The organism is Blastococcus tunisiensis, from assembly GCF_900112815.1.
In the GTDB taxonomy this organism is placed as follows: Bacteria; Actinomycetota; Actinomycetes; order Mycobacteriales; family Geodermatophilaceae; genus Blastococcus_B; species Blastococcus_B tunisiensis.
In genome coordinates this window covers 56189-111660 of sequence record NZ_FOND01000009.1, presented here as the reverse complement: position 1 = coordinate 111660, position 55472 = coordinate 56189, and the positions used below count along the sequence as shown (strand labels likewise).

Below are 55472 nucleotides of genomic sequence, written 5' to 3'. Positions count from 1 at the left end.
AGACCGCCGGGTCGATCGCCGCCGCCCCGCCGCGGTAGTGGACCATCGACGGGGACGGGATCGTGAGCTTCGGCGTCTGCCCCTCCCCCACCACCGACCGCAGGTAGTCGAAGTCGCGCCCGAAGATCGGCTCGTCGATCCGCAGCGGGCCGTCGACGTGCAGCCCCGCCGGGGCCCACTCGACCGTGCCGTCCGCGTTGTGGAACCTGACCGTGCGGCCCTCGCCCTCCACCTTGGTGATGCCGTCGATGGCGTAGATGAAGTCCATGTGCCAGGTGCTGCGCCGGAACTCGCCGTCCGTCGCCGTCCGCAGGCCGACGTCCCGCTGCATCGCGACGGCGTCGGCGATCGCCTCGTCCTCGACCCCGCGCAGTTCCGCGTCGTCGATCTCGCCGGCAGCGTGCCGGCTGCGGGCCTCGAGCAGGTTCTCCGGGCGGAGCAGGCTGCCGACGTGGTCGGCGCGGAAGGGCGGGCCAGAGGTATCGGTCATGCCTGGCAGCTTGGCCCATCCGCTCCGCGCACGCAGCCCTCGGGTGGCCCGCTCAGATCCGTCCGGCGGGGTCCAGGACGAGCGAGGCCATCATCGCGTCGAGCACCTCGACGTTGGAGTCGTGGTCGTACCCGGGCAGTCCGACCGTGTCCGCCACGAGGACCGCGCCGTCGTCCCGGGCCGGGCCCAGATCGACGACGTACGTCGTGATCGGCGTGCCCTCGGGGTAGAAGCCGGGGCCGGCCACCTGCTCCACGCGCAGAGCCGGTCGGCCACCGACCTCGACGGTGCTGCGTGCGGTCTCGTCCGGCCAGGACACCGACGGCCCGCCCCCCGGCTGCACCGACAGCGTGATCTCCGCGATCCGCACGTCCGAGGCCTCGGGCACGGCGAAGGGCTCCGCGGAGAAGGCACTGCAGGCCGGCAGGACGTCGCCCGGGTTCACCGCCCAGTCGGCCGGGTGCTCGATGCGGAAGCCCTCCGGGCTGGCGCAGCTCGTCGTCTCGACCCCTGCCGCCACCTCTGCCCGGCCGGTCGCCGGGTCGAAGCTGCTCGACGGGGAGGCCACCGTGCCCCCGCAGGCGGTGAGGAGGAGCAGTGAGCACGCTCCGGTGAGGAGGTGACGCATGCGGCGGTCCCTGCTTCCGGTCGGCAGCGCTCGGTCCGGCTGCACCTATCCCGTTCGCACCGCTCCGGAACGTGACGATCCGCAAGGCAACGGGATCGTCACATCCTGTGCACCCACTCCTGCGGCCGTGCGGGAGCCACCAGCGCGATCAGCCGTTCCGCCAGCAGGTAGACCACCAGGCCGGGGACGATGACCACCGCGGGCGGCAGCACCAGCGGTGCGGCGACCGCGGAGATCGCGAGCACCCCCGGCGCGCTCGCCGCCCAGCCGGCCCGCCGGCGCGCACTCGCCAGCGCACCCCACCGGACGCCGGCCCACATCAGCCAGCGCCGGAGCACCGGGACGCCGCTCTCCCGCAGCACCCGCCGGAAGATGCCGTCGGCCTCGCGCGACGTGACGGCCCCCGACTCGATGCCCGCCGTGCACAGCCAGTCGTGCAGGACGGCCGCGCGCGTGTAGGCGCCGAACCGCGGGACCAGCCAGGTGACCAGCCGGGGCACCGTCGCGAAGTCGGTCTCGAACCCCTTCGGGACGACGAACACCTGCCATCGCCCCTGGTAGACCAGCTCGTCGACGAGCTCCCAGGTGTCGGCGTCCAGGCTGCGTACGGTCACGGTCCCCGTGGCGAAAGGCACGCCCCACCCTGCGTCACCCGTACCGGATCCGCCCGCCGGCCGCGGGCGTCAGGTACCGGTGATGTGCTCCGGGCGGATCGGCACGCGGCGCAGCGGCTTGCCGCAGGCGGCGCGGACGGCCGCGGCGACCGCCGGCCCCGAGGAGATGGTCGGCGGCTCCCCCACCCCCCGCACGCCGTAGGGCGCGTGCGGGTCGGCGTACTCCAGCACCTTCACCTGCATCGGCGGCATGTCGAGGATCGTCGGGATGAGGTAGTCGGTGAACGACGGGTTCCGCACGTGGCCGTCGGTCACCACGATCTCCTCCATCAGCGCCAGGCCCATGCCCTGCGCCGATCCGCCGTGGATCTGGCCAACGACGGCGTCGGGGTTGATCGCCCGCCCCACGTCCTGCGCGGTGTCCAGCGCGACCACCTTCACCAGCCCGAGCTCCACGTCGACGTCCACCACCGCCCGGTGCGCGGAGAAGGCGAACTGCACGTGCGCGTCCCCCTGGCCGGTCTGCGGGTCGATCGCGTGGGTGGGCCGGTGCCGGTACTCGGCGGTCTCCTCCACCGCGTCCTCCCCCAGCACGTCGGACAGGCCGGTGAGCACCTCGCCCGAGGCCCCGACGATCTTCTCGCCGTCGAGCCGCAGGTCCGCGGCCGCCCGGTCGAGGATGCGTGCCGCCCGCTCCAGGACGACGGTCCGCACCGCCGCGCAGGCGGCCTGGACCGCTCCCCCCGTCACGTAGGTCTGCCGGGACGCCGACGTCGACCCGCCCGAGCCGACGGTGGTGTCCTTGGGGTGGACGACGACCCGCTCGACGCCCAGCTCGGTGCGGCAGATCTGCTGCTCGACGGTGATCAGCCCCTGGCCGACCTCCGCGGCCGCGGTGTGCACGGTGGCCACCGCCTCGCCGCCGGTCATCTCCAGGCGGACCCGGGCGGTCGAGTAGTCGTCGAACCCCTCGGAGAACGCGACGTTCTTGTAGGTGACCGCATACCCGATCCCGCGGACGACGCCCTCGCCGTGGGTGGTGTTGCCCACCGACCCCGGCAGCGAGCGCAGGTCGGCGCCGTCCTCCCGGGCGGGGGGCAGCGGCAGCTCGGAGACGATCTGCAGCAGCTCGGCGACCGGCGCGGCCGAGTCGATGACCTGCCCGGTGATGTTGCGGTCACCCTCCCGCATGCCGTTGAGCTGCCGGATCGCCACCCGGTCCAGCTCCACCGCGTCGGCCAGCTCGTCCATCAGCGCCTCGTGGGCGAACGCTGCCTGCACGCAGCCGAAACCGCGCATGGCCCCGCACGGCGGGTTGTTGGTGAACACCCCGTAGGCGTCGACGGCCACGTTCGGGATCCGGTACGGGCCCAGACCCAGGGTGCCGGCGTTTCCCACGACGGCCGCGGTCGAGGACGCGTACGCGCCGCCGTCCAGGAGCACCGTCGCCCGCGCGTAGACCAGGGTGCCGTCCCGCTCGGCCCCGAACTCGTAGGTCAGCCAGGCGGGATGGCGGTGCACGTGGCCGAAGAACGACTCCTCGCGCCCGTAGCTCATCTTCACCGGCCTGCCGGTGCGCAGGGCCAGCAGGCAGGCGTGCACGTGCACCGACAGGTCCTCCCGGCCGCCGAACGCCCCGCCGACACCCGCCAGGTGCAGCCGGACCTTGTCGGCGGGCATCCCGAGAGCCAGGCACATCTGCCGCTGGTCGACGTGCAGCCACTGGGTGGCGACGTACAGGTCGACCCCGCCGTCCTCCGCCGGCACGGCGAGCCCGGACTCCGGCCCCAGGAAGGCCTGGTCCTGCATGCCGACCTCGACGTCGAGCGAGACGACGACCGGCGCCGTGACTGACGGGTCGCCCCGCCGCAGCCGCAGGTGCCGGACCAGGTTCCCCGGCCGGTGCACCGCGGGCGCGTCCTCGTCCATCGCCCTCCGCGGATCGGTGACGGCGGGCAGCACCTCGTAGTCGACCCGGATGCGGGCCGCGGCGCGACGCGCGGTCTCGGGGTGGTCGGCCGCCACCAGGGCCACCGGCTCGCCCTCGTACCGGACGAACTCCGAGGCCAGCACCGGCTGGTCGGCGTGCTCGAGCCCGACCGCGTTCTCCCCCGGGACGTCGTCGGCGGTGAGCACCGCGGTCACCCCGGGGACGGTCAGCGCCCCGGTGAGGTCGATCCCCCGGATCCGCGCGTGCGGGTGCGGGCTGCGCAGGGTCACCCCCCACACCATGTCGTCGTGCCACAGGTCGCTGGCATAGGCGAACTCACCGGTCACCTTCAGCGTCCCGTCGGGGCGGAGCGGGCTGTCACCCACCCGTCCGGGCGAGCTCGTCGCGGTCGTCCGCGTGCCGGCCTCGGTGCTCATGCCCGCGCCTGCCGCGAGGCGGCCAGCCGGACCGCGTCGAGGATCTTCTCGTAGCCGGTGCACCGGCAGAGGTTGCCCGCCAGCGCCTCCCGGATCTCGAGGTCGGACGGGTCGGGCACCCGCTCGAGGAGGTCGTGGGCGGCGACGAGCAGACCGGGCGTGCAGAACCCGCACTGCACGGCGCCGGCCTCGACGAACGCCTCCTGGACCGGGTGCAGCCCCTCGCCGGTGGCCAGCCCCTCGACGGTGGTGATCTCGCGGTCGATCGCCTGGCCGGCCGCCACCAGGCAGGCGCAGACCGGTTCGCCGTCGAGGTAGACGGTGCACGAGCCGCACTCCCCCTGCTCGCAGGCGTTCTTCGAGCCGGGCAGCCCCATGCGCTCGCGCAGCACGTACAGCAGGCTCTCGCCCGGCCAGACGTCGTCGACGTCGTGCCGGGTCCCATTGACGGTGGTGGTGATGCGCACGGTCAGGCCGCCTTCCGCAGGTCGTGCTGGTACTGGGTCCACGCCCACAGGACGGAGCGCCGGGCCATCACCGACAGGGAGTGCCGCCGGTAGGCCGCGCTCCCCCGGACGTCGTCGATCGGGGACGCCGCGGCCGCGACCCGCTCCCCGAAGGCCCGCGCCAGCGTCTCGGGGAGCTCGCCGCGGGAGTCCCAGAGCCCCGCGGAGTCGAGCTCCCCGGCGAGGAACTCCTCCGCCTCGGGCGCCCGCCGCGGCGTGGGCGCCGCCGAGCCGATGCCCGTGCCGACGGCCTTCCGGTCGGGGTGCAGGGCGCACGCGAACGCGGACACCGCGATGACCATGGCATTGCGGGTGCCGACCTTGCAGAACTGCTGCGGGCCGGCCGCCTCGGGCAGCAGCACCGCCGCGATCAGCTCGTCCTCGGCGAGCGCGCTGCGCTTCACGCCGGTGTAGAAGTCCGCCGCGGGGATCCGGCGCGCACCGCGGGCGGCGGACTCGACCTCGATCACCGCCCCCACCGCGAGCAGCGGCGGGTGCGCGTCGCCGGCCGGCGAGGCGGAGCCCAGGTTGCCGCCGACGGTGCCGCGGACCCGGATCTGCGGCGAACCCACGGTCCGCGCGGCCATCGCCAGCCCCGGCAGCCGGTCGCCGAGCTCGTCGACGATCCGGGCGTAGGGGACGCCGGCGCCCAGCCGCACCGTCCTGCCCCCACCGGCGCCGTCCCCGACGGACCACTCCCGCAGCTCGGCGACCCGGCCGAGATCGAGGAGGGCACCGGGACGCCGGCGGTCGAAGTTCAGGTCCACCATCAGGTCGGTGCCACCGGCGATCGGGACGGCGTCGGGCCGCTCGGCCCGGGCCGCGAGAGCGTCGGCCCACGACCTCGGTTGCAGGAAGTCCATCGCTACCTCTCGCCGATCCACCGGACGTCTTCCCGGAGACAACTCCGCCGGGCCGGACGTGGCAAGGGCGCCGCCTCCTCCGTTCCCGGACCGGGAGCGACCTGCCCGCACGTGCGACGCCGGTGTCCCCCGCTGGTCGCGGCACCGGTCAACCGGTGCGGCGCCGGACCGACCGGGCCGCCAGGCGACGGATCGCCGCCGCCCGCGCCGACAGGCCCCGGTCCAGTGCGCGGGCGACCGGCGGCAGCTCGCCCAGCCGTGCCAGGCCGGCCCACCGGGGGACGGCGACGGTGCGCGGCGCCCGCGCCCCGAGGCAGCGCACGATCTGCTCCGCGACGCGACCCGGGTCGATGCCGCGGGAGAGCCGGCCCGCGGCGTCGGCGTCCGATGCGGGTGGCCGGCCGTGCCCGCGGGCCAGCCACTCCGTCTCGACGAAGAACGGGTTGACGGTGTGCACCCGCACGCCCCGGGCGGTCACCTCCCGGCGGAGCCCGGTCACGAAGCCCTGCAGGCCCGCCTTGGTCGCCGAGTAGACCGTCAGCGGCGGGACCTGCGACCAGGCGGCCACCGACGACACCGCCACGACGTCGGCCCGGCCGTGCTCGCGGGCGGCCGCGAGCAGGTGCGGCAGCGCGAGCCTCGTGAGGTCCACCGCACCGGTGAGGTTGACGGCGACGACGGTCTGCACCGCCTCGCCGGGCATGTCCTCGAGCAGACCGGCCCAGCCGACTCCCGCGTTGAGCACCACCGCGTCCAGCCGGCCGTGCTCGGCGACGACGCCGTCGACGAGGCGGGCCCGGTCGGCCGGGTCGGCGACGTCGGCGACCACGCCCGAGACACCGTCGAGCCCGTCGACCGCCTCCGCCAGCCGCTGCCCGTCCCGCGCACAGGTGACGACGCGCAGACCCTCCCCGGCCAGCCGCTGCACCGCGGCGCGGCCGATCCCGGCACTGCCGCCGGTGACCAGGACGACGCGATCGGAACGTGGGGTCATGCCCGCGTACTACCCGCGGGGGACATCACATGCCCGCGCGCATCGTTTCCGGGCCGATGGGCATGATCGGGTCCATGCACCTGCCCGAGCCGCGCGGTCCGCTGAGCGAGGCGCTCTGCCGCGACCTGGCCACCTCCCCCACCCTCTCCGCCGCGACGATCGCGCAGGGCGACCGGGTGTCGTCCGCCGGCCCCGGCGCGCTGACGGACGAGGACCTGCAGATCGCTCTCGCCGTCCTCTACGAGCTGCACTACCGGGGGTTCGACGGCGTGCCGGAGGAGTGGGAGTGGGATCCCGCCCTCCTGGGGCTGCGGGCCGGGCTCGAGCGCCGGCACGTGGCCGCGCTGCGCGAGCTCACCGGGCCGATCGCGGTCACCGACGAGCCCGTCGACCGCCGGCTCGGCGCGCTCGTCGCGGCCGACGACGGCCCGTCCCTGTCGTCCTACATGGCCAAGCAGGGCACGGTGGAGCAGTGGCGTGAGTACCTGACCCTGCGGTCGGTCTACCACCTCAAGGAGGCCGACCCGCACACGTTCGCGATCCCCCGGCTGTCCGGCCGGGCCAAGGCCGCCATGGTGGAGATCCAGGCCGACGAGTACGGCGGCGGCTCGGTGGCCAGGATGCACAGCGAGCTGTTCGCCGGGCTGCTGCGCTCGCTCGGCCTCGACGCCGGCTACGGCGCGCTGTGGGACGAGGCGCCCGCCGTCGCCTTCGCCTCCGTGAACACCATGTCGCTGTTCGGGCTGCACCGCCGGTGGCGGGGCGCCGCCCTGGGCCACCTGACGGCCGTCGAGATGACCTCGTCGGAGCCGAGCCGGCGCTACTCGGCGGGCCTGCGCCGGCTCGGGTTCGACGAGCGGGTCACCGTCTTCTACGACGAGCACGTGGAGGCCGACGCGGTGCACGAGCAGATCGCCTCGGTGGACATGTGCGGGTCGCTGGTCTCCGGAGAACCGGAGCTCGCCGAGGACGTGCTCTTCGGGGCCGCGTGCTCCCTGGCCATGGACGGGCTGGCCGCCGCCCACCTGCTGGGCGCCTGGGAGGCCGGGCGCTCGGCGCTGCGCGGGCAGCCACCGCTCGCCGCCTGATCCCCGGGGCCGACGCAGAAACGTGTTGTGCCCGACTGGAGTCCGCGCCGCCGATGCCGAACAGATCACCGGAACCGGCCGTATCGGAACAGCGGGAGTGCGCGCATGTGGGGTCGTCAGGGCACTGCCGGAACCCTCGGACCCGGAGGGCCCGCCCCGCGGGACGTCGAGGCGCTGGAGGCGGTGATCGCCGCCCTCGGCGCCGACGTCAGCGACGAGGTCGTCGCCCACGAGCGGATCCTGCACAGCCTGGTCGAGTCCCTCGACCTCGCCTACGGCGCCGCCTGGCTGCCGGACCGCTCGGGGGACTTCGTGCTGCGCGTGACCCAGGGCGACCTGGACCGCACCATGGCCGCGGCCTGGACGCCCGGCACCGCGATGGTCAGCGGCGCCGGGTACGGCGGGCAGGCGCTGCGCGAGCAGCGACCGGTCCTGATGGACGGCTCGTCGCGCACGTCGTCGTGCCCCCGGTGGGCCACCGCCGCCGCGGCCGGGGCACGCCAGGGCTGCTTCCTCCCGGTGGTCGAGGACGGCCGGGTCACCGCCGTCCTCGAGTACTACAGCCGGCGCGAGCTGCCGTTCTTCGGCGGCCGGGCGGAGAAGTGGGCGGCCATCGGCCGGCTGGTGGCGCACGCCCGGCGCAGCGCGCTCACCACCGCGCAGCTGCGGGAGAACCTGGACGACCGCAACGCCGTCACCACCGTCGTCGCCGAGGTCGGTGAGGCGCGCGACGAGGCCACCGCCCTGCGGACCGCGCTCGAGACCGTGCGGACGGCGTTCGGCTGGGCCTACGGCTCCTTCTGGGCGCTGGACGAGACCGAGGACGTGCTCCGCTTCGACGTGGAGTCCGGGTCGGCCGGTGAGGAGTTCCGTCGGGTCACGCTGAGCGCCAGCTTCGCCGAGGGCGTCGGCCTGTCCGGCCGCGCCTGGCGGCAGCGCGACCTCGTCTTCGTCCCCGACCTCGCCGAGGTGACCGACTGCGTGCGCGCCCCGGCCGCGCAGCGCGCCGGTGTCCGCTCGGGCGTCTGCTTCCCCGTCACCGCCGGTGGCCGCGTCATCGGCACCATGGACTTCTTCGTCACCGAGACGATCGACCTGTCCGAGTCACGGGCCTCGGCGTTGCGCAACGTCGCCCAGCTGGTGTCGCAGCGACTGGACATCCTCCGGCGCGCCGAGGCCGACGCGGTCAACTCCCGCGCCCTGCTGGAGACCGTCGACCGGCTGCGGCAGGCGGCCGACGACGCCGGCCGGGTGGCGGAGAAGGCGGTCTCCCAGGCGTCGTCCATGACCGTCGAGGTCGAGGCGCTCGGCACCGCCTCGGCCGCCGTGGACGACGTCATCCGCATCATCGGTGCCATCGCCGACCAGACCAACCTGCTGGCGCTCAACGCGACCATCGAGGCGGCGCGGGCCGGTGAGCTCGGCCGTGGCTTCGCCGTGGTCGCCAGCGAGGTGAAGGACCTCGCCCGCGAGACGGCCGGCGCCACCCAGCGGGTGTCCGAGCAGATCGCCGGCATCCAGACCAGCAGCCGCTCGGTCTCGGCCGGGATCCACGCCACCAGCGAGGTCATCGGGGAGCTCGACGCCGTCCAGGCCCGCATCGGTGAGGTGCTCGAGGAGCAGGTGGAGATGGCGAAGGCGTTCGACACCGGGCGCTGACCCGGCGGCCGGCCCGCCGGGTCAGCCGCCGGCCGTGGTCCCCGCGGCGGCCGGGTTCCGCGAGGACCGGGTGATCGCCCAGCCGAAGGCCGCCGCCACCGGGAACATCAGGACCCCGTAGACCGCGGCGGGCACGGCGAGCTCGATGCTGCCGAGGACGCTGATCGCCACCGCGATCGCGAGGGTGCTGTTGTGGATGCCGATCTCGAACGAGCTGGCGATCGCCTGCCGCTCCACGACCCCGAGGGCGCGCGGCACCAGGAACCCCACGGACAGGCTGAGCACGCAGAACAGCACGGCGGGCAGCCCGATGTCGCGCAGGTACCCGCTGATGTTCTCCCGTTCGGCGACCATCGTGCCCACGATCACCAGGGCGAGGACGACGGCGGAGAGCACCCGCACCGGCCTGTCCATGCGGTCGGCGAACCCGGGAGCGCGCCGTCGCACCAGCATGCCGACCGCCACCGGGACCAGGACGACGGCGAAGACCTGGACCGTCTTGCCGAACTGCAGGCCGAGGGATCCCGCCCCCGCCGGATCGAACCAGGAGATGGCCAGGTTGGTGATCACCGGCAGGGTGAGGACGGCGATCAGCGAGTTGACCGCGGTCAGCGTGATGTTCAGGGCGACGTCGCCCCGGAACAGGTGGCTGAAGAGGTTGGCGGTCGTACCCCCGGGAGAGGCCGCCAGCAGGAGCATGCCGACGGCCAGCAGCGGCGGCAGGTCGAAGGCGAGCACCAGCCCGAAGCAGACCGCCGGGAGGACCAGCAGCTGCAGCAGCAGCGCGATCACCACTGCCCTGGGCTGGCGCCCCACCCGGGCGAAGTCGCCCACGGTCAGGGAGAGCCCGAGGCCGAGCATCACGATGGCGAGGGCCGCGGGCAGCAGGACGGTGGCGAGCGGCGAATCCACGGAACCCTCCGATCAGGAAGCGGGCCCCACGGGTGCGGTCCCGCCAGGACGTCCCGTGCATCCTGCGTCATCGCGGTGCGGTTTCCGACCGCCGGACACGCCCGGGTGAACGCGCCGCCGGGATCACGCGTCCGGGCGGCGCCCCTCGCGCAGGAGCTGGGCCGCGGGGCGCGGCCGGCTCGGCGCGCTCGGCGCCGAGAAGCCGGACCGCTTGTGCGTGCCGTCGCAGAAGGGCTTGATGCCCGACTTCCCGCACCGGCAGAGCGCGATCGTCTCCCGGCCCGGATCGATCTCGTTGCCGTCCTGGTCGAGGAGGCGGAAGTCGCCGCGCACGATCAGCGGCCCGTCCCGGTACGGGGTGATCGTCGCCCCCTCCCCCTGTCCGCCGCCAGGTTCGCCGGCGTCCTCGGGCAGGTCGGGTTCGACCGACAGTGATCGCGACACGTCGCCCAGCATGCCCCGATGCCGGGGGCGTGAACCCGCCGGCACCGCGACCCGCCCGATCAGGGGGTGATGGTCACCGTCCCGATCATGCGGTCCAGGACCGGCACGTTGCGGGCGTAGTCGAACTGCGGCAGCCCGATCGTGTTCACCACCAGCGTCCGCGGACCGTCGTCGCCCGCGGGCAGGTCCACCGCGTAGGAGGTCGTCCGGACGCCTTCGGGGTAGAGGCCCTCGCCGGCGGATACCCGCTCCGTCCGCACCGCCGCGCGGCCGTCCACGGTCGTCTCCGTGCGGCTGAGCTCCTGGCCGGGCCCGGGGGCCGTGACCCGGTCGAAGGGGACGGGCTCGACCGACGCCGTGACCGCGCCCACGCGGGCGTCGGTGTTCGGGGGCACCGTGAACTGCTCCGGGGCGAACCGCGTGCACTCCGGGACGGTCTCGCCGCTGTTCACCGACCACGACTCCGGATAGGCGATGGAGAAGCCCTCGGGGCTCTCGCAGCGCTGGGAGAGCGGCTCCGGCGCCGCCGGTTCCTCCGCGAGGACGTCGACCACGATCCGCTGCGGATCGGTCAGCAGTCCCACCGCGAACGGTCGCCGTCCGTCCAGCCCCGCGAAGAAGGTGTGGCGCCCCTCGAAGAGGGTGTCCTCCACGAGGGTGTCGAGCACGGTGGCGCCGGCGATGGCCTGCCGGTCCGGCCCCTCCCAGGTGGACACGCCCTCCGGCGCATCGCCCGGGAGCGCGATGTTGGTGAGCGTGATGCCCAGGACGGCCTCGCCGGGGACCTCGACCGGGGCACCCGAGCCCTGGGCCTGCGGTTCGTCGGTGTACCCGACCTGCCAGCCCGCCTCGCCCTCGCCGGCCAGCTCGAACACGATCCGGTCGAACCCCGCGTGCGCACCGAGGCGCACGTCGGTGAGCGCGACCGGCGGCCCGTCCCCCGCGGCGATGGACTCCGCCGTGTCGCCGTCGGCGACCGGCTCGAGGCCGCCCGGGGCGTCCGGGGCGTGCAGCAGGTCGACCACCAGGCGGGACGGGTCGGCGAGCGCGGCGACGCCGAACGGCACCCGGTCGGCCAGGCCGACCGTCCAGGCGAGGTTCGCCTCGACGTCACCGGTCGACACCAGGTCGGTGACCACGCCGCCCTCCGGTGGCTCGATGCGGTCGGGCCCGTCGTAGGTCTGCTCGGGCTGCTCACCGGAGAGGTCCACGGCACTGGCCGGCGAGGCCCGCAGCTCCAGGAACGCCGAGCCCGCCACGTCGACCGGCCGGCCGGAGGCGTCCTCGGTCAGCGGCGGCTGGACGTAGGACACCCGGTAGCTGGGCACCTGCTCGCCCTCGAACTCCAGGACCACGCGGTCGAACCCGTCGTGACCGGCCACCCGCACATCGGTGAGGTGGGCGACGGGCGGCCCCTCGCCGGGGAAGCCACCGCCCTGGACCGCGGCGGTGTCCGGATCGCCCACCGGCTCCAGGGCCTGCTCGTCGCTCGGCCCGGCGCCCGTGGAAGGGCTCGCCCCGCCGTCGCTGTCGCTCGATGGCCGGTCCTCGCCGGTGCATGCGGCGAGGAGCAGGGTCGCGCAGATTCCTGCGGCGAGCCGTCGCATCCGAGTCACCTGCCTTCGGGATCGCAGAACACGTCGCTCCCTGCCCTTTCCGGCGGTCGTCCGCGCGAACGTGCCCCGGCCCGACGACACCCGATCGTCATGTGCGGCCGGCCGGTCGGGGGAAGGGGCGCGGCTCAGCTCCGTCCGGCCGACGGCTGCCCGTAGAACACCCGCTCGACGACGGTGCGGGCGTGCCGGGAGGTGCGCCGGTAGTCGTCGAGGAACTGCCCGGGGTCCTGGTCGGGGCCGTAGCCGCAGGCACGGGCGACACCGGCCAGCTCCAGCCCCGGACGGGGCAGCTGGTCACTGGCCCGGCCGCGCACCAGGAAGATCGCGTTGCGGGCACGGGTGGCCAGCTCCCACGCGGCGCACAGCGCCTCGACGTCCTCCCGCCCGAGCAGGTCGGCGTCGGCCAGGGCGTGCAGCGCGTCGACGGTCGGCTGCACGCGCAGCGCCGGCAGGTCGTCGGCGTGCTGCAGCTGTAGGAGCTGGGCGGTCCACTCGACGTCGGCCAGTCCGCCCCGGCCGAGCTTCGTGTGGGTGGCCGGATCGGCGCCCCGGGGCAGCCGCTCCCGCTCCACCCGGGCCTTGATCCGGCGGATCTCGGCGACCTGATCGTCGCTCAGCCCGCCCGCCGGGTACCGGATGGCGTCGATCATGGCGACGAAGTCGGCGCCCAGCTGCGGGTCACCGGCGACCGGCACGGCGCGGAGCAGCGCCTGCACCTCCCAGACCGACACCCAGCGCTCGTAGTACTCCCGGAAGGCGGACAGGCTGCGGACCAGGGCGCCCTGCCGGCCCTCGGGACGCAGGTCGGCGTCCACCTCGAACGCCGGGTCGGGGGCGGGCTCGCTCAGCAGCCGCCGGAGGGTGTGCGCGACGGCGTTGGCCGCGGCGGTCGCCTTGGCCTCGTCGACGCCGTCGCGCGGCCGGTGGACGAACAGCACGTCGGCGTCCGAGCCGAAGCCCAGCTCGCGCCCGCCGAGCCGGCCCATCCCGATGACGGCCAGGTCCATCGGCATGTCGGCGGGGTCCAGGCCGGCGTCGGCGGCGTGCGCGCGGACCGCGACGTCCAGGCCGACCTGCAGGGTGGCGGCCGCGATGTCGGTCAGGGCGTGGCCCAGCCGGACGACGTCGAGCCGGCCGAGCAGGTCCGCCGCCGCCACCCGCAGCAGCTCCTGGCGGCGCAGCCCGCGCAGCACGCGGATGCCGGCCTGCGGGTCGGGGGCGCGTCCGGCGGCCTGCCGCCACGCACCGGCCAGCGTCGCCGCGGCCCGGGGCTCGAGCTGCTCGTCGTCGGCCAGGAGCCGCAGCGCCTCGGGGGTACGGGTCAGCAGCGACGCGACGAACTGGCTGGAGCCGAGCAGCTGCGCGAGCCGCTCGGCGACCTGGCCCTCGTCCCGCAGCAGGCGCAGGTACCACTGGTTCCCGCCCAGCGCCTCGCTGACCTGCCGGTAGGCCAGCAGCCCGGCGTCCGGGTTGGGGCACGACGCGAAGGTCTGGAGCAGCACCGGCAGCAGGTACTTCTGCATCGACGCCGATCGGGACACCCCGCTGCTGAGCGCCGCCAGGTGGCGCAGGGCACCGTCGGGGTCGGCGAAGCCGAGGGCGCGCAGCCAGTCCCCCGCCGCCTTCGAGCCGAGGTGCAGGTGCTCGCCGGGCACCCGGGCGACCGCCGAGAGCAGCGGCCGGTAGAAGAGCTTCTCGTGCAACCGGCGCACCTCGCGGGTGTGCAGGGTCAGCTCGGCGTCCAGGACGTCCACCGCCTCGCCGCGGTGGTCGGGCTTGTACCCCAGCGACTTCGCCAGCCAGCGCAGCTGCTGCTCGTCGGTGGGCAGCAGGTGGGTGCGGCGCAGCCGGAGCAGCTGGAGGCGGTGCTCGACGGTGCGCAGGAAACGGTACGACGCGATCAGGGTCGCGGCGTCCTCCCGCCCCACGTAGCCCCCCGCCGAGAGCGCCTGCAGCGCCGGCAACGTGCCGCCGACCCGCAGCGACTCGTCGACCCGGCCGTGGACCATCTGCAGCAGCTGGACGGCGAACTCGACGTCGCGCAGCCCGCCGCGGCCGAGCTTGAGCTCCCGCTCGGCCTGGGCGGGCGGGATGTTGGCCTCCACCCGCCGGCGCATGGCCTGCACCTCGCCGACGAACCCGGGGCGGTCACCGGCCCGCCACACCAGCGGCCAGAGCGCGTCGACGTAGGCCCGCCCGAGGTCGGGGTCCCCGGCGGCCGGCCGCATCTTCAGCAGCGCCTGGAACTCCCAGGTGCTGGCCCACTGCTCGTAGTACGCCTGGTGCCCGGCAACCGTCCGCACCAGGGCCCCGGCCTTTCCCTCCGGGCGCAGTGCAGCGTCGACCTCCCACGCCGCCTCGTGGCAGATCCGCATCAGCGCCGCCGCCACCCGGGTGGCGCTGGACAGGGCGGCGCTCTCGGGATCGCTGGGGTCGACCGGTTCGGCGACGAACACCACGTCGACGTCGCTGACGTAGTTCAGCTCGCGGCCGCCGGTCTTGCCGAGGGCGATGACGGCCAGCCGGCACGGAGCGGCCGACGCCGGTTGCTCCGCCACCGCCAGCGCCAGGCCGGCGGTCAGCACGGCGCCGGCGATGTCGGCGAGCTCGGCCGCGGCCTCCTCGGCCGGCAGCCCCTCCCCCAGGTCCCGTCCGGCCAGGGACAGGATGGCGCGGCGGTAGGCCAGGCGGAGCGCCCGGATCCGCTCCGGTGAGGCGTCGGGGGCGCCCTTCCCGAGGCGCACCCCCCACGGCGGATCGTCGGGGTCGGCACCCACGGCGGCCAGCATCCGGCGCTGCAGTTCGTCGGCCGAGGGGCCCGACGACCCGCGGAAGATGCCCTCGCCCTCATCCTCGAGCGCCGTCCAGTCGGCCGGGTGGGCGGCCAGGTGGTCGGCCAGCCCCGAGCTGGCGCCCAGGACCGACAGCAGCCGGCTGCGCAGCAGGCCGGAACCCCGGAGGTGGGCCAGCAGCGCGGCGGCGGCCTCCCCGGAGGCATCGGCGGAGTCCAGCGCCTCCACCAGGCGGTGCAGCGACCGCAGCGCGAGATCGGGGTCGCCCGCCCGGGCCAGCGCGGCCACCACCGGGCCGGCCTCGGGGTCCGCGGGCTCGTTGCGCTCGAGGTCCCAGAGCCCCAGGGACGGGTCGGACAGGAACACCGCCGCCCGGGCGCCGTCCTCGAACCCGAACCGGGCCAGCCGGACGACCGCGCGCCGCGGGACCTCGGCCTCGGCCGCGGTCATGCCGCCTGCCTGGCGCGGGCGCGGACCAGCTCGGCGAACCGGCCGGCGAAGGGCTCCCAGACCTCCTCGACGTCCGGGTGGACCGCTTCGGCCCGCAGGCAGACGGTCTCCAGGTCGTGCGGGCTCGCGGCGATCCCGACGGGGTCGGAGGCGGCCCAGGCCCGGACCATCTCCGGCGTCGTCTCGATGTGGAACTGCAGGCCGTAGACGTGCCGCCCGACCCGGTAGGCCTGGTGCGGGTAGTGCGGGTTGCCGGCCAGCAGGGTGGCGCCGGGGGGCAGTTCGGAGATCTCGTCGTGGTGCCACTGGATGACGTCCGGCGACAGCGGCAGCGGGCGGAAGAGCGGGTCGGCGTCCGCGGCGTCGCGCTTGGCGACCAGGGTGGCGCCCACCTCGGGGCCGTCCACCCCGACCCGGGTGCGGCCCCCGCCGACCTGGGCGAGCAGCTGCGCGCCGAGGCAGATGGCGAGCGTGGGCAGGTCCGCCGCCAGCGCCTGGCCCAGCAGGGCGCGGACGCCGACCAGTTCCGGGCTCGTCGCGGCGTCGTCCGTCGACGACTGCGGACCCCCGAGGAGGACCAGGCCGTCGTACCCGTCCAGGCCCGCGGGCAGCTCGTCACCGGCGCCGAGGTGCCGCTCGTCCAGGTCGAGGCCGGCCGTGCGCAGCCAGCTCCCGAGCCGGGCCGGTGGATCGGTCTCACTGGGGACGACGACGAGCAGGCGGGTCACGTCCGCAGCGTAGTGAGCGCTGCCGGCACGCGACCGGGACGGCCCCGTCGCAGGGGTCCGCGCCGGGCTCGCCCCGGCGACGCCGGTCCCGCTACAGGCCCGGCAGGTAGCGGCGCAGCTCGAACGGCGTGACGTTCTGGCGGTAGGAGTTGAACTCCTCCCACTTGTTCCGCAGGAAGTGCTCGAAGACGTGCTCCCCGAGCGTCTCGGCGACCAGCTCGCTGCCCTGCATCGCGGTGAGCGCCTCCCCGAGGGACACCGGCAGGTCCTCGTACCCGGCCGCGCGCCGCTCGGTGTCGGTGAGCGACCACACGTCGTCCTCGGCCTCCGGCGGCAGGTCGTAGCCCTTCTCGATCCCCCGCAGGCCCGCGGCGAGCAGGACGGCGAAGGTCAGGTACGGGTTGCATGCGGAGTCCGGCGACCGCACCTCGACGCGGGCCGACTGCGCCTTGCTGGGCTTGTAGGAGGGCAGCCGGACCAGCGCCGACCGGTTGGCCCGCCCCCAGGTCGCCGCGGTCGGCGCCTCGGTGCCGGCCAGCAGCCGCCGGTAGGAGTTCACCGTCTGGTTGGTCACGGCGGTGTACTCGCGGGCGTGGGTGAGCAGCCCGGCGATGAACTGCTTGCCGGTCGTCGACAGCCGCATGGGGTCCGCGGCGTCGTGGAAGGCGTTGCGGTCGCCCTCGAACAGCGACAGGTGGGTGTGCATCGCCGAGCCGGCCAGCTCGGTGAACGGCTTGGGCATGAACGTCGCGTGCACGCCCTGGGTGAGCGCCACCTCCCGGACCACGTGCCGCAGCGTCATGATGTTGTCGGCCATCGACAGCGCGTCGGCGTAGCGCAGGTCGATCTCCTGCTGGCCCGGGGCGACCTCGTGGTGGCTGAACTCCACCGAGATGCCCATCGCCTCCAGCGCGAACACCGCCTCGCGCCGGAAGTCGTGCGCCACGTTGTGCGTGGACAGGTCGAAGTAGCCGCCGGTGTCGGCCGGCTCCGGGGGCGAGCCGTCCGCGGGCAGGTTCTTCAGCAGGAAGAACTCGACCTCGGGATGGGTGTAGAAGGTGAAGCCCATGTCGGCGGCCTTGGCCAGCGTCCGCCGCAGCACGTGCCGGGGGTCGGCCCAGGCGGGCGAGCCGTCGGGCAGGGTGATGTCGCAGAACATCCGCGCGGTGTCGCTGGGACTGCCCTTGGGGGCGGGCATCACCTGGAACGTGCCCGGGTCGGGCTTGGCGAGCATGTCGGACTCGTAGACCCGGGCGAAGCCCTCGATCGCCGAGCCGTCGAAGCCGATGCCTTCGGCGAACGCCGCCTCGATCTCGGCCGGTGCCACCGCGACGGCCTTGAGGTAGCCGGAGACGTCGGTGAACCACAGCCGGACGAACCGGATGTCGCGCTCTTCCAGGGTCCGCAGGACGAACTCCTGCTGTCGGTCCATGCTCGGCATGATCGCGTCCGCTCGTTTCCGGGATGTGACAGCGCCTTCTGGGAGCCCCAAGCCTGCCCCTTCCGGGCGAGGAGCACACCACTTCCCATGGGCGGCGTGTCCCGTGCGGCGTGGGCGTGGGGCCGCCCGGCTGTCAGGCCGCGAGCCGGTCCAGGGGCGTGTCCGGATCCGTGAGGGCGGCGACCGGTACGTGCCGGCGCGCCCGGATGAGCTGCTGGATCGGCTCGGTGACGTCCCAGACGTTCACGTTCATCCCCGCGGTGATCCGGCCGTCCTGCAGCCAGAACGCGATGAACTCCCGCCCCTCGACGTTCCCGCGGCAGACCACCTCGTCGCCCGGACCGCCCACGCCCGAGTACTCCATGCCCAGGTCGTACTGATCGGTGAAGAAGTACGGCACGCGGTCGTAGTCCACGGCCTGGCCGAGCATCGACCGGGCAGCGGCCGGCCCCTGGTGGAGCGCGTTCGCCCAGTGCTCCACCCGGACGTACCGGCCGTAGCGGCGGTGGAAGGCCGAGGCGACGTCACCCGCCGAGAAGACGTCCGGTGCGGACGTCCGCAGGGCGTGGTCGGTGACGACGCCGTTGTCCACCTCCAGTCCCGCAGCGGCGGCGAGCTCGACGTTCGGGACGGCGCCGATGCCGACGACGACCACGTCGGCGGGCAGCCCGGCATGGCGGTCGGTGACCACGTTGGTGACGCGGCCGCCGGTCCCCCGGAACTCGCGCACCGTCGTGTCGGTGAACAGGTCGACGCCCCGGTCGCGGTGCAGCCGGGCGAACACGGCGCCCATCTCCGGCCCCAGCACCGCGTGCAGCGGGGTGGGCTGCGGCTCGACGACGGTGACCGCGTTCCCGTGATGGCGCGCGGCGGCGGCCACCTCGAGGCCTATCCAGCCGGCGCCGACGACCACGACCTGCCGGCCGCCGCCGGAGAGGTCGGCGAGGAGCCGGTCGGCGTCGGCGAGCGTGCGCAGGTAGCCGACCCCCTCGAGGTCTGCGCCGGGCACGGGGAGCCGGCGCGCGGAGGACCCGGTGGCCAGCAGCAGCTTCGCGTAGCTCAGCCCCTGCCCCGCCTCGAGCTCCAGACGGTGCCCGGCGGCGTCGAGCCGCGTGGCCCGGACGCCGGTCCTCAGGTCGACGTCGTGCGCCTCGTACCAGCCGCTGTCGTGCACCCGCGCCTCGTCCCTGTCCTCGGCACCGAGCAGGTAGCCCTTCGACAACGGTGGCCGCTCGTAGGGGTTCTCCGCCTCGGCGGCGACGAGCACCACATGCCCGTCGAAGCCCTCGGCGCGCAGGGTCTCGGCGGCCTTCGCGCCGGCCAGCCCACCGCCGACGATCACGAACGGTTCGGATCCGGACATCGCGGTCACCCTCCGATCCCGGTCAGTGCGAAGAACTCCTGCCGCGAGCGACCGTCGTCCCGGAGCAGCCCGTGCAGTGCCGACGTCGTCGTCCGGGCGCCACGGGCCCGAACTCCGCGCAGGGACATGCAGAGGTGCTCCGCCTCGATCACGACCCCCACACCTCGGGGGGCGAGGTTCTCCTGCAGCCAGTCCGCGACCTGCCGGGTGAGCCGCTCCTGCACCTGGAGGTCGCGGGCGAAGAGGTCCAGGACCCGGACGAGCTTGGACAGCCCGAGGATGCGGTCACCGGGGAGGTAGCCGATGTGGGCCACTCCGGAGAAGGGCAGGAGATGGTGCTCGCAGAGCGACTGGACGGGGATCGCCGTGGCGAGGACCAGCTCGTCGTAGCCCTCGTCGTTCGGGAAGGTCGTCAGGTCGAAGTGCGGAGCGCTGAGCAGTTCGGTGAAGGCCGCCGCCACGCGGCGCGGGGTTCCGGTCAGGTGCGGACCCTCCGGATCTCGGCCCAGCGCCCGCAGCAGGTCGGCCACCGCTCGTTCCGCGGCCGGCACGTCCACGGCGGTGCGGTCCCGGAGGACGCGGAACCGGCCGGTGGTCGGCGCCGTGAGCGACTGCGCCGCGGTCATGCGCGCGGGGCGGTATCGGTGCGAGCGCCGGGCGAGTAGCGGACCGCCAGGCGGGCGAGGGCGACGGCCGCGACCAGCAGGCCGAAGTCCCGCAGCGCGACGTCGTGGAAGCCCGGGATCGTCAGCAGGTTCAGGATGATCCCGCCGAGCCAGGCAGCCACCAGCCAGCCACCGAACCGGGGGACGACGGCGACGGCGACGCCCGCCAGGACCTCGACGACGCCGACCGCGTACATCGCCTGCTGCGCGGTGCCGGGGACCAGCTCGTCGAGCCAGGGCGCCAGGAACAGCGGCCAGTCGGCGAGCAGGCCGGTGAACTTGTCCAGGCCGAAGGCGATCGGCGCCACGGTGAAGACCGTCCGCAGCAGGACGAACGCCTGGTGAGCCGGGTCCGCGGCGGTGGGTGCACGTCCGGACGGTGGCCGGGAACGGTTCAGGTGGATCGTCATGATGGGCTCCTTCTAAAACCAATGATGGTTAGAAGTAGAGACCTGCGTCACCCTGCTGTCAACACCGCGGCGTCACGCCCGGACGGCCGGCTCCAGACGCACGCAGCACCGGCCCGGCTCGGGCCGCAGCTCGGCGGTCAGCCCGATGTCGCCGGCGCCGTCCAGGACCCCCTCGAGGAGCCGCAGGTTCATCCCGCAGACGAGTTCGGTGTGCTGCTGCGCCAGAGCGTGGAAAGGGCAGTTGGCCAGCGCGACCGCGCCACGTTCGTCGCGGGGCTCGAACCCGTGGAGCTCGAGCATCCGGAGCACGGCGTCCCGGCCACCGCCCGAGGCGCCCGCCGAGAGCTCCCGACCACGCGTGAACGCCTCGCGGTGCAGGACCGCGGCGGGACGTTCGCCCGAACGCTCCGCCTCGACGAGCGCGGCCGCCAGGAGGTCACCGGCCAGGTCGTAGCTGCGCCCGGGCAGGGACACCGTCACCGAGCACTCCGACCGCCGGTACAGCTTGGCGGGTCGGCCGGCCCCGGGGCCGGTGCGGCCCGAGCGCCGTTCGAAGGAGACGTCCAGCAGACCCTCGCTGACCAGCCGGTCGAGATGGAACGCGGCCGTCGCCCGCGGCACGTCCAGCGCCTCCGCCACGGCGTCCCGGCCGACGGGAGACGCCTGGCGGACCACGTGGTCGTAGAGCCGCCGCCGGGTCGGTTCGGCGAGCGCGGCCACCGCCGCGACGCCCGCCGAGCGACGGTCCTCCTCCATGCCTCGAGTCTAGAACCAACAAGAGTTGCCGAAACAGCCCCGCACGGGTTCCCTCGCTGATCAGTCCGGCGCACGCCAGGTCGGCGGGACCAGTGCCGTGTCCAGCCGGCGCAGCTCGTCGCGGTGCAGCGCGCTGAGCCGTCCGAGCATCTGCTCGCCCTGGGTGGTCAGGAGGACGCGCACGACCCGGGCGTCGGCGGGGTCGGGCGCTCGCTGCACGAGGCCCTGACCCTGCGCCCGGTCGACCAGCTCGACGACGCTGTGGTGCCGCAGTTGCAGACGGTCGGCCAGCTCCCCCACCGTCGCCCAGTCCCTCTCCGGGAAACCCTTGAGGGCCAGCAGCAGCTGGTACTGCTGCGGGGTCAGCCCGTGCCGACGGACGGTCTCCTCGCTGAAGCGCAGGTAGCGGCGGATGCCGAACCGGAAGCGGGCCAGCGCCTCGAAGTCCTGCTTGCCGAGCGGCACGCCGGCCGAGGGGTCGTCGAGTGCCACAACGCCATCAGACCACGGACGGAGGACCCTGATGACGTCGAAATATCGGGTTACGATACGCATGCATTCGACGGTGCCGCGCTGGGGAGGGTGCTCGTGCTCAGTGATGCCGAACGCCGCACCGCCTCCCAGCTCGAGGCGGACCTGCTCTCCGACGCCGCCTTCGCCCGCTCGATCCACCCGTCGATGTCCGGACTGCAGACCCTGTCCTGCCCCGTGCTCGTGGGGGTGGGGAACGACGGCGCCCCGGCCGCCGTCGAGTGGGCCGCCGCCGAGGCCGCGGCCATGGGCAGCATGCTGCGCCTCGTCCACGTCGTCCGGTACCCGGTCACGCCGGACCTCTTCGGCGTCGTCCCGGGCGATCCGGCGGCCCACCTGCACCAGGCGGCCGCCGAGATCCTCGACGCCGCCGCGGCGCGGGCCCGTCGCACGTCCCCCGCTCTCGAGGTGTCCGCCTGCCTGCTCCCGGGGCCCGCGAGCCACGTGCTGCGCCGGGAGAGCACGCACGCCCGGTTGCTGGTGCTGGGCGCGCCCGGCCCGTCGTGGACCGGGATCCGCCGCCTGGTGCAGGGCTCGGTCCCGTCGCGACTCACCGCCTCGGCGCACTGCCCGGTGGCGGTGATCCACGACGGCGCACCGGCCGACCACCACGACGGTCGACCGCCTCCGGTCGTCGTCGGCGTCGACGGCACCGACAGGTCCGAGGCCGCCGTCGCCTTCGCATTCCGGGCCGCCCGCCGGCGCCACGTCGGCGTCACCGCGGTCCACGCGTGGACCGCGGACCACCCTGCGGACCTGGAAGGGATGTGCGCGCCCGCCCCGACGAGCGAGGCGTGCGCCCGCGCGCTCACGGAGGCCGTGGTCGCCCCCTGGCGAGCGCTCTACCCGGACGTCCCCGTGCAGACCGAGGTGGTGCCATGCGACCCGGCGTCGGCGCTGATCCTGGGCTCCCCCGGTGCCGCACTGGTCGTCGTGGGGTCTCGGATGCGCGGGAGGGCCCTCGGGGCAGCTCTCCCCTCGATCAGCCGGACCCTGCTGGCCGGCGCCGCAGGGCCCATCGCGATCGTGCCGCGCGGAGCCCTCGCCCCTCACCGGAACACGCCGCGCAGTCGCTAGCGCGCGAGGGCCCCGGGGTCGACGCGCGGCCGGCAGCCCGCTCGCCGCCGGTCGGCCGGGAACGGGCATCCCCGCCCCGCCTGGGCGAGTGCTCCACCGGACGACCAGACTGGTCGCCGTGAGCGATCAGCTGCAGCTGCGCGTGGCCCTGGCCCAGATCGACACCCGGGTCGGGGATCTGGCGGGCAACGCCGACCTGGTGACCACCTGGACGGCGAGGGCCGCCGCGGACGGCGTGCACCTCGTGGTCTTCCCGGAGATGACGCTGACCGGGTACCCGGCCGAGGACCTGGTGCTCCGCGAGTCGTTCGGCCAGGCCAGCGAGCGCGCGGTCGCCGAGCTCGCCGGCACGCTGGCCGAGCAGGGCCTGGCGGAGGTCGCCGTCGTCGTCGGCTACCTGGCGCACAGCGCGGACGGCGCCCCGGGCCCGGCGGCCGCGGCGCAGGGCGGGGAGCGGGAGGACGACGCCGAGCTGCCGGGCGACGCCAACCCCCGCACCGGCACGCCCCGCAACGCCGCCGCCCTGCTGCACGGCGGGCGGGTGGTGGCCCACTACTACAAGCGGCACCTGCCGAACTACGGCGTCTTCGACGAGGCGCGGCACTTCGTCCCGGGCACCGAGCTGCCGGTCGTCCGGCTGCACGGCGTGGACGTCGCGCTGACCATCTGCGAGGACCTGTGGGTCGAGGGCGGTCCGTGCGGGGTCGCGGGCCGCGCCGGCGTCGATCTCGTCGTCTCCCCGAACGCCTCGCCCTACGAGCGCGCCAAGGACGATCTGCGGCTGCCGATGGTGCGCCGGCGGGCGGCCGAGGCGGGGGCCCCGATCGTCTACTGCAACCAGGTCGGCGGGCAGGACGAACTGGTCTTCGACGGCGACTCCATGGTGGTCGCCGCGGACGGGACGCTGCTGGCCCGGGCGCCGCAGTTCGTCGAGCACCTGCTCACCGTGGACCTCGCCGTCGACCCCGCTGCGGTGAGCGATCGCCGCGACGGCCGGCTCGGCCCGATGACGGTCACCCGGCACACGGTCTCCGACCAGCCGGTGCCTGCCTTCCCCCCGCGCCCCGGCACGGTCGCGGAGCCGCTGGCCGACTGCGAGGAGGTGTGGCGGGCGCTGGTCCTCGGCCTGCGCGACTTCATCGACAAGAACGGCTTCCCCTCGGTGGTGCTGGGCCTCTCGGGCGGCATCGACTCCGCGGTGGTCGCGGCGCTGGCCGCCGACGCGCTCGGTGCCGACCGGGTGCACGGGGTGGGGCTGCCGTCGAAGTGGTCCAGCGACCACTCCCTCGCCGACGCCGAGGACCTCGCGACGCGGATCGGCCTGCACTGGTCGGTGGTGCCGATCGCCCCGATGGTCGACGCCTTCCACGGGGCGACCGAGCTGACCGGCCTCGCGGCGGAGAACCTCCAGGCACGGGTGCGCGGCACGCTGCTGATGGCGCTGTCCAACCAGCACGGGCACCTGCTGCTCACCACCGGCAACAAGAGCGAGGTCGCCGTCGGGTACTCCACCCTCTACGGCGACTCCGCCGGCGGTTTCGCGCCGATCAAGGACGTGCTGAAGACCCTGGTGTGGGATCTCGCCCGCTGGCGCAACGAGCACGCGCGCTCGCGCGGGGAGGTGGAGCCCATCCCCCAGCGCTCCATCGACAAGCCGCCGTCGGCCGAGCTCGCCCCGGGCCAGCAGGACAGCGACTCGCTCCCCTCCTACGAGGAGCTCGACGCCGTCGTCGCCGACTACGTCGACCGCGACCTCGGGATGGCCGAGCTGCTCGAGCGCGGGCACGACCCGGACGTCGTCGCCCGCGTCCTCCGCCTGGTGGACGCCGCGGAGTTCAAGCGCCGCCAGTCGGCACCTGGTACCAAGATCAGCCTCAAGGCGTTCGGCCGGGACCGGCGCCTGCCCATCACCAGCCGGTGGCGGGAGACCCTGCCCACCGTCCGCGAAGGAGCGCACATCCAGTGAGCGAGTCGGTCGTCTACGGCGGGCAGTCCTCCGCGCGCGTGCGCATCCACCACCTGCAGCAGGCCAAGCAGCGGGGCGAGAAGTGGGCGATGCTCACCGCCTACGACACCTTCAGCGCGGGCATCTTCGAGGAGGCCGGCATCCCGGTGCTGCTGGTGGGCGACTCGTCGGGCAACGTCGTCCTCGGCTACAGCAGCACCGTCCCGGTCACGGTCGACGACCTGCTGGTCATGACCAAGGCGGTGACCCGCTCGACGAAGCGGGCACTCATCGTCGCCGACCTGCCCTTCGGCAGCTACGAGTCGGGCCCGCAGCAGGCGTTCGACAGCGCCGTCCGGTTCCTGAAGGAGGGCGGCGCGCAGGCGGTCAAGCTCGAGGGCGGCGCGCGGGTCGCCCCCCAGATCAGGCTGCTGGTGGACGCCGGCATCCCGGTGATGGCGCACATCGGCTTCACGCCGCAGAGCGAGCACGCGCTCGGCGGCTTCCGGGTGCAGGGCCGTGGCGCCGGTGCGGAGCAGCTGCTCGCCGACGCCCGCGCCGTCCAGGAGGCCGGGGCGTTCGCGGTGGTGCTGGAGATGGTGCCGGCCGCGATCGCCGGCCAGGTGACCGAGGAGCTGTCGATCCCGACGATCGGCATCGGCGCCGGCGTGGGCTGCGACGCCCAGGTGCTGGTCTGGCCGGACATGGCCGGGCTGGGCGGCGGCCGGGTGCCGACGTTCGTGAAGAAGTACGCCGACCTGCGCGGGGAGCTCCTGCGGGCCACCCGGGAGTTCGCCGACGAGGTGCACAGCGGCGTCTTCCCCGGCCCCGAGCACTCCTTCGAGTAGGGCCGCCGGCCCCTGGTGGGACCGTCGCACGGACGGGACCGTGGTCCATGGGCATCGAGGAGAGCAAGGGCGTCGTCCGCCGGCTCGTCGAGGACTGCGTGAACACCCACCGTGCCGAGCTGCTCGAGCAGTTCGTGGCCGCGGACGTGCGGGTCCACCCGGGGAGTCCGGGCACAGCGCCGGACACCGAGGGCGTGGATGCACTGCGTCGGGCCTTCGCCGGCTTCCGGACGACCTTCCCGGACCTCCGCGTCACGCCCGAGCAGTTCGTCGCCGAGGGCGACCTGGTCAGCCTCCGCTGGACGGCGAGCGGCACCCACTCCGGCCCGTTCGCCGGGATCGAGCCGACGGGGCGGCGGGTGGCCTGGGGCGGGACGGACACGTACCGGCTGTCCGACGGCAAGGTCGCCGAGTGGTGGCGCAACGAGGACGTCGTCTGGCTGCTGCACCAGATGGGTCGCGACCTCGTTCCCGCGGACAGCTAGCGGGAAGTCGCCGGTGACCGGAGCGGATGCTCGCGGGGGCGCCGCGACCGCAGGACGAGCAGCCCGTAGCCGGCCAGGTTCGGCAGGACGGCGATGACGAGGACGCCCACCTGCGTCGACGTCGCCCCGATCGGGAAGCCCAGCGGATCGGTGATGTAGTGCCCGATGAAGCCGCCGTCGTAGCCGGGCGCGCCGGCCCGCTCCCGCAGCGCCAGCTCCCAGGTGGTCAGCGGGCAGTCCGACCCGGTCAGGTACAGGCCGAGGACCACCAGCGCGACGGGGACGTGCAGCCACAGCAGGCCCGGCCGGCGCAGCGCCAGCAGCGAGCCGGTCAGCATGAACAGGACGGCGCCCGCGTGCAGGACGGCCACCGCGTCCGCGAGCAGCAGCACGCTCCCGAGTGTCCCACCGCGGCGTCGCGGTCAGGCCCGGAGCTGGGCCAGCAGGATCTCCGGCGCCTCGACCAGGGAGGGCCCGTACCAGGTGAGGTGGCGGCCGCTGACGAACACCGGACGCGCCTGCGGCCACGCCTCCGGACCGTCGTCCGGGGTGAAGGCGTACGGCTCGTCGGGGAACACCACCAGCTCGGCGGCGACGGATGCCAGGTCCGCCGGCGCGAGCGTCGGGTAGCGGTCCGGCGCGTCGGCGAGCACGTTGCGCACACCGAGGCGGGCCAGCAGGTCACCGGCGAAGGTGTCGCGCCCCAGCACCATCCAGGGACGGCGCCAGACCGGGACCACGGCACGCACCTCCGGCAGGCGGGGCGGATCGGCCCACACCTCCCGCGCGCGCACCAGCCAGGCCGGGTCGGGCCGGTCGAGGACGGCGCACAACCGGCCGAGCGAGTCCAGCGCCTGCCCGACCGTGGCCGGGGCCGTCATCCAGACCGGGATGCCCGCGCTCCGCAGCGCGGTGACGTCCTCCTCGCGGTTCTCCTCCGCGTTGGCGACGACGAGGTCCGGTCGCAGCGCGACCACTGCGGGCACGTCGGGCCACTTGGTGCCGCCGACCCGGGGCACGTCCAGACCCGCGGGATGGGTGCACCAGTCGGTGGCACCGGCGAGGAGCGTGCCGTCGGTGGCGGCGATGGCCTCGGTCAGCGACGGGACGAGGCAGACGACCCGCCGCGGAGGCGGGCCCCCGTACGCCGTCCCCCGGTCGTCGACGTGCCTATACGTCGGTGATCCGCACGCCGGCGTGGACCTTGTACCGGCGGTTCACCGACACGAGGTTGACCGTGAGGGCCTCCACCTGGCGGGCGTTGCGCAGCCGGCCGGCGTAGATCCCCCGCATGCCCGGCAGCCGGCTGGCCAGCGCCTGGACGGTGTCCATCGAGGTGCGGTCGTCGCCGACGACCATGACGTCGCCGTCCAGCGTCGGCCGGGACAGGTCCTCGAGCAGGACGGCCGACAGGTGGTGGAACGCCCCGACGACGTGGCTGTCGGGCAGCAGTGCGGCGGCCTGCTGGGCGACGCTGCCCTCCTCGACGTCGAGGACGTAGGCGCCGAGCTCGTCGAAGCCCATGGGGACGACGCAGTCGACGACGATCTTCCCGGCCAGCGGGGTGGCCAGCTCGGCGAGCGTGGCGGCGTGACCGGCGTAGGGCACGGCCACGATCACCAGGTCGGCGGCGCCGGCGACGTCGACGTTCGACCCGCCCTGCACGGAGACCTCTCCCCCGCCGGCGGCGGTGGTGGCCCGCTCCGCGACCTCGGCGGCCACCTCGGACGCGCGCTCGGCGTCCCGGCTGCCCAGCAGGATCCGCTGTCCGGCGGCGGCCAGCCGGACGGCCAGCCCGCGCCCCTGCGGCCCGGTGCCACCCAGCACCCCGATGACCAGTTCCTCCACAGTGCGCCCGTCAGACACGAAAGTCCCCTCCATCGGCCCCGGCCCGCCCCGGGCCACCCGGCGATCATCCCCCGCGCGGACGACGTCCCCCGCACCCGGGCGGGGTCAGCCGGTGAACGCGGTCAGGCGCCTTCCCACCGCCGGTCCTCCGCGTCGAGCTGCTCGTTGCGCTCGGCGACCGACTGCAGCGCGTGCTCGGCCTCCTCGCGGGTGTCGTAGGGACCCAGCCGGTGACGCTCCGCGCAGCCGTCGCGGGACTCCACGGTGTGGTGCTTGAGACAGAAGAACCAGGGTCCCTCGGCCATGCGTGCCTCCTCGGTCGGCGTCGGTGGCGGCCGTCTCCGCCGGGTCCACCCTTCCACCGGCCGGGTGAGGCCGCTCAGCCGTCGACCATCTCCTGGTCGTGGCGGGCGTAGAAGGCGGTCATCTGCTCGGGGGTGAGCGTCCGGCCGCTGCGCCGCAGCTCGGCCAGCTCCAGGAAGAACCGCTCCCGGGCGATACCGGGGGCGAACAGGATGAGGAAGGTGGCCCACTCGTCGCCGTCGTTGCGGAAGCCGTGCGCCCCGCCCTCGTGCACCAGTGCGAAGTCCCCCGGCGCGAGCGGGTCCCAGGATCCCGCGTGGTGGACCGTCAGTTCCCCCGAGAGCACGTAGAACGACTCCGAGAACGTCCGGTGCACGTGCGGGGCGGCCCCGGGGCTGTGCGGGGCCAGGTGGTACTCGACGAGCCCGTAGCGCCCGGCCGTCACCGAGCCCGGGGCCACCATGCGCAGCCGGCTGCTCTCGCCGTTGGACACCAGGGGGTGGGCGGCGAGCGTCCGGACGTCGACGAGCGCCGGATCGACGTGGGACATGCGCCCAGCCTGGCAGCCAGGCGGGTGCGCGTCACCCTCCCCGGCGACGTCCGCCGGGCGGCTCGCGAAAAGAACGCGGGGCCGACCGGTTACAGAACGGCACCGGTACGGCATCCTTCGGTCATGACCGGCCGCTGGCAGCCCGATCTGGACCGCGGCATCCCGCCGCTCGGCACCGCTGAGGGCGACCCCAGCACCGAACACCGGGTGGGCGCGTTGACCCTCGCCGGCATGCTGGTCCTGGGTGCGCTGATGGGCGGGATCAACCTCCTCGTCGACGGGGTGCTCACCGAAGGCACCGGCCGCTGGGTCTACGGCGCCACGATGGTCGCCCTCCTCCTCATGGCGGTTCCCCTGCTCGTCCGGCAGCGGGCCGACCGGTGGCACATGTTCGCGCTGGTGCTGCTCGGGGATCTCATCTACGTGGTCGTCGTCCTGTGCGTCGACGACCCCCTGCGGTACGCCACCCCGCTGATGCTGCTGTTCCCCGCCTTCGTCGCCGCCTGGTTCCTCGGCCCGTGGGAGCTCGGCGTCAACATGGTCGCGACGACCGTCGCCTGCCTTGTGGGCCTGTGGCCCAGCTACGAGAACGCCGTCGGCCTCGCCGTCCAGGTCGGGGTCAGCGCCGGCATGCTGAACACCGGCGCTCTGGGGGTCTTCGTGCTGCGCCGGCGCGTGCAGCGGCTGCTGGTGGCGACCGAGACGCTCACCCGGCTCGACCCGCTCACCGGGCTGTTCAACCGCCGCTACCTGGTCGAGCACAGCCCGCGGATGTGGCGCCAGGCCCGCCGCGACGGCAGCCGGCTGGCCGCGATGGTGCTCGACCTCGACCACTTCAAGCGGCTCAACGACGCGTACGGGCACGCCGCCGGCGACGCCGTCCTGCGGGAGGTGGCGGCGGCCCTGGCCGCCGCCGTCCGGCCCAGCGACGTCCTGGCGCGGACCGGCGGGGAGGAACTGCTCGTGCTCGGGCAGGTGGCCGACCCCGACGAGGCCCTCCACCTCGCCGAGCGGCTCCGCGCAGCGGTGGCCGGCAGCGTCACTCCCGACGGGCACGCCATCACCGCGTCCGTCGGCGTCGCCCTGGCCCGACCAGTGGACGGGCAGGACCCCACCGACGAGCTGTGGCGGCTGGTCGACCGGGCGGACGCGGCGATGTACGAGGCCAAGCAGCAGGGCCGCGACCGGGTCGTCTCCCTCTGGGTGCCCCGCGCCAGGACCCCCCTCGCCGGCGGGCTCGTCCCGAGCCGCGGCGACGCCGGCTGAGCTCTCCCCCGCCCGCGGGCACGGGGAGCAGGGACGTCCGTTCTCTGTTTCGCTGTCAGGCATGACGCTGGTGGCGCCCGACCCCGCCCGCTCGGCACCGCTGTCGTTGCGGGAGCAGGCCGACGTCCGCGACCGGTGGCTGACCCAGCGCCTGCTGGACGTGCTGCCCGGGCTCATGGACCGCGCGGACATCGACCTCTGGCTGGTCATCGGCCGCGAGTACAACGAGGACCCGGTGCTGGCCACGTTGCTCCCCGCGACGTGGCTGTCGGCGCGCCGGCGCACGATCCTGGCCCTGCACCGCAGCGACGACGGCGTCACCGCGGCGGCGGTGTCCCGCTACCCGGTGGGCCAGTTCCTGCCGGCCTGGTCCCCCGAGGATGCCGGCGGGCCGCCCGCCGAGGAGTCGCAGTGGGCCGAGGTGCGCCGGATCGTGGAGCAGGCCGATCCGCGCCGCATCGGCATCGACGTCTCCGAGAGCTTCGCCCTCGCCGACGGGCTCTCGCACACCGAGCACCGGCTGCTGGTGACGGCGCTCGGTCCCTACGCCGACCGGCTGGTGCCCGCCGAGGACCTGGTCGTGGGCTGGCTGGAGACGCGCCTGCCCGAGGAGATCCGGGCACTGCACGCCGCCAACGCCCTCGTCCACGAGGTCATCGCCGAGGCCTACTCCCCCGCCGCCCTCGTGCCGGGGACGACGCGGGCGACGGACCTGGCCTGGTGGATCCGCCAGCGCCTGCACGACCTCGGGGTCGAGCCGTGGTTCCACCCGAGCGTCGCGGTGCAGCGTGCCGGCGTCCCGCTCGCCCGGGAGCGCGGGACGCTGCTGCCCGCCGTGGCCTACGACGCCGTCATCCAGCCCGGCGACCTCGTGCACTGCGACGTCGGGTCCTCCAGCCTGGGGCTGCGCACCGACACCCAGCGCAACGGGTACGTGCTGCGGGACGGCGAGACCGCCGCACCCGCGGGACTGCGGGCGGCGCTGCACGTGGGCAACCGGATGCAGGACCTGACCGTCGAGGCGCTGGCCCTCGGCCGGACCGGGAACGAGGTGCTCGCCCGCGCCCGTGCCACCGCGGCCGCCGAGGGCATCGACGGGGACGTCTACTCCCACCCGATCGGCTCCCACGGGCACGGGGCGGGGCCGGCCATCGGCAGGTGGGACGAGCAGGGTGGCGTCCCCGGCGCCGGCGACTACCCGGTGCACCCGGACACGGCGTACGCCCTCGAGCTCGCCGTGCGGCTCCCGGTGCCGGAGTGGGCCGGGCAGTGCGTGCGGATGGCGCTGGAGGAGGGCATCGCGCTCACCCGGGACGGCGTCGAGTACCTCGACGGCCGGCAGACCGAGCTCATCCTGATCCCGCCGGGCTGAGCGGGGCCGGGACGGCCCCGCTGCGGGCTACTTCTTCCCGTTCTTCTTCGTGCGGGAGTCGGCCGTCTTCTTGTCGCTGGCCTTCTGGATCGCATTCACCAGCTGCTTCTTCTTCATCGTCGAGCGGCCGGAGATGTCCAGCTTCTTGGCCAGGTCGTAGAGGTGGGACTTCGACGCGTTGGCGTCGACCCCGCCCTTGGTCTTCCTGTTCGTGTCCCGACCACCCTTGGCCTGGTCGTCGGAGGGGCCCTTCTTGCCGCCGGCCTTCTTCTCCCAGTGGTCGCCGACCTTCTCGAAGCTGTGCTTGACCGCGGCCCACGCGACCTGGTTGGCGCGCCGCTCGTCGCCGTACTCGCCGGCGGCCGAGTCGTGGGCCTTCGCGAACGTGCGCTGGGCCTTCTTCGGTGAGCGCTGCAGCGTGCTGGGCAGTTCGTCCTTCTTGGCCTTGCCGCTCTTCGTCGTCTTCGGCATGACGTCTCCCTTCGTCGTCGTCCCGACGGCCCTACCCCGGGCGGCGGAGATGATCACATCGGGGTCACCCGATCAGGAACGGCAGCAGGGCCGCGGCCAGCTCGTCCGGTGCCTCCTCGGCCATGTGGTGGCCGCTGTCGATCGGCCCGCCGCCGCGCAGGTCGGTGGCCCAGCCGGCCCAGATCGCCCGGGGATCGCCGTACAACTCCGCCAGGTCGTCGCGCGCCGACCACAGGACCAGCGTCGGGCAGCCGATCCGGCGCCCGGCTGCCCGGTCGGCCTCGTCGGCGGCACGGTCGACGCCCAGTCCGGCGCGGTAGTCCTCGAGCATGGCGTGCACGGTCGCCGGGTCGCGGATCGCGGCCAGGTGGTCGGCGTGGTTCTCCTCCCCCATCGCCTCGGCCCGGCCCGGGGCGAGGGAGCCGTACCAGCCCTCGGGATCGGCGGAGATCGCCCGCTCGGGCTTGTCCGGCTGGGCGAAGAAGAACCAGTGCCACCACGCCGTGGCGAACCGGACGTCCGCCCGCTCGAGGTGCTCGACGACGGGGATGCAGTCGACCACGGCCAGGTGGGTGACGGTGTCGGGATGGTCCAGCGCCGTCCGCATGGCCACGTAGCTGCCGCGGTCGTGCCCGACGAGCGCGAACCGCGGATGGCCGAGGGCCCGCATGAGCGCGACGACGTCGCCGGCCATGGCGCGCTTGGAGTAGGGCGCGTGGTCCTCGGCCGTCGGCGGCTTCGAGGACCGGCCGTAGCCGCGCAGGTCCGGGCACACCACGGTGTGCCCCGCCGCGACGAGCAGCGGCGCCACCCGGTGCCAGGTCGTGTGGGTGCGGGGATGGCCGTGCAGCAGGACGACCGGCGGGCCGGCCCCACCCGTGCGCACCCGCAGGACGACGCCGTCGCCGACGTCGACCCGCGACTCCTCGAACCCGTCGAAGAACCCCACCCCTCAGCTCTCCACGTAACCCGACCAGTGCCGCCGTTCCTCGTCGGTGAGCGCCCGGCTGACGTCGCCGGCGAAGTCGAACATCACCAGGACGACGTCCGCCCGGATGGCCACCTCGCCGTCCTGCACCAGTTCCTGCCGCAGCGTCAGCGACTTCGTGCCCAAGCGGGTCACCCAGCTGGACACGCAGAGCGGCTCGGCGACCCGGTAGTAGAGCTGCCGCAGGTAGTCGACCTCCAGCCGCGCCAGGATCATCGACCCGCCGGGCTGCCGGTCGACCATGGCCAGCCGGGCGTCCTCGAGGAGGCTCAGGGCACGGGCGTGGTTGACGTGCCCCAGCATGTCCGGATCCGACCAGCGCAGCTGGACCTGGTGCTCGTGCCGCACGTCAGGGCTGGTCGGCGGTCTCCGCCGACTGGCGGTGCCCACCCTGCGCGTCGTCCGGGTCGGCGTGGACGGTCCGTTCCTCGGACTCGGCCAGGATGACCGCCGCCTGCACCTTGGGGTCGAGGTCGCCCTGTGCCGGGTCCGGGTGGCCCTCCACGGCCACCTCCTCCGGCAGCAGCTGGGCCCGCGTCTCCACGTTCCCCTCGGTCACGTTGGCGACGGCCTCGGGCGTGGGCTCCTTCATCGACGGCATGTCAGAACCGCTGCTGCTCGGTGCCGAGACCCAGGGCCCGGGCGACGTCCTGCACGTTGTCGAACCGCTGCCCCTCCGGGAGGCGGCGCAGCTGGCCGATGATGCTGTCGGTCGCATTGCCCTCCTGCGCCTTGGCCAGCAGGGTGTCGCGGTCGGCCGGCCACACCTCCTTGCCGAGGACCTCGGACAGCGCTGCGCGGCGCTCGATGTCCCGCTCGTCGGTGCCGGGCGGTGTGGCGGGCTGGTGCGGGTCGCTCACGGGAAACGCTCTCCTTCGTGCAACTGAGGGGCTTGGTGCAACCGGGGGATCAGGACGCGGACGCCGTCGAGGCGTCGGTGTAGCGCAGGACGGCGGCCACGGGGATGCCGTCCGGCATGGCCGACCGGGGTACGACGACGACGCCTGCCGCGCCGGCGACGGCGGCCGCGAGCAGGGCGCGGTCGGCGGGCACGACCTCGCCGTGGATGCCGAGCGCGTCCATGTCGTGCTGGTTCACGCCCAGCTCGGCCGGCGAGCCGCCGACCAGCAGGGTGTCGTCCCCGTGGTCGTCGGCGAGCACCAGCGTCTCGACCTGCCCCTTGCGCAGCGCCTCGACGACCTGCTCGGTGCCGGTGGCCGACAACCCGTGCGCCCCGGCGGCCTGGATCTGCTCGAGGGCCTCGGCGATCGCCCGGGCCTCGTGCTCGGCGACCAGCTCGGCCGCGCGGCGCTGCACCGGCTCGCGGTCGGCGCCGGCTGCCCGGCCGCCCTCGTCCATGGAGACGACCAGGTCCGACCACGAGTCGGAGGCCCGGTCGGTGAGGATCTGGCGGGCGCGGACGTCGCCGGCGACGAGGACGAAGCCGAGCGGGAGCCGCCGGGCCAGCGAGGAGATCTCCTCGGCCACCTGGTCGGCGTTCTCGGTCCACTGGTTCTCGGCGGTGTGCATGTAGACGTTGTGCGCCCAGCCACCGACCTTCACCTTGCGCATGTGGAAGGTGTCGCCCTCCACCTGCTTCTCCTCCTCCTCGCGGCCGGCCGGGCCGACCACGGAGATGTCGGCGCCCACCCGGTCGGCGATGACGACCAGGTGCGGGACCCGGCCGGCGAGCTGGCCGAGCACCGGCAGCAGCGCCGGCTGGGGCGACCACTCGCACAGCTCCTGCCGGGGAGAGTCCGCGAGCGCCTCGTCGAGCACGACCGACCCGTCGGCGGCGACCACCACGGCGCGCCCGCGCAGGGTGCCGGCCTGCCCGCCGTCGTTGCCCTCGAGCAGGCGGCCGCGGACGGCGTCGACCACCGTGTCCGGCGCTCCCTGTGCGGTCAGCCGCTCGGCGAGCGCGCGCACGCGCAGCTCCAGTTCGGCGTCGGCGTTCTCGGTGGTGTGCGTGACGTCGGCGCAGACGGTGGCGAACGGGCCGGAGGCGGCGAAGACGGGCTCCAGGAAGGACACGTCCATGGCGATGGGACAACTCCTCGGTCGATCGGTCGGTGCCCTGCGCTGGACACCCTTGCCGTCGCCGCCTACCCACCGGCCGGGGCCTCACACCCGGTGTCGCGGGCAGCCGGCAGGGGTAGGCGCGTCGGGACCGATCCCGAGACCGTCGAGAGGACGAGACGTGCCCGAGCGCGATCTGCCGCTGAAGGACTACGACCACCTGCCCGTGGGATCGCTGACCACCCGGATCCGGACCCTGGGTTCCGACGACCTGAAGACGCTGCTGGCCTACGAGCGCTCCCACGCCAACCGGATGCAGGTGGTGAGCGCGATGGAGCACCGGCTTTCCGGGCTGGCGAACGGCGCACAGCCGTCCGGCGGGGACCCGGCGGCGACGGGTGCCGACGCACCGCCGCCGGCGGCGGGCGGCTCGCCGGTGTCGGAGGCGACGACCGGGCCGCCGGTCAACCCGCCGTCCCAGGGCGACCCGACCAACCCGGCCCAGCCCCGCTGACCGACCAGCGAATGCGACGAACTCGTGGCCATCAGCCTTCGATGACCACGAGTTCGTCGCATTCGGGGGTTGCCGCGCTGCAGCCGATGGCCGCAGCGGGGGTTGCCGCGCTGCAGCCGATGGCCGCACCCACGGGTCGGCTAACCGAGGTTGCCCATGATCCCCAGGATGGCGGGGCCTACCACGGCGATCAGGAGGGCCGGCAGGAAGCACAGCATCAGTGGCAGGGTGACCTTGACGGGGACCTTCATCGCCTGCTCCTCGGCGCGCTGGCGCCGCTTGACGCGCATCTCCTGCGCCTGTGACTTGAGCACGTCGGCGATGGCGATGCCGTAGGCGTCGGCCTGGTTGACCGCGGCCACGAAACGCTTGAGGTCCGGCACCTTCGTCCGGCCGACCAGGGCGTTGTACGCCTCCCGGCGCGGTCGCCCGACGGCGACGTCGTGCAAGGTCCGCGAGAGCTCGTCGGCCAGCGGCCCCTTGCCGTTGGCGGCCGCCCGCGAGAGGGCCGCCTCGAAGCCGAGCCCTGCCGCCACGGCGACCGTCATCTGGTCCAGCACGTCAGGCAGCTCGTGTGTGATGGCCTTCTGCCGCTCCTCGCCACGACTCCAGAGGACGGCCTCGGGCAGCCGGTAGGCACCGAGCACCGCGACCGGCACAAGCACCCACGCAAGCGTGCCCGCCCCCGTCGCGAGGAGGGTGAGACCGATCAGTGCGGCCATCCCCGCGAGCGCGAGCTTGGCCCACAGCACCCTGGTGAGGGTCAGCGAACGGGGGTACCCGGCCACCTCGAGCAGCCGACGGGCGCGTCGCGCCTCGGAGTCCGGGGTGATGACCCGCAGCAGTGCCGTGGCACCCGACCCGCGTGACTCCAGCGAGCCGACCTCCACCGTGGTGGTGGCCAGGCCACGGGTGAGGTTGCGGCGGGCGATGCCCAGCGCCCGGCCCGAGTGGCCCACGACCGTGTACGTGAGGCACCCGACCGCGCCGGCGACCGCCACCACACCGAGGAGCACGACCGGGGTCATCAGAACCTCACCTTCACGATCGTGCGCAGCCACAGCGTGCCGACGACCATCAACGCCGCCGCGGTGGCGAGCATGACGAGGCCGGTCGAGGACCGCACGAGCGCGCCCATGTAGTCGGGCGCGACAACGGCGAGCAGCCCGCTCACGACGAGCGGAAGAGTGAACAGCACGACGCCCGACGCCCGCCCCTCGGCGGACAGCACCCGGGCCTGGCGGCGCAACTCGTTGCGCTCGCGGATGGTCGTCCCGACGCCGTCGAGCACCTCGGCGAGGTTGCCGCCCACCTCACGGTGGATGGCGATGGCCTGCACGACCCAGGAGAAGTCCTCGCTGCCGGTGCGCTGGGCCACCTCCTCCAGTGCCTCCTTGACGTCCCGACCGACCCTTGTCTCGTTGACCACGCGGGAGAACTCCTCGGCGGTGGGTGACTCGGAGTCGCGAGAAACGGCGTCGAGGGCCCGGAGCACGCTGTGCCCGGCGCGCAGGCTGCTGGCCATGAGCTGCAGCGACTCGTCCAGCTGAGCCATGAACGCTGCCTGGCGCCGGGTGCGGCGGACGCTGATGACGGCCGCTACGCCGAGCGGCGCGAGAACCACCAGCAGCAGCCCGATGGCGGCGCCGCCGGTCGCCAGGCCCACGACGCCGGCGCCGAGCGCGACGCCCCCGGTGATGACCAGCAGCTCCGCCGGGCGGGTCTGGATGCCGGCCTGCTCCAGGACTTCCTGGAGCTGACCGGTCCGGCCCGTCCTCCCGAGCAGCCGGTCGGCCAGGGCGGTGGTGTCCTCCGCCGCTCCCGCCAGCCGGCTGCGCGCCGGGGTGGCGCTCGGGTCGAGCCGGCTCAGCGGCACCGTGGCACGCCCAGGAGAGGCGACCGCGAGCACGACGAGGGCGATGGAGGCGGCGCAGGCGAGCAGCGCGACCCACACGAGACCGGACATCACGACCGCTTCCCGGCCGGCTCCCGCGTCGCCGCGTGGCCGAAGACCCGTGGCGAGAGCGCGATGCCGAGCTCGGCGAACCGCTCGGTGAAGCGCGGCCGCACGCCCGTGGGCACGGCCCTGCCCAGCAACCGGCCGTTGAGGTCGGTGCCGGCCGAGTAGTCGAAGGTGAAGGCGTCCTGCATGGTCACGGTCTCCCCCTCGACCCCCTGGACCTCGGTCACGTGGGTGATCCGGCGGGTGCCGTCCCGCATCCGGGAGACCTGGACGACGACGTCCACCGCCGAGGCGACCTGCTCGCGCACGGCGCGCAGAGGCAGATCCATCCCCGCCATGAGCACCAGCGTCTCCAGGCGTGCGATGGCGTCCCGGGGGTTGTTCGCGTGCACCGTCGACAGGGAGCCGTCGTGCCCGGTGTTCATCGCCTGCAGCATGTCCAGGCTCTCTCCGCCACGGACCTCGCCGACGACGATGCGGTCGGGGCGCATGCGCAGCGAGTTGCGCACCAGGTCGCGGATGGAGACCGCGCCCTTCCCCTCGATGTTCGGCGGGCGGGACTCCAGCCGGACGACGTGCTCCTGCTGGAGCTGCAGCTCGACGGCGTCCTCGATGGTGATGATGCGCTCGTAGTCGGGGATGAACGACGACAGCACGTTGAGCAGCGTCGTCTTGCCCGTGCCCGTGCCGCCCGACACGATGATGTTCAGCCGCGCTTCGACGCAGGCCCGCAGCAGCTCGGCCATCTCCGGGGTCATGGTCCCGAACCCGATCAGGTCACTGACCTCGAACGGCGTGCTGCTGAACTTGCGGATGGTGAGCGAGGACCCGCCGAAAGCCAGCGGGGGGATGATCGCGTTCACCCGGGAGCCGTCCGACAGCCGGGCGTCCACCAGCGGAGAGCTCTCGTCGATGCGGCGTCCGACCCGGGACACGATCCGCTCGATCACCCGGCGCAGGTGCGTCTCGGAGGTGAAGGACGTGCCCGTGCGGACCAGGCGCCCCGAGCGCTCGACGTAGACGAGCTCGGGTCCGTTCACCATGATCTCGCTCACGGTGGGGTCGTCGAGGTAGGGCTGCAGCGGACCGTGCCCGAGCACCTCGTCGGTGATCTCGGCGATCAGCCGACGGCGGTCCTCGACCGAGAGGGCGCTGCCCTGCTCGTTGGCGATGACCCGCTGCAGCTCGGTGCGCACCAGGCCGTGCAGCTGCTCCTCGGGGAGATCCGGGTCGGAGAGCTTGGCCCCGAGGCGGTCGAAGAGCGCCTGGCTGGCCCGGGCCTTGAGCCGGGCGAGCCCGTCGACGGGCATCGCCGCCGCCTCGGGCGCCGCCGCCCGCGCGGCCGGCTTGTCCTCCGAGCTCGCCACCACCGTGGCCACCCGGGTCGCCAGACGGCCGGCGTCGGCCGTGGCAGGGGGCACCGGATCGGTGCTGAGGGCTTCCTCCCCGCGCGCCTGCGACAGGCGCTCGCTGAGGTTCACCGGCCACCCGCCTTGAGCCGGCCGAGCAGGCCGGACAGACCGGCCCCCCCGGTGGGAGCACCGTCGGAGTGCTCGGGGACCATGCGCTCCAGGAGTACCTGGAGGCCGCGGGTGACCGCGTCGCGGGCGTCGCTCTCCAGCAGCGGGATCCCGGTGTTGGTGGACAACGGCACCGCGGTGCTGCGGGGCAGGACGACGTCCAGCGGGGCGCCGATCGTCGTGGTGACGTCGGCCATCGACAGCGCGCCGGCGGAGTCGGCCATGTTGAGGACGAGGTGCCGGCCGGCCGGCACGAGGGAGAGCTCCTCGAGCACGTTCAGCTCCTTGCGCATGCCCCGGACCCCGGGCACGTCCATGCTGCTGACCAGGACGAGATCGGTGGCCCGCTCCAGCGCCACGAGCGTGTGGTCGGCCAGCCCGGGTGCGGTGTCGATGACGACGTGGCGGAACTCCCGGGACAACGTGTCGATCAGCTGGGCGACCTGCGCGGCGGTCACCGCGTCGCCCGCTGCCGGGGAGTCGCTCCCGGCGACGACGAACAGACCGCTGGCGTGCCGGCCGAGGAAGGTCTTCAGGGCCAGCGGGTCGTTGCTGGCCGCGCCGTGGACGGTGTCGGGCAGCGTGTACTCCGGAGCCATCGCCAGCGCGCTGGCCACGTCCCCGAACTGCACGTCCAGGTCGACGATCACCGTCGACCCATGACCGGACCGGGCAAGCCCTACCGCGAGGTTCGTCGAGACCGTCGTCTTGCCGACGCCACCCTTGGGGGAGGCGACGACGATGACGCGGTGGTCGGCCCGGGCCGCGCCGGGATCGGCCTGGGCCATGTCCCGGCGGGCGCGGGCCAGCTCGGTGGCACGCGCCAGGACCGCCGCGACGTCCTGCGCTGATGCGTCGGGGCTGAGGACGTCCCGCACCCCGGCACGCATGGCAGCCATCCAGAGCTCGGGGTCGGCGTCCGCGACGACCAGGACCACGCTCGTGGCGGCCGCGACGTCGAGCCGGCCGGCCAGCTCGAAGGCGCGGTCGAGCCGGACGTCGGGGCCGAGGACGACGGCCAGTGGCGATTCGGCGGCCTGGATCCTGCGCAGCAGGCCTCCCGTCGCGACGACCGCGGGCTCGAGGCTGTGGAGCTTCCCGGTGTGCGCGGCTTCCAGCTGCTGGACGAGGTCGGCGGGGACGCCGACGGTCAGGACGGTGCTCACTGGTCGTCTCCCAGGGTGACGGTGGTGGAGGTGTCGACGGTGGCGACGCCGCCGGAGACCGGCGAGGCCTCCTGCAGCGACAGCCAGATGGCCTGCGACGAGGTGCCCAGGACGAATCGCTGAGCCTGCTGGGGCTCGAGGGCGAGGGTGATGAGGTGGGTGGCGGCCGGGTCGTCGTCGTCGGCCGGGGCGACGACACGGGTCACGAGCACGCCGTCCATCACCTCGTAGACGCTGTAGGCCGTGACGCCGCCGTCGGCGGCCGTCTCGTTGGTGAGCTGGACGCCGACCTTGTCGCCGGCCTCGAGCACCCCGCCGACGGCCCGCTGGGCATCGAGCGCCACGGTGACCTCCACCGTGCCCTCCGGGGCGGGCACGGTGCCTGCCGGCGCCAGCGCGGCCGGCTCGGCGAAGCGGCCGGTGACGAGCTGCTCGCCCGGCAGCAGCGACGCGGTGGCGATCTGGCCGGTGACCTCGGAGAGGGCGGTCACGGCGCCTGGGGCCACCAGGCGCTCGGGCACCTGCTCGACGGACACGCGGTTGCCGAGGTCGTCGGCGCGCGTGCCCGCCGCCACCTCGCTGTCGATGACGAGCACGTCGACGAGCTGTTCGTCGGCCTGGGCCCGGGCATCCGCGTCGCGCACCCAGTCGATGAGGACCACGGCGCCCAGGACGGCGAGGAGGACGGCCGCTGCCGCGGCGATGAGTCGGCGTGTCATGTCGAGTCCTTTACTTGTCGGTCAGGAAGACGGCTCGGGCACCCAGGTCGGGCGCGTTCCTCGGAGGCGGCGTGGTGTCGTCGACCTGGCGGGCGGAGTAGGTGAAGTAGCCGGTGAGTCGCCCACCGCCGGTGGTGCTGAAGCCGGTCACCCGGAAGGCGGCATAGCCGTAGACCCGGAAGTCCTGGCCGTGCGAGGCGTCCCAGACGGGGATGACGACGTCCCGGCCCACGAGCGAGCTGATGTAGGCCTGGGAGCACTCGCTGGGCAGGGATCCGTTCTGGAACCGGTAGGTGCTCTTCCACACCGTGGTGGTCCCGCACTCGCCGCTGTCGGGCCGGGTGAAGTTGATGCCCACGCCGTTCACGTGCTCGCCCTGAGGCGTGTAGCAGCTGCCCCCGGGCGTCCCGGAACCGAGCGTCACGACGTTCTTGCTGCCGAGCGAGGCCGCGTGGGACTTGTAGGTGCAGTACGAGATGGCGAAGGGGAGCTCCGAGCGCGCCTCGGTGAACGGCGCCCACTCGGCGTACGAGGAGACCGACAGCTCGCCGGTGTCCTCGCCGAGGGCGCCGGCGAAGAAGTGGTTCACGAGCCAGGCCTTCTTCTGCGTCGCGCTGACCTCACGCCCGTTGACGCGGATCCAGCCCTCCCCGGGCCCGAGGTTGGACAGCTTGGCCGCCTCGTCGTTGGCCCAGAAGGCATCCTCGGCGGTCTGCTTGATGTTGCCGCAGTCCCCCCGCGCGCAGTCCATGGCGACCGCGATAACGGCGGCGTCGGCGCCGGTCTGGACCTGCTGGCGTGCGGACCACACCGCAGCCATGTCGATGCCGAGCGCGGCCGCCCCGAAGAGGAGCGGCATCAGCAGGGCGAGCATCACGGCGATGCCGCCGCGTTCCTCCCGCAGCCGGGCGAGCCGGCCCCGGGACAGACGGGCCGGTCGGCCGGGGCTCAGCCGCCGCACCGGAGGACCGCCTTGCTGGTGATCGGGAACGCCACGCCTCCGGCGAAGGAACCGGTGGGCTTGAACTGGTAGGTGATGGTGACGACGACGTTCGTCTTCGGCGACGCGCCGGTGCAGGTCGAGGGCGAGATGGAGACCTGCCCTGCCGTCAACGGAACGGACGCCGCGGAAGCGGCGAAGACAGCCGCCGAGCGCGCTGCGCCGGAGTCGTTCTGGATGGCCATGGCGCGGGCCGCCTCGCGGGCGGCACCGGACAGGGTGGCCTGGACCTGGAAGGCCCGGCTGACCGACACGATGCTGAACAGGAGGACGAGCAGGAGCGGCACGACGAGGGCGAACTCGACCGCGACTGCGCCGCGCTCGCCGCCGAGGCGGTGGATGGGACGGTTCCGACGTGCAGACATCTCGCGTTCCTCCTTCCAGGAATCTGTGGGGGGTGCCGGCGGTGTCCGGCGGCACGGTCCCGTGGACCGTGCCGCCCGACCACGACCCGCGTCGGTCAACGGACGGGAGTGGTCACTTACCGCTGATGTTGATGCTGCTGAACAGGGCCGAGAGCTTGTCGCCGAAGGCGGCGATGGCGATGACGAGCACGGCGGAGATGCCGGCGACGAGCAGCGCGTACTCGACGGCGCTGGCGCCCTTCTCCTCCGACTTGAGGCGGTCGGAGACGGTGAAGGCCAGGGTCTGCAGGGCGGTGAAGAGGTTGAGCACGGTGATCTCCTCAGAGGTCCGCCGTCGACTGATCGGGTCGTGGTGACCTGGGTCGCGGCTCCCCCAAGATCGGGGCTCACCAGCAGTAACGGGAGTCCTACGGTCAGTGCCGTCACCCGGAAGGGGGACCCCCGGACGGCGTCACGGTGCGTCAGAACCGCTGATCCGGGACCCGAACCGGTGACACTCCGTCGCTCGACACGGTGACGGAGTGTGACGTCCGAGCGTGAGAGGTGCGTTACAGCGCGGCCCAGCCCCCGGACGCGAGCGCCGCGGCGAACGTGCCGGCGAGCAGGGCGGGTCCGAAGGGCAGCTCGGTCCGCCGCCCGGCCCGCCGGAGCACCAGCAGGACGAGCCCCACGAGGGCCTGGAGGAGGAACCCGGCGAAGAAGCCGAGCAGGACGGCCGGCCAGCCCAGCCAGCCGAGCATCAGCCCCAGCAGACCGGCCAGCTTCACGTCCCCCATGCCGAGGCCGGCGGGGGCGAGCAGGGCCATGACGAGCAGGACGGCGAAGCAGATCGCGGCGGCGACGGCCGCGCGCAGCAGGTCCGGCCAGCCGTCGTCGAGCGCCGCGGCGAGCACCAGGAGGACGGCCGACCCGATGCCGCCGGGCAGCAGGATCCGGTTGGGCAGCAGCTGCTCGCGCAGGTCGACGACGGCCAGCAGCAGGGCGACCGCGAGGAACCAGGCCCACGCGGCCAGGTCCGACGACCAGCCGAACCGGAGGCCCAGCAGGGCGAAGAGCCCGGCGGACACCAGCTCGACGGCCGGTGGCCGCACGGCGGTCGCCCCGCGTTCGACCAGGAGGCCGATGCTCGGCGCAGGAGGCCAGGGGAACCGGCCCGCGGCCCGGTTGACGAGGATGCCTACGACGCCCCCGACGAGGACCCCGGCGACGCCCAGGACGACGGCGGGGAGCACGGACACGGCGGTCACCCTGGCACAGCCGCCCGCACCGCCCCGGGAGGCGGCGACGGTGTGATGAGGTCGCAGGGCACGGACGACCGAGGGGGGACATGACCAGCAGCCCCGGGCTGGCCCGCCGGCTGGGCACCACGGACGCCGTCGTCATCGGGCTCGGCTCGATGATCGGCGCCGGGGTCTTCGCCGCCTTCGGACCGGCCGCGCGGGCCGCCGGCACCGGCCTGCTGATCGGCCTGGCGCTCGCCGCCGCCGTCGCGTACTGCAACGCCACGGCGTCCGCGCAGCTGGCGGCGCAGTACCCGGAGTCCGGCGGCACCTACCTCTACGGCCGCGAGCGGCTCGGGCCGTGGTGGGGGTTCCTCGCCGGGTGGTCGTTCGTCGTCGGCAAGACCGCGAGCTGCGCGGCGATGGCGCTGACGGTCGCCGCCTACGCCGTCCCGGCCGCCTGGCAGCGCCCGGTCGCCGTCGCCGCGGTCGTCGCCCTGGTCGCGGTCAACTACCGCGGGGTCACGCGGACCGCCGGGGTCACCCGCGTCCTGGTCACCGTCGTCCTGTGCGCGCTGGCCGTCGCCGTCGTCGCGAGCCTGGTCGGCAGCGGGGCCGACGGCGACCGGCTCCTGACCTGGACCGCCGGCGAGCTGGGCTGGTACGGCGTCCTGCAGTCGGCCGGCCTGCTCTTCTTCGCCTTCGCCGGCTACGCGCGCATCGCCACCATGGGCGAGGAGGTGCGGGATCCGGCGCGGACCATCCCCCGCGCCATCCCCCTGGCCCTGGGCCTCGCGGTCGTCGTCTACGCCGTCGTCGCCGTCACCCTGCTGGTCGCCCTCGGACCGGACCGGATCGCCGGCTCGGCCGCCCCGCTGGCCGACGCCGTGGCCGCGGGCCCGTGGGACTGGGCCTCCCCCGTCGTCCGAGTCGGGGCGACGGCCGCTGCGCTGGGCGCCCTGCTCGGCCTCGTCGCGGGGGTCGGCCGGACCGGTCTGGCCATGGCCCGCACCGGGGACCTCCCGCGGTGGCTGGCCGCGGTGCACCCGCGCCACCGGGTGCCGCACCACGCGGAGCTCGTCCTCGGCGGGCTGGTCTGCCTGCTGGTCCTGGTCGTCGACCTGCGCGCGGTCATCGGGTTCTCGTCCTTCGGCGTGCTCCTCTACTACCTCGTCGCCAACGCGGCCGCGTTCACCCAGACCGCCGAGCACCGGCGCTGGCCCCGGGCCCTCCAAGTGGCCGGTGCGGCGGGCTGTCTCGTGCTCGCCGCGACCCTGCCTTGGCAGTCGGTGCTCGCCGGCGTCGTCGTCCTGCTCGTCGGCGCGCTGTACCGCGTCCTGCGCCTGCGCCTGGCGCCATGAGCGTCGGCGAGAATCGGTCGATGACCACCAGCCCCGCCGTCCCCTCCCCGCCCGTCCGCTTCGGCCTCGTCGGCTACGGCTTCGGCGGGCGGTGGTTCCACGCGCCGCTGATCGGTGCCGCGCCGGAGTGCGAGTTCCTGGGGGTCGTGACGTCCTCCGACGAGCGGCGCGCGCTGGTGGCGGAGGACTCCCCCGGCCGCGGCACCTTCGGCTCGCTCGAGGAGCTCGCCGCCGCCGGCGCGGAGGCGGTGGCCATCTCCACGCCCGCCACGACGCACAGCGAGCTGACCGACCGGGCGCTGGAGCTCGGGCTCGCGGTCGTCTGCGACAAGCCCTTCGCCCTCGACGCCGCGGCGGCGCGGAGCACCGTGGACCTGGCCCGCCGGCTCGACCTGCCGCTGTCGCCGTACCAGAACCGGCGGTGGGATTCCGACTTCCTGACCGTCCGGCGGCTCGTCGCCGACGGCGAGCTGGGCGAGGTCGTGCGCTTCGAGTCCCGCTTCGAGCGGATGGCCCCCGGGACCGGGCCCGGAGCTTCCGGCGGTGGCACGCTGCTCGACTTCGGCAGCCACCTGGTCGACCAGGCGCTGGTCCTGCTGGGGCCGGTCGCGTCGGTGTACGCCGAGTGGCGGTTGCGGGAGGACGGGCTCGACGACGACGTCTTCGTCTCCCTCACGCACGCCGGCGGTGCCCGGTCGCACCTCTGGGGCAGCTGGAGCCAGAGCGCTCCGGGCCCGCGGTACCGGGTGTCGGGCACCGCAGGCGGCTACGTCAACCGCACCCTCATGGACGCCCAGGAGGAGCTGCTGCTGGACGGGCGGACACCGGCGTCGCTTGGTGCCGACTGGGGAGCCGAGCCGGCCGATCGGTGGGGCAAGGTCTACCGCGGTGCCGACGGGCAGACCGTGCCCACCGAGAACGGCGCCTGGGACTCCTTCTACCCGGCCTTCGCCCGTGCGGTACGCGGCCTCGGGCCGGTGCCGGTCGAGCCGGAGGACGCCGTCGCGTCGATGACCGTGCTGGACGCGGCCCGCCGCAGCGCCACCGACGGCGGCGTGGTCAGGCTCTGAACCTCACCGCAGCCGCTGCGGCAGACCGGCGGTCACCAGCCACACCCGGTCCGACGCCGCGGCGATCCGGGCGTTGAGCACGCCCAGCTCGTCGCGGAACCGCCGTCCCGACGGCGTGGCCGGGACGATCCCGGAGCCGACCTCGTTGCTGACGCCGATGACCCGCCGGCGGGTGCTCGCCCAGGCGCCGACGACGTCGTCGACGGCCGCGGCCAGCCGCGCGTCCGAACCGGGGTCGCCGGTCCACACCGCGCACTCGTCCATGACCCGGGCCAGCCAGGTGGTCAGGCAGTCGACGAGCACCGGCGGTCCGGGACTGCCCAGCACGTCGAGCAGGTCGATGGTCTCGACGGTGGTCCAGGACGCGGGACGGCGGGCCCGGTGCCGGGCGACCCGGTCGGCCCACTCGGGGTCGTCGTCGTCCGGCCGGAGGCCGCAGGCCACGTAGTCGACCGAGCGCTCGCGGCTCAGCAGCCCCTCGGCGTAGGAGGACTTGCCCGACCGCGCGCCGCCGAGCACGAGCACCCGGCGCCGGGGGCGTCCGATCACCGGGGACCACCCGCCGACGTCCGCCCCTGCCCGATCGCACTCATGTGGCCGGGAGCCTAGCGAGGGGCGGACTCCGCCCGCCCCATTGACAGGGCGCGACCGCGGTCCACGATGGAACCCCGACCCCGAGACCACCTGGCGGACCCCGTGAGCGACGCACCCGCCCGGGCCTCTCGCCGCCTCGTCGTCGGCGCGGTGGCCGTCCTGGCCGTGTCCGCCTGCGGCAGCCCCGCCGCCGACGACCCGGGGGTGGCGCCGGCAGCGGGGACGACGACGTCCTCGCCGGCTCCCGCCCCGAGCGAGGCATCCCCGCCGGCGGCGCCACCGGTCGCGGCCGGGACACCCGTCACCGTCGGCGACAGCGAGTTCGGCCCGATGCTGTTCGACGAGCCGGGCCAGGCCGTCTACCTGTTCGAGATCGAGACGGACGGCCGCCCCGCGTGCTACGGCGAGTGCGCCGTCGCGTGGCCCCCGGTGCTCACCACCGGGGCGCCGCAGGCGACCGGCGACGCACGGGCCGTTCTGCTGGGCACGGTGGCCCGGGACGACGGCTCGACCCAGGTCACCTACGGCGGCCACCCGCTCTACTACTACGCCCACGAGGGCCCGGGGCAGGTGCTCTGCCACGACGTGGTGGAGAACGGCGGCCGCTGGCTCGTCGTCACCCCGGACGGCGCACCCGCGCCTGCGTGACGGCGCCGGCCGGCAGGACCGGACCGGCACGGGCACCACGGACCCGTCACTCCTGCCGGAGCCGGCGCCCGCCGTCGACCGATGGCGGGCAATCGGGTTGGCCGAGGTGTTTTCGGGTCGCCGACGGTTGCCGGAGGCGGCGCAGGGGCATGCCCTGGATCCGCACGCAGAGCCAGCGACAGGACGGACCGGGTGGGTACGAGGACGACGAACCGAACGGCTCGGCCATGCCGACGGGGTTCTGCGACGACGCACGGAGGCCCCGGATGCCGCCCCTCGACCGCTGAGGGGACGGGGCGGCGCCGATGAGCCGCGCGACCACCGAGCTGCCGACGACTGACCTGTACGCGGTCGCGCTGAGTTCCATGGACCAGCCCGACGGGCACCGCCACTGGTACGCGCGCTACGAGGGGGGCACCCGCCACCCGCTGGCCGAGTCACTGCGCCGGTGGTGCGGCGGCGCCGACCCCACCGATCGCGACCTGCTCGACCACGCCGACGGCGCCGTGCTCGACGCCGGCTGCGGTCCCGGCCGGCTGGTCGCCGAGCTGGCCCGTCAAGGACGCGACGCCGCAGGGGTGGACACCTCCCGGACGGCCGTGCGGCTGGCCCGGAGCGCCGGCGCGACGGCGCTGGTCCGCTCGATCTTCGAGCCGGTGCCGGGCGAGGGGGGCTGGGACACCGTCCTGCTGGCCGACGGCAACATCGGGATCGGCGGCGACCCGTCGGTCCTCCTGGCCCGGTGCCGCGAGCTGATCGGTCCCGCCGGCCGGGTGCTCGTGGAGCTCGACCCGCCGGGCACCGGTCTGCGGTCCGACCGGGTCCGGCTGGAATGCGGCAGCCGACGGGGCACCTGGTTCGACTGGGCGCACGTCGGCGCCGACGCCGTCGGGGAACCGGCCGCGGAGGCGGGTCTGCACGTCGACGAGACGTGGACCCGCTGCGGCCGGTCCTTCGCCGCCCTGGTGCCGCCCGCCGGCACGGGCGTCGCGGCAGCCGTCGACCTGGCGTCCTGACCGTGCGGATCCTGGTCACCGGTGGAGCGGGCTTCATCGGCTCGCACGTCGTCCGCGCCTGCCGGGACGCGGGGCACGAGGTGCGGGTCCTGGACGCGCTGCTGCCGGCGGTGCACCGCGCCGGGGCCGAGCCCGCGATGCCGGACGGTGCCGAGCTGCTGGTCGGCGACGTGCGCGACCGCGCGACCGTGGAGCGCGCCCTGGACGGGGTCGACGCGGTCTGCCACCAGGCGGCGATGGTCGGGCTCGGCGTCGACGTGCAGGACATGCCCGAGTACGCCGGCATCAACGAACTCGGGACGGCGGTGCTGCTGGCCGCCATGGCGCGCGCTGGCATCGGGCGGCTGGTGCTCGCCAGCTCGATGGTGATCTACGGCGAGGGCCGGTACACCTGCCGCGAGCACGGCGTCGTCCCGGCGGCCCCCCGGCGACGCGAGGAGCTGGAGCAGGGCCGGTTCGAGCCACCCTGCCCGCACTGCGGGCGCGAGCTGGCCTGGGCGACGGTGCCCGAGGACGCCGCACCCGACCCGCGCAACACCTATGCCGCGACCAAGCTGGGGCAGGAGCACCTGGCGTCGGCCTGGGCGGCGTCCACCGGCGGCGGTGTGGTCGCCCTCCGCTACCACAACGTCTACGGCCCGCACATGCCCCGCGACACCCCCTACGCCGGGGTCGCCGCGATCTTCCGCAGTGCGCTCGAGGCCGGGCGGGCGCCCCGGGTGTTCGAGGACGGCGGGCAGCAGCGCGACTTCGTGCACGTCACCGACGTCGCCGACGCCAACCTGCGGGCGCTGGAGGCCGAGCCGCCCGAGGCGTCCCTGCGCGCCTACAACGTCGCCTCGGGAACCCCGCACACCGTGGGCGACATGGCCCGGGCGCTGGCCGCGGCGTTCGGCGGGCCGGACCCGGAGGTCACCGGCGAGTACCGGATCGGCGACGTGCGGCACGTCGTCGCGAGCCCGGTCCTGGCCGAGGAGGACCTCGGTTTCCGCGCCCGGGTCACCTTCGAGGACGGCATGCGCGCCTTCGCCACCGACCCCCTGCGTCCCGCTCCCTGACCCGTCGTCACCAGGGCGTGCGGACGACGACCTCCACGACGATCGCCAGCGCGGCCGAGAGCGACAGCCAGAACCGCTGCGACGCCGGCGGCAGCGTGGCGGTGGCGGGCAGCAGCCAGACGAGGAACGGCAGCCAGATCCGCTCGGTCTCCCCCAGCACCAGCCCGGAGAGGTCGCTCACCGCCATCCCGGCCAGAGCCGCAACCGGCAGCCAGCGCAGCCGGCCCCGGAGCCCGGCCAGGCCGGCGACCACCGCCGGGCCGGCCGCGACGGCCCCGGCGGCGACATTGCCCGCGAGGAACCACGGGTACTGGGCCGCCCGGTCGTCGTACGCGGCGCCGTCGCGGACCCGCTGCGCATCCACCGCGATGCCCTCGAACCACCAGTAGCCCTGGACGGTGAACACCACGAACACCAGCAGCACACCCGCCGCGGCGACCGCGAGGAGGCGCACGGTCCCGCCCCAGTCCAGCCGGTCCCGCCCCACGAGCACCACGGCCAGGGCCAGCAGCCCGGCGGCGGTCAGCCCGAAGGACAGGAACAGGCTCAGCCCCAGCAGCAGTCCGGCGGCCGCCGCCCGGAGATACCCGGCCCTCGACGGCCCCCGGGCCGCCGCCAGCGCGAGGAGCGCCACCCCCCAGGCGAGGACACCGGCGAAGAACGCGTCGGCGCTGGTGGCCACCCACACCGCGCCCGGGAAGAGGACGGCGAAAGGAGCCACCGCCCGCGCGGCGGTCTCGTCGGCGACCGCACGGACGGTGACGAGGACGGCCGGCACCGCCAGCGCTCCCCCGGCGATGCACAGCACCGCGGCCCAGCCCGGCCCGCCGAGACCGATCCGCTCCAGGAGCACGAAGGCGAGCAGCGCACCCGGTGGGTGGCCCGCGACGTGGGTCACCCACGGGTCGGCGGAGTCCACCGGCACCGAGTCGACGAAGGTGTCGACGAACGCCCCGAGGCCGCCGACCCGGCCCACGTCGGCGACGTACTCGTGCTTGCTGGCCATCGGCTCGGCGAGCCGGCTCCAGCCGCCGTTCAACGCCAGCGCGACGGACCAGCCCGCGGCTCCCCCGGCGCTGCCGGCCAGCAGCCACCGCCAGGGCAGCCGTCGGGCCAGCGCCGGCCCCCACAGCACGCCCGCGACCGCGACCAGCAGGGCCAGGAGCACCCCGGGCGAGACCACGGGATCGAGTTCCCCGACGAGCAGGTAGCCGCCGGACAGGTGCAGGTCGCCGCCGGACAGGGTGAGGGCACGGCCGAGCAGCCAGACCGCCACCACACCCGCCGTGACGAGGAGGACGAGCGCTCCCCGGGCGGTGCGCCCGGTCGTCGACGCGGGCGCGGCGTCGACGTCGGCAGGCGCGGGGCTCATCGTCGCCGAGCGTAGGTGCGGCGGAGGACCCGTGCCCCTCCGGTCGGCAGGCGAACCGGATCCCCCTTCGGTACGAATGGCACATCATGACGACATCCGAGGGGTCCGCACCGGTCGACGTCGTCCTCCCCTGCCTCGACGAGGCGGCGTCGCTGCCGTGGGTGCTGTCCCGGCTGCCGGCCGGCTACCGGGCGATCGTGGCCGACAACGGGTCCACCGACGGCTCGGCCGAGGTCGCCGCCGCGCACGGCGCGACCGTCGTCCCCGTGCCGCAGCGCGGGTTCGGGGCCGCCGCGCACGCGGGCCTGGAGGCGGCGACCGCCGACGTCGTGTGCTTCTGCGACGCCGACGGGTCGATGGACCCCGCGCAGCTGCCGCGGGTCGCCGATCCGGTCTCCGCCGGCGCGGCCGACCTGGTCCTCGGCCGGCGTCGCCCGGTACGTGGCGCCTGGCCGCTGCACGCCCGGGTGGCCAATCTCGCCCTGGCCCGCATGCTGCGCAGGCGCACCGGGCTGCGGCTGCACGACCTGGGCCCGATGCGCGCCGGACGACGGCAGGAGCTGCTCGGACTTGGCCTCACCGACCGCCGCTTCGGCTACCCGCTGGAGATGGTCACCCGGGCCTCCGACGCCGGCTGGCGGGTCCGCGAGGTCGACGTCGACTACGGGCTCCGGACGGAGGGCAGCCGCTCCAAGGTGACCGGCACCGTCCGGGGCACCGTCCGCACGATCCGCGACATGCGCGGGGTGCTGGCCCGGTGAGGGAGACCCAGATCGTCGTCATCACCAAGGCCCCCGTGCCCGGGCGCAGCAAGACCCGGCTCAGCCCGCCGTGCACACCGGAGCAGGCGGCCGCGATCGCCGCGGCCTCCGTCGCCGACACCCTGGACACGGTCCGCGCGGCGCCCGCGTCGCGCCGGGTCGTCGCCCTGGACGGCCCCCCGCGGGACCTCGACCTGGACGGGTTCGCCGTCGTCCGCCAGCCCGACGGCGACCTCGGCGCCCGGCTGGCGGCGGCCTTCGCCGATGCCATGGCCGACGGCAGCAGGCCTACGCTGCTCATCGGCATGGACACCCCGCAGGTGACCCCCGATCTGCTGGACCGGTGCGCGGCTGCGCTGGAGGCCGCGGGCCCGGGGACCGCCGTCCTCGGCACGGCCCCGGACGGTGGGTGGTGGGCGCTCGGGCTGCACGCCGCGGAGCCGGCGGCCGTGCTGCCCGACGTGCCCATGTCCCGGGACGACACCGCCGCGCGCACCCGCGAGGCGCTCGAGGCGACCGGTCTGGCGGTGCTCGACCTCCCCCAGCTGACCGACATCGACCACTTCCCGGACGCGCTGGCCGTGGCCGCCCTCTGCCCTCCGGGCAGCCGCACCTCCCGCGTCGTGACCTCGGTGGCGGCCGCGCTGGACCCGGCGTGAGCAGCCGGCTGGACCGGCTCCTCGGTGCCCGCCTCCCCGGCCCGCCCGAGGCGGTCCGGCGCGGCCCGTTCCGCGCCAGGGCGTTCTCCAGCCCCCTGCACTCGGAGCGGCGGTCGGCGCGGGTCGGCGTCTGGCTCGGCCTGGCGTTCCTCGTCTGCTTCCTGACCGGGCTGACCAGCCACCTGATCCAGCACCCACCCGGCTGGTTCGTCTGGCCGGCGTCCCCGGTCTGGCTGTACCGGGTCACCCAGGGGCTGCACGTGGCCACCGGGCTGGCGGCGATCCCGTTGCTGCTGGTCAAGCTCTGGGCCGTCTACCCCAAGCTGTTCGAGTGGCCGCCGGCCGGTTCGGTCTCCCGGGCGGTCAGCCGGCTGTCGATCCTCGTGCTGGTCGGGGCCTCGGCCATGCAGCTGCTCACCGGGCTGTTCAACATCGCGCAGTTCTACCCGTGGAGCTTCTTCTTCCCGACGGCCCACTACTGGACCGGCTGGGTGGCCATCGGCGCCGTGCTCGTGCACGTGGGGGCCAAGGCGCCGGAGATCCGGCGGGGCCTCGCGCGCCGCGGCTCGGCCGGTGCGGCCGCCGGTCTGACGGCGGAACAGGCGGCGGAACGGGCGGCGGTCGACGGCCGGGCCGAGGACCAGCCGGTGTCGCGGCGGGCCTTCGTGCTCGCGGCCGGGCTGGGGGTCGGGGCGGTCACCCTCACCACCGTCGGCCAGTCGTTCTCCCCGCTGGGCGACGTGTCGGTGCTGGCGCCGCGCGAGCCCGGGGTCGGGCCGCAGGACCTCCCCGTCCGCCAGACGGCGGAGCGTGCCGGTGTCACCGGTGTGGGACCGGACTACCGCCTGCTGATCGAGGGGCCGAACCGGCTCGAGCTGTCTCTCGACGACCTCGCCGCCTTCCCGCAGCGCACCGAGCGGCTGCCGATCACCTGCGTGGAGGGCTGGAGCGCGTCGGCGACCTGGACCGGCGTCCGCCTGGGCGACCTGCTGGAGGAGGCCGGTCTCCCCCGCGACACGGAGGTGACCGTCGAGTCGCTGCAGGAAGGCGGGCTCTACCGGGTGTCGACCGTCGCCCCGCCGCACGCGCGGAGCCCGCGCACCCTCCTGGCGACCGGGTTGAACGGTGCGCCGCTGGTGCCCGACCACGGCTACCCGGTGCGGCTGATCGCGCCGAACCGGCCGGGGGTCATGCAGACCAAGTGGGTCGCGGCGGTGCGGCCGGCATGAGCCTCTCCGACGAGGCCCTCCCCGGGTCGGACGAGCGGGCCGCCGCCCGGGTGCCCGGCGACCGGTACGCCTCCGATCCCACGCGGCCGGCCACCTCCGCCCGCGGACCGTGGTGGCGGTGGCTGTTCCTCCTGCCCGGGCTGGCCGCGGTCGGCTACGGCGGGTACGGGCTCGTCACCGCCGGCAGCCGGGTGCCGCTGGACTCCTGGCTGACCTGGTTCGTCGGGGCCGCGCTGCTGCACGACCTGGTGATCGCACCGGTCTGGATCGGTCTGGGCTGGCTCGCCGCCCGTGTGCTGCCGGCGCCGGCCCGCGGACCGGCCGTCGTGGCCGCGGCCGTGACGGGGGTGCTGACGCTCGTGGCCATGCCCTTCGTCCTGGCGCCCGGGTACAGCCCGGGCAACCCGTCCTTCCTGCCCCGGGAGTACGGGCGGAACCTGCTGCTGATCGACCTCGCCGTGCTCCTCGTCGCGGCGGTGTGGGCCACCCTCGCGACCCGGCGGCACCGCGCGGGACCGGGCCCGACGGCTGACTGACGTCCCGGTCCCGACCGGGGGCGACGGGCCGGGGGCCGTCACGATTGGGCATCGACGCTGGTCAGCCGCCGGATGCCGGGCCTACGGTCCCGACCGTGAGACGCCTCCTGGGCACGGCCGCCGTGGCACTGGCCGCGACGATCCTGGTCGGGTGCACGGGCCCCGGCTCGGACTCCGGTGCGGGTGGCGGTACGAGCTTCGACGGGGCAGCCCCCGAGCCGGCCGTCCCGGGCGGTCCCGAGGGCGCGCCCGCCGACGCCGATGCCGACCGGCAGGTGGTCACCACCGCCTCCGCGACCGTCGCCGTGGAGGACCCGATCGGCGCCGCCCGGGAGGTGAGCGAGCTCACCGAGTCCGTCGGTGGGTGGGTCGAGGAGCGCATCGAGCAGGCGGCGGCCGTGGACGGTGGGGCCGAGGGTGCCGTCGCGGAGCTCGTGGTTCGGGTGCCGGCGGCCGAGCTGACCGAGGTGCTGGACGAGCTGGACGACCTCGGCGAGGTCGAGCACGTGTCGGTGTCCACCACCGACGTCACCGCCACGACGGTCGACCTCGAGGCACGGATCTCGGCGCTGCAGACGTCGGTGGCGCGGCTGGAGGCCCTGATGGACGCCGCGGCCAGCACCGAGGCCCTGCTCGCGGCCGAGCAGGCGCTCGCCGAGCGGCAGCAGGAGCTCGAGTCGCTGGAGTCCCGGCAGGAGCGGCTGGCCGGCCAGGTCGAGGTGTCCACCCTCCGGGTGCAGCTGCGGCCGTTCGGCGTGGTCCCCGCCGGTGGCCCGGACGACTTCGGGGACGGGGTCGGTACGGGGTGGCGGGCCCTGGTCGAGGCCCTGAGCAGCTCCGTCGTCGTCGTCGGCGTGCTCCTGCCCTGGCTCCTGGTCGCCGGGCTGCTGGCCACCGTAGTGCTGGTGCCGATCCGCTGGGCGCGCCGACGGGCGCGCCGCCGGGCCGCGGTGGTGGCGCCCGCCCCGGAATCGCCGTCCCCGGACTGACACGGGACGACCTCTGCCCCGACGCCGACCCCTGCACACGGAGGAACCGATGGGGACCGACACCGCGCCCGCGCTGCTGGACCGGAGCGGCAGCACCTACCCGCTCACCGGCCGGCGCTGGCGCGGCGAGGACGGCAGCCCCCTCGCGGTCACCCCCCTGCCCGGGCTCACGCCGGCGCAGATCGACCAGGGCGAGCGGTCCCTGTGGCGCTACCGGGCCGTCCTGCCCGTCGACGCGGAGCACCGCGTCACCCTCGGCGAGGGCCTCACCCCGCTGGTGCCGCTGACCTGGGGCGAGCACCGCGTGCACGCCAAGCTCGAGTGGTTCAACCCCACGTCCTCGTTCAAGGACCGCGGCGTGTCGGTGATGGTGTCGCACCTGCGCTCGCAGGGCGCCGACCGCGTGCTCGAGGACAGCTCCGGCAACGGCGGCGCCGCCGTCGCGGCGTACGCCGCCGCAGCCGGCATCCGCGCGAAGATCATCGTGCCGGCGGCGACCAGTGCGCCGAAGATCCTGCAGGCACGCGCCTTCGGCGCGGAGATCGAGCTGGTCGGCGGCACACGCGACGAGGTCGGCGCCGAGGCCGTCCGCCAGTCGGAGCGGATCCCGTACGCCAGCCACAACTGGCACCCGATGTTCGTCCAGGGCACCAAGACGATCGCGTACGAGATCTGGGAGAGCCTCGGCTTCACCGCCCCGGACAACGTCGTGCTCGTCGCCGGCGCCGGCAGCCAGATCCTCGGCTGTGACATCGCCTTCTCCGAGCTGCTCGCGGCCGGCCAGATCGACCGGCTGCCACGGCTGCTCGTCGGCCAGCCCGAGCACTGGGCCACCATCGCCGACACCTTCAACGGCGCCGACCCCGCCGCACGCGGCGAACGGGTCCCCACCGTCGCCGAGGGCGCGTCCATCGCCACCCCGGTACGGCTGCCGGAGACCGTCGAGGCGCTGCGGCGCAGCCGCGGCGCCGCCGTCGCCGTGCCGGAGGAGCGGATCCACGACGCGGTCCGCGCACTGGCCGCCCGCGGCCTGTACGCCGAGCCGACCAGTGCCGTCGCGGCTGCCGCGCTCGACCACTTCATCGCCGACGGCACCATCACGCCCGGACAGACGACCGTCGTCGTGCTCACCGGCTCAGGACTTAAGTCCGCCGACACGATGGCCGGCCTGATCCCCGCCTGAGGCGGACGTCGACCGACCGCCCACCACAGGAGACCTCCAC

Annotated in this window: 59 protein-coding genes and 1 pseudogene (1 of these 60 cut by a window edge); 20 read left to right on the top strand and 40 right to left on the bottom strand. The window is 74.5% G+C overall.

Going from position 1 to position 55472, the window contains the following annotated elements:
* The 7 genes from BM142_RS12935 to BM142_RS12905 all read right to left on the bottom strand — a co-directional run.
* Window positions 1-490: the 5' end (the start) of a 5-methyltetrahydropteroyltriglutamate--homocysteine S-methyltransferase gene (locus BM142_RS12935; protein WP_092199172.1), read on the bottom strand. 635 nt of this gene lie to the left of the window's left edge; the window shows 490 of its 1125 coding nt (coding positions 1-490); it begins with the start codon at window positions 488-490; its stop codon lies beyond the left edge, outside the window.
* A gap of 52 nt (window positions 491-542) precedes the next feature.
* Window positions 543-1118 (bottom strand): hypothetical protein, encoded by a 576-nt coding sequence (locus BM142_RS12930; protein WP_092199169.1) that lies wholly within the window; start codon window positions 1116-1118, stop codon window positions 543-545.
* Between the two features lie 98 nt (window positions 1119-1216).
* Window positions 1217-1732, bottom strand: a complete 516-nt coding sequence (locus BM142_RS12925; protein WP_254790870.1) for a DUF1353 domain-containing protein — start codon at window positions 1730-1732, stop codon at window positions 1217-1219.
* A 69-nt stretch (window positions 1733-1801) separates the two neighbouring features.
* Window positions 1802-4099, bottom strand: a complete 2298-nt coding sequence (pucD, locus tag BM142_RS12920; RefSeq protein ID WP_092199163.1) for a xanthine dehydrogenase subunit D — start codon at window positions 4097-4099, stop codon at window positions 1802-1804.
* Entirely contained in the window at window positions 4096-4566 is a 471-nt protein-coding gene (locus BM142_RS12915; protein WP_092199160.1) for a (2Fe-2S)-binding protein, read from the bottom strand. The genes pucD and BM142_RS12915 overlap by 4 nt, the downstream gene beginning before the upstream one ends.
* A 2-nt stretch (window positions 4567-4568) precedes the next feature.
* Window positions 4569-5468, bottom strand: coding sequence for an FAD binding domain-containing protein (locus BM142_RS12910; protein ID WP_092199157.1), 900 nt, complete (start codon window positions 5466-5468; stop codon window positions 4569-4571).
* Window positions 5469-5616: 148 nt separating this feature from the next.
* Entirely contained in the window at window positions 5617-6462 is an 846-nt protein-coding gene (locus tag BM142_RS12905; protein ID WP_092199154.1) for an SDR family oxidoreductase, read from the bottom strand.
* Window positions 6463-6491: 29 nt separating this feature from the next.
* Between BM142_RS12905 and BM142_RS12900 the strand changes: the two genes are divergently transcribed.
* A complete protein-coding gene (locus BM142_RS12900; protein ID WP_254790868.1) occupies window positions 6492-7550 on the top strand; it encodes an iron-containing redox enzyme family protein in 1059 nt (352 codons plus the stop codon).
* Between the two features lie 105 nt (window positions 7551-7655).
* The gene (locus BM142_RS12895; protein WP_092199151.1) at window positions 7656-9209 is read left to right on the top strand and encodes a GAF domain-containing protein; all 1554 of its coding nucleotides are present in this window, start codon (window positions 7656-7658) and stop codon (window positions 9207-9209) included.
* Window positions 9210-9230: 21 nt separating this feature from the next.
* Here BM142_RS12895 and BM142_RS12890 read toward each other — a convergent pair whose 3' ends face one another.
* The 11 genes from BM142_RS12890 to BM142_RS12840 form a co-directional block, all read right to left on the bottom strand.
* Window positions 9231-10121 carry a bile acid:sodium symporter family protein gene (locus tag BM142_RS12890; RefSeq protein WP_092199148.1) on the bottom strand — a complete coding sequence of 297 codons (891 nt, stop codon included), beginning with the start codon at window positions 10119-10121 and terminating at the stop codon, window positions 9231-9233.
* Between the two features lie 123 nt (window positions 10122-10244).
* Entirely contained in the window at window positions 10245-10565 is a 321-nt protein-coding gene (locus BM142_RS12885) for a CDGSH iron-sulfur domain-containing protein (RefSeq protein WP_217640707.1), read from the bottom strand.
* Between the two features lie 59 nt (window positions 10566-10624).
* Window positions 10625-12172, bottom strand: a complete 1548-nt coding sequence (locus BM142_RS12880) for an AMIN-like domain-containing (lipo)protein (RefSeq protein ID WP_092199145.1) — start codon at window positions 12170-12172, stop codon at window positions 10625-10627.
* A gap of 134 nt (window positions 12173-12306) precedes the next feature.
* Complete coding sequence (locus tag BM142_RS12875) at window positions 12307-15423, bottom strand: bifunctional [glutamine synthetase] adenylyltransferase/[glutamine synthetase]-adenylyl-L-tyrosine phosphorylase (protein ID WP_092199142.1); 3117 nt, start codon at window positions 15421-15423, stop codon at window positions 12307-12309.
* A complete protein-coding gene (locus BM142_RS12870) occupies window positions 15420-16151 on the bottom strand; it encodes a type 1 glutamine amidotransferase (RefSeq protein ID WP_092199139.1) in 732 nt (243 codons plus the stop codon). Before BM142_RS12870 ends, BM142_RS12875 begins: the two co-directional genes overlap by 4 nt.
* Before the next feature lie 91 nt (window positions 16152-16242).
* Window positions 16243-17583 (bottom strand): type I glutamate--ammonia ligase, encoded by a 1341-nt coding sequence (gene glnA, locus BM142_RS12865; RefSeq protein WP_092199475.1) that lies wholly within the window; start codon window positions 17581-17583, stop codon window positions 16243-16245.
* A gap of 142 nt (window positions 17584-17725) precedes the next feature.
* Window positions 17726-18955 (bottom strand): NAD(P)/FAD-dependent oxidoreductase, encoded by a 1230-nt coding sequence (locus BM142_RS12860; RefSeq protein WP_092199473.1) that lies wholly within the window; start codon window positions 18953-18955, stop codon window positions 17726-17728.
* A 5-nt stretch (window positions 18956-18960) separates the two neighbouring features.
* Entirely contained in the window at window positions 18961-19581 is a 621-nt protein-coding gene (folE, locus tag BM142_RS12855) for a GTP cyclohydrolase I (protein ID WP_092199136.1), read from the bottom strand.
* Window positions 19578-20030: a hypothetical protein gene (locus BM142_RS12850; protein ID WP_092199134.1), complete on the bottom strand. Its 453-nt coding sequence runs from the start codon at window positions 20028-20030 to the stop codon at window positions 19578-19580. Before BM142_RS12850 ends, folE begins: the two co-directional genes overlap by 4 nt.
* 72 nt (window positions 20031-20102) lie before the next feature.
* Window positions 20103-20786, bottom strand: coding sequence for a helix-turn-helix transcriptional regulator (locus BM142_RS12845; RefSeq protein ID WP_092199131.1), 684 nt, complete (start codon window positions 20784-20786; stop codon window positions 20103-20105).
* 60 nt (window positions 20787-20846) lie between these two features.
* Window positions 20847-21278, bottom strand: coding sequence for a MarR family winged helix-turn-helix transcriptional regulator (locus BM142_RS12840; RefSeq protein ID WP_254790866.1), 432 nt, complete (start codon window positions 21276-21278; stop codon window positions 20847-20849).
* A gap of 96 nt (window positions 21279-21374) precedes the next feature.
* Here BM142_RS12840 and BM142_RS12835 point away from each other — a divergent pair, with 96 nt between their 5' ends.
* The 4 genes from BM142_RS12835 (at window position 21375) to BM142_RS12820 (ending at window position 25672) form a co-directional block, all read left to right on the top strand.
* Window positions 21375-22394: a universal stress protein gene (locus BM142_RS12835; RefSeq protein WP_139228881.1), complete on the top strand. Its 1020-nt coding sequence runs from the start codon at window positions 21375-21377 to the stop codon at window positions 22392-22394.
* 118 nt (window positions 22395-22512) lie between these two features.
* Window positions 22513-24360 carry an NAD+ synthase gene (locus tag BM142_RS12830; protein WP_092199470.1) on the top strand — a complete coding sequence of 616 codons (1848 nt, stop codon included), beginning with the start codon at window positions 22513-22515 and terminating at the stop codon, window positions 24358-24360.
* Window positions 24357-25187 carry a 3-methyl-2-oxobutanoate hydroxymethyltransferase gene (gene panB / locus BM142_RS12825; RefSeq protein WP_092199122.1) on the top strand — a complete coding sequence of 277 codons (831 nt, stop codon included), beginning with the start codon at window positions 24357-24359 and terminating at the stop codon, window positions 25185-25187. The genes BM142_RS12830 and panB overlap by 4 nt, the downstream gene beginning before the upstream one ends.
* A gap of 47 nt (window positions 25188-25234) precedes the next feature.
* On the top strand, window positions 25235-25672 hold the full coding sequence (locus tag BM142_RS12820; protein WP_092199118.1) for an ester cyclase: 438 nt from the start codon (window positions 25235-25237) through the stop codon (window positions 25670-25672).
* On the opposite strand, the gene BM142_RS12815 is transcribed toward BM142_RS12820, so the two are convergent.
* From BM142_RS12815 to BM142_RS12795, 5 genes and pseudogenes are all read right to left on the bottom strand, one after another.
* The gene (locus BM142_RS12815) at window positions 25669-26064 is read right to left on the bottom strand and encodes a DUF2784 domain-containing protein (protein ID WP_092199115.1); all 396 of its coding nucleotides are present in this window, start codon (window positions 26062-26064) and stop codon (window positions 25669-25671) included. The two genes, BM142_RS12820 and BM142_RS12815, sit on opposite strands and share 4 nt — an antisense overlap.
* Window positions 26065-26094: 30 nt before the next feature.
* A pseudogene (locus BM142_RS12810) lies at window positions 26095-26784 on the bottom strand (helical backbone metal receptor); the annotation flags it as partial.
* A gap of 58 nt (window positions 26785-26842) precedes the next feature.
* Window positions 26843-27538: an NADPH-dependent F420 reductase gene (npdG, locus tag BM142_RS12805; protein WP_092199109.1), complete on the bottom strand. Its 696-nt coding sequence runs from the start codon at window positions 27536-27538 to the stop codon at window positions 26843-26845.
* Window positions 27539-27642: 104 nt separating this feature from the next.
* Entirely contained in the window at window positions 27643-27825 is a 183-nt protein-coding gene (locus BM142_RS12800; protein WP_092199106.1) for a hypothetical protein, read from the bottom strand.
* Window positions 27826-27899: 74 nt separating this feature from the next.
* The gene (locus BM142_RS12795) at window positions 27900-28373 is read right to left on the bottom strand and encodes a cupin domain-containing protein (protein ID WP_092199103.1); all 474 of its coding nucleotides are present in this window, start codon (window positions 28371-28373) and stop codon (window positions 27900-27902) included.
* Window positions 28374-28496: 123 nt separating this feature from the next.
* Here BM142_RS12795 and BM142_RS12790 point away from each other — a divergent pair, with 123 nt between their 5' ends.
* Window positions 28497-29639, top strand: a complete 1143-nt coding sequence (locus BM142_RS12790; RefSeq protein ID WP_092199100.1) for a GGDEF domain-containing protein — start codon at window positions 28497-28499, stop codon at window positions 29637-29639.
* A gap of 61 nt (window positions 29640-29700) precedes the next feature.
* Window positions 29701-31011, top strand: coding sequence for a M24 family metallopeptidase (locus BM142_RS12785; RefSeq protein WP_092199095.1), 1311 nt, complete (start codon window positions 29701-29703; stop codon window positions 31009-31011).
* A gap of 27 nt (window positions 31012-31038) precedes the next feature.
* Here the strand turns inward: BM142_RS12785 and BM142_RS12780 are convergent, their stop codons facing one another.
* The 6 genes from BM142_RS12780 to BM142_RS12755 form a co-directional block, all read right to left on the bottom strand.
* Window positions 31039-31482 carry a ChaB family protein gene (locus BM142_RS12780; protein ID WP_092199092.1) on the bottom strand — a complete coding sequence of 148 codons (444 nt, stop codon included), beginning with the start codon at window positions 31480-31482 and terminating at the stop codon, window positions 31039-31041.
* A 64-nt stretch (window positions 31483-31546) separates the two neighbouring features.
* Window positions 31547-32431: an alpha/beta fold hydrolase gene (locus BM142_RS12775; protein ID WP_092199089.1), complete on the bottom strand. Its 885-nt coding sequence runs from the start codon at window positions 32429-32431 to the stop codon at window positions 31547-31549.
* Window positions 32432-32434: 3 nt separating this feature from the next.
* On the bottom strand, window positions 32435-32818 hold the full coding sequence (locus BM142_RS12770; protein WP_092199087.1) for an acyl-CoA thioesterase: 384 nt from the start codon (window positions 32816-32818) through the stop codon (window positions 32435-32437).
* A gap of 1 nt (window position 32819) precedes the next feature.
* Window positions 32820-33071, bottom strand: coding sequence for a hypothetical protein (locus BM142_RS12765; RefSeq protein WP_092199084.1), 252 nt, complete (start codon window positions 33069-33071; stop codon window positions 32820-32822).
* Between the two features lies 1 nt (window position 33072).
* Window positions 33073-33330, bottom strand: a complete 258-nt coding sequence (locus BM142_RS12760) for a DUF2795 domain-containing protein (protein ID WP_092199081.1) — start codon at window positions 33328-33330, stop codon at window positions 33073-33075.
* Window positions 33331-33379: 49 nt separating this feature from the next.
* Window positions 33380-34510, bottom strand: a complete 1131-nt coding sequence (locus BM142_RS12755) for a baeRF2 domain-containing protein (RefSeq protein WP_092199078.1) — start codon at window positions 34508-34510, stop codon at window positions 33380-33382.
* A 160-nt stretch (window positions 34511-34670) separates the two neighbouring features.
* On the opposite strand from BM142_RS12755, the gene BM142_RS12750 reads away from it, so the two are divergent.
* Window positions 34671-35003 carry a DUF8129 domain-containing protein gene (locus BM142_RS12750; RefSeq protein WP_092199075.1) on the top strand — a complete coding sequence of 111 codons (333 nt, stop codon included), beginning with the start codon at window positions 34671-34673 and terminating at the stop codon, window positions 35001-35003.
* Window positions 35004-35143: 140 nt separating this feature from the next.
* On the opposite strand, the gene BM142_RS12745 is transcribed toward BM142_RS12750, so the two are convergent.
* The 9 genes from BM142_RS12745 to BM142_RS12705 all read right to left on the bottom strand — a co-directional run bounded on the left by BM142_RS12745 (window position 35144) and on the right by BM142_RS12705 (window position 42974).
* Window positions 35144-36031 (bottom strand): type II secretion system F family protein, encoded by an 888-nt coding sequence (locus BM142_RS12745; RefSeq protein ID WP_092199072.1) that lies wholly within the window; start codon window positions 36029-36031, stop codon window positions 35144-35146.
* Complete coding sequence (locus BM142_RS12740; RefSeq protein WP_092199467.1) at window positions 36031-36969, bottom strand: type II secretion system F family protein; 939 nt, start codon at window positions 36967-36969, stop codon at window positions 36031-36033. Before BM142_RS12740 ends, BM142_RS12745 begins: the two co-directional genes overlap by 1 nt.
* A complete protein-coding gene (locus tag BM142_RS12735; RefSeq protein WP_175527261.1) occupies window positions 36969-38447 on the bottom strand; it encodes a TadA family conjugal transfer-associated ATPase in 1479 nt (492 codons plus the stop codon). The genes BM142_RS12740 and BM142_RS12735 overlap by 1 nt, the downstream gene beginning before the upstream one ends.
* Entirely contained in the window at window positions 38444-39652 is a 1209-nt protein-coding gene (locus BM142_RS12730; protein WP_092199069.1) for a CpaE/TadZ family protein, read from the bottom strand. The genes BM142_RS12735 and BM142_RS12730 overlap by 4 nt, the downstream gene beginning before the upstream one ends.
* Window positions 39649-40371 carry an RcpC/CpaB family pilus assembly protein gene (locus BM142_RS12725; RefSeq protein WP_092199066.1) on the bottom strand — a complete coding sequence of 241 codons (723 nt, stop codon included), beginning with the start codon at window positions 40369-40371 and terminating at the stop codon, window positions 39649-39651. Before BM142_RS12725 ends, BM142_RS12730 begins: the two co-directional genes overlap by 4 nt.
* 10 nt (window positions 40372-40381) lie before the next feature.
* Window positions 40382-41332, bottom strand: coding sequence for a TadE/TadG family type IV pilus assembly protein (locus BM142_RS12720; RefSeq protein ID WP_092199063.1), 951 nt, complete (start codon window positions 41330-41332; stop codon window positions 40382-40384).
* A complete protein-coding gene (locus tag BM142_RS12715) occupies window positions 41320-41736 on the bottom strand; it encodes a TadE/TadG family type IV pilus assembly protein (protein WP_217640706.1) in 417 nt (138 codons plus the stop codon). Before BM142_RS12715 ends, BM142_RS12720 begins: the two co-directional genes overlap by 13 nt.
* Before the next feature lie 112 nt (window positions 41737-41848).
* Window positions 41849-42046 carry a Flp family type IVb pilin gene (locus BM142_RS12710; RefSeq protein WP_254790864.1) on the bottom strand — a complete coding sequence of 66 codons (198 nt, stop codon included), beginning with the start codon at window positions 42044-42046 and terminating at the stop codon, window positions 41849-41851.
* 238 nt (window positions 42047-42284) lie between these two features.
* Entirely contained in the window at window positions 42285-42974 is a 690-nt protein-coding gene (locus tag BM142_RS12705) for a prepilin peptidase (protein WP_254790862.1), read from the bottom strand.
* A gap of 89 nt (window positions 42975-43063) precedes the next feature.
* Here BM142_RS12705 and BM142_RS12700 point away from each other — a divergent pair, with 89 nt between their 5' ends.
* Together BM142_RS12700 and BM142_RS12695 are read left to right on the top strand one after the other, a co-directional pair.
* Window positions 43064-44317: an APC family permease gene (locus tag BM142_RS12700; RefSeq protein ID WP_092199057.1), complete on the top strand. Its 1254-nt coding sequence runs from the start codon at window positions 43064-43066 to the stop codon at window positions 44315-44317.
* Window positions 44318-44337: 20 nt separating this feature from the next.
* The gene (locus BM142_RS12695) at window positions 44338-45387 is read left to right on the top strand and encodes a Gfo/Idh/MocA family protein (protein WP_092199054.1); all 1050 of its coding nucleotides are present in this window, start codon (window positions 44338-44340) and stop codon (window positions 45385-45387) included.
* 3 nt (window positions 45388-45390) lie between these two features.
* On the opposite strand, the gene cobU is transcribed toward BM142_RS12695, so the two are convergent.
* Entirely contained in the window at window positions 45391-45936 is a 546-nt protein-coding gene (cobU, locus tag BM142_RS12690) for a bifunctional adenosylcobinamide kinase/adenosylcobinamide-phosphate guanylyltransferase (protein ID WP_254790860.1), read from the bottom strand.
* Between the two features lie 147 nt (window positions 45937-46083).
* Here cobU and BM142_RS12685 point away from each other — a divergent pair, with 147 nt between their 5' ends.
* The 3 genes from BM142_RS12685 (at window position 46084) to BM142_RS12675 (ending at window position 48703) form a co-directional block, all read left to right on the top strand.
* Window positions 46084-46629, top strand: a complete 546-nt coding sequence (locus BM142_RS12685; RefSeq protein WP_217640705.1) for a COG4315 family predicted lipoprotein — start codon at window positions 46084-46086, stop codon at window positions 46627-46629.
* A gap of 305 nt (window positions 46630-46934) precedes the next feature.
* Window positions 46935-47645, top strand: a complete 711-nt coding sequence (locus BM142_RS12680; RefSeq protein ID WP_217640704.1) for a class I SAM-dependent methyltransferase — start codon at window positions 46935-46937, stop codon at window positions 47643-47645.
* A gap of 2 nt (window positions 47646-47647) precedes the next feature.
* Window positions 47648-48703, top strand: a complete 1056-nt coding sequence (locus BM142_RS12675) for an NAD-dependent epimerase/dehydratase family protein (RefSeq protein WP_092199048.1) — start codon at window positions 47648-47650, stop codon at window positions 48701-48703.
* 7 nt (window positions 48704-48710) lie between these two features.
* On the opposite strand, the gene BM142_RS12670 is transcribed toward BM142_RS12675, so the two are convergent.
* Window positions 48711-50075 (bottom strand): hypothetical protein, encoded by a 1365-nt coding sequence (locus BM142_RS12670; protein ID WP_175527260.1) that lies wholly within the window; start codon window positions 50073-50075, stop codon window positions 48711-48713.
* 86 nt (window positions 50076-50161) lie between these two features.
* Here BM142_RS12670 and BM142_RS12665 point away from each other — a divergent pair, with 86 nt between their 5' ends.
* The 6 genes from BM142_RS12665 to BM142_RS12640 all read left to right on the top strand — a co-directional run bounded on the left by BM142_RS12665 (window position 50162) and on the right by BM142_RS12640 (window position 55432).
* Window positions 50162-50836, top strand: a complete 675-nt coding sequence (locus tag BM142_RS12665; RefSeq protein ID WP_092199045.1) for a glycosyltransferase family 2 protein — start codon at window positions 50162-50164, stop codon at window positions 50834-50836.
* Window positions 50833-51495 (top strand): TIGR04282 family arsenosugar biosynthesis glycosyltransferase, encoded by a 663-nt coding sequence (locus BM142_RS12660; RefSeq protein ID WP_092199042.1) that lies wholly within the window; start codon window positions 50833-50835, stop codon window positions 51493-51495. Before BM142_RS12665 ends, BM142_RS12660 begins: the two co-directional genes overlap by 4 nt.
* A complete protein-coding gene (locus BM142_RS12655; protein WP_092199039.1) occupies window positions 51492-52724 on the top strand; it encodes a molybdopterin-dependent oxidoreductase in 1233 nt (410 codons plus the stop codon). The genes BM142_RS12660 and BM142_RS12655 overlap by 4 nt, the downstream gene beginning before the upstream one ends.
* Window positions 52721-53260, top strand: coding sequence for a hypothetical protein (locus BM142_RS12650; RefSeq protein ID WP_139228880.1), 540 nt, complete (start codon window positions 52721-52723; stop codon window positions 53258-53260). Before BM142_RS12655 ends, BM142_RS12650 begins: the two co-directional genes overlap by 4 nt.
* A gap of 95 nt (window positions 53261-53355) precedes the next feature.
* On the top strand, window positions 53356-54249 hold the full coding sequence (locus BM142_RS12645) for a DUF4349 domain-containing protein (RefSeq protein WP_175527259.1): 894 nt from the start codon (window positions 53356-53358) through the stop codon (window positions 54247-54249).
* A 49-nt stretch (window positions 54250-54298) separates the two neighbouring features.
* Window positions 54299-55432, top strand: coding sequence for a threonine synthase (locus tag BM142_RS12640; RefSeq protein ID WP_092199030.1), 1134 nt, complete (start codon window positions 54299-54301; stop codon window positions 55430-55432).
* The last annotated feature ends 40 nt before the right edge of the window (window positions 55433-55472 follow it).

Excerpts from the sequence above, each read along its gene's own strand:
- BM142_RS12755 (WP_092199078.1), bottom strand. The coding sequence starts at position 34,510 with ATGGACGTGTCCTTCCTGGAGCCCGTCTTCGCCGCCTCCGGCCCGTTC.
- BM142_RS12820 (WP_092199118.1), top strand. The coding sequence starts at position 25,235 with ATGGGCATCGAGGAGAGCAAGGGCGTCGTCCGCCGGCTCGTCGAGGAC.
- BM142_RS12845 (WP_092199131.1), bottom strand. The coding sequence starts at position 20,786 with ATGGAGGAGGACCGTCGCTCGGCGGGCGTCGCGGCGGTGGCCGCGCTC.
- BM142_RS12905 (WP_092199154.1), bottom strand. The coding sequence starts at position 6,462 with ATGACCCCACGTTCCGATCGCGTCGTCCTGGTCACCGGCGGCAGTGCC.
- BM142_RS12875 (WP_092199142.1), bottom strand. The coding sequence starts at position 15,423 with ATGACCGCGGCCGAGGCCGAGGTCCCGCGGCGCGCGGTCGTCCGGCTG.
- BM142_RS12665 (WP_092199045.1), top strand. The coding sequence starts at position 50,162 with ATGACGACATCCGAGGGGTCCGCACCGGTCGACGTCGTCCTCCCCTGC.
- BM142_RS12745 (WP_092199072.1), bottom strand. The coding sequence starts at position 36,031 with ATGACCCCGGTCGTGCTCCTCGGTGTGGTGGCGGTCGCCGGCGCGGTC.
- BM142_RS12895 (WP_092199151.1), top strand. The coding sequence starts at position 7,656 with ATGTGGGGTCGTCAGGGCACTGCCGGAACCCTCGGACCCGGAGGGCCC.
- BM142_RS12680 (WP_217640704.1), top strand. The coding sequence starts at position 46,935 with ATGAGCCGCGCGACCACCGAGCTGCCGACGACTGACCTGTACGCGGTC.
- BM142_RS12910 (WP_092199157.1), bottom strand. The coding sequence starts at position 5,468 with ATGGACTTCCTGCAACCGAGGTCGTGGGCCGACGCTCTCGCGGCCCGG.
- BM142_RS12725 (WP_092199066.1), bottom strand. The coding sequence starts at position 40,371 with ATGACACGCCGACTCATCGCCGCGGCAGCGGCCGTCCTCCTCGCCGTC.
- BM142_RS12700 (WP_092199057.1), top strand. The coding sequence starts at position 43,064 with ATGACCAGCAGCCCCGGGCTGGCCCGCCGGCTGGGCACCACGGACGCC.
- BM142_RS12790 (WP_092199100.1), top strand. The coding sequence starts at position 28,497 with ATGACCGGCCGCTGGCAGCCCGATCTGGACCGCGGCATCCCGCCGCTC.
- pucD (WP_092199163.1), bottom strand. The coding sequence starts at position 4,099 with ATGAGCACCGAGGCCGGCACGCGGACGACCGCGACGAGCTCGCCCGGA.
- BM142_RS12880 (WP_092199145.1), bottom strand. The coding sequence starts at position 12,172 with ATGCGACGGCTCGCCGCAGGAATCTGCGCGACCCTGCTCCTCGCCGCA.
- BM142_RS12850 (WP_092199134.1), bottom strand. The coding sequence starts at position 20,030 with ATGACGATCCACCTGAACCGTTCCCGGCCACCGTCCGGACGTGCACCC.
- BM142_RS12740 (WP_092199467.1), bottom strand. The coding sequence starts at position 36,969 with ATGTCCGGTCTCGTGTGGGTCGCGCTGCTCGCCTGCGCCGCCTCCATC.
- BM142_RS12640 (WP_092199030.1), top strand. The coding sequence starts at position 54,299 with ATGGGGACCGACACCGCGCCCGCGCTGCTGGACCGGAGCGGCAGCACC.
- BM142_RS12900 (WP_254790868.1), top strand. The coding sequence starts at position 6,492 with ATGCCCGCGCGCATCGTTTCCGGGCCGATGGGCATGATCGGGTCCATG.
- BM142_RS12765 (WP_092199084.1), bottom strand. The coding sequence starts at position 33,071 with ATGCCGTCGATGAAGGAGCCCACGCCCGAGGCCGTCGCCAACGTGACC.
- glnA (WP_092199475.1), bottom strand. The coding sequence starts at position 17,583 with ATGGACCGACAGCAGGAGTTCGTCCTGCGGACCCTGGAAGAGCGCGAC.
- BM142_RS12860 (WP_092199473.1), bottom strand. The coding sequence starts at position 18,955 with ATGTCCGGATCCGAACCGTTCGTGATCGTCGGCGGTGGGCTGGCCGGC.
- folE (WP_092199136.1), bottom strand. The coding sequence starts at position 19,581 with ATGACCGCGGCGCAGTCGCTCACGGCGCCGACCACCGGCCGGTTCCGC.
- BM142_RS12780 (WP_092199092.1), bottom strand. The coding sequence starts at position 31,482 with ATGCCGAAGACGACGAAGAGCGGCAAGGCCAAGAAGGACGAACTGCCC.
- BM142_RS12800 (WP_092199106.1), bottom strand. The coding sequence starts at position 27,825 with ATGGCCGAGGGACCCTGGTTCTTCTGTCTCAAGCACCACACCGTGGAG.
- BM142_RS12715 (WP_217640706.1), bottom strand. The coding sequence starts at position 41,736 with ATGTCTGCACGTCGGAACCGTCCCATCCACCGCCTCGGCGGCGAGCGC.
- BM142_RS12695 (WP_092199054.1), top strand. The coding sequence starts at position 44,338 with ATGACCACCAGCCCCGCCGTCCCCTCCCCGCCCGTCCGCTTCGGCCTC.
- BM142_RS12795 (WP_092199103.1), bottom strand. The coding sequence starts at position 28,373 with ATGTCCCACGTCGATCCGGCGCTCGTCGACGTCCGGACGCTCGCCGCC.
- BM142_RS12930 (WP_092199169.1), bottom strand. The coding sequence starts at position 1,118 with ATGCGTCACCTCCTCACCGGAGCGTGCTCACTGCTCCTCCTCACCGCC.
- BM142_RS12650 (WP_139228880.1), top strand. The coding sequence starts at position 52,721 with ATGAGCCTCTCCGACGAGGCCCTCCCCGGGTCGGACGAGCGGGCCGCC.
- BM142_RS12785 (WP_092199095.1), top strand. The coding sequence starts at position 29,701 with ATGACGCTGGTGGCGCCCGACCCCGCCCGCTCGGCACCGCTGTCGTTG.
- BM142_RS12670 (WP_175527260.1), bottom strand. The coding sequence starts at position 50,075 with ATGAGCCCCGCGCCTGCCGACGTCGACGCCGCGCCCGCGTCGACGACC.